Source organism: Micromonospora sp. NPDC049081 (assembly GCF_040648835.1).
In the GTDB taxonomy this organism is placed as follows: Bacteria; Actinomycetota; Actinomycetes; order Mycobacteriales; family Micromonosporaceae; genus Micromonospora; species Micromonospora antibiotica.
Genome location: NZ_JBEZEK010000015.1, coordinates 113,457 through 155,633, shown reverse-complemented (window position 1 = coordinate 155,633; position 42,177 = coordinate 113,457). Strand labels below are relative to the sequence as shown.

Sequence of the window (42,177 nt, the reverse complement as noted above, 5' to 3'; positions counted from 1 at the left end):
AGGGCCAGCGACCGCGGATCGCTACCCAAGTTTCCTAGACCACCCGTCGCACATCACCTGGCGGAACCGCGTCGCACATCAACTGACGGATCACAGGTCGGCAGCCGGCCGCCCTGCGGTCTCACGGCGGGTTGACGTGTCGGTACCCGGTGCTACTCTGGCCCTCGTCGAGCACGCCAGCGCGGCTTTCCCGCCGGATCGCTGAACTCGACTTCGGAGTTGCCGAGCGGCCTTCCTGCCGCTGACGCGGGTCACGTCCCGCCGGCTCTCGATCGCACCGGCCACTGCGCCGACCCGGAATCCACTGAGCGGCCCAGCACGGCCTTCCCGCCGTCCACGATGGCCCTCGGATTCGCGCACCTCGACGGGTGGGGATCGCCTGCGGCAACCAGCCGGAAGCCGACGACCAGGCACCCCACCCGTCCCGGCATCACCCAAGATTCAAGAACCCAGCTCAACGGCGGTCCAAGGCCGATGGCCAACCCCGCCCTCCGGCGTGAGCCGCCCTCTCCGGCGGTGCCAGGAGACACCACGAACACCACCGACCGGCGTCCGGTGGCAGTTCGTCGTCCGTCCCCTGCCACCCCTTGAGGAGAGAACCGTGTCCACCCTCACCGCCGGCCGTGACGCCCAGGCTTTGCGCCGCGCCACCGCCCCGGACTACTTCGGCTGGCTGGAGCACACCCGCGCCGCCGGAGGCTGCACCCGCCCGATCCGCCTGGCCGGCACCCTCACCGCCGTCGAACCCGGCACCGGTCGGGTCCTGGTCGAGCAGCACACCGACGAGCTGCCCGACCGGACGCTCTACAAGGCGTGCGGCAACCGCCGTGCCGCCCAGTGCCCCGACTGCGCCTGGGTCTACGCCGGTGACGCCTTCCAGGTCGTCCGCTGCGGCCTGACCGGCGGCAAGACCATCCCCACCACCGTCAGCGCGCACCCGGTCGTCTTCGCCACCTTCACCGCGCCATCCTTCGGCCCGGTGCACCACCGGCACATCCCCCGCCACACCTGCACCCACCGGCGGCGCTGTGACTGCCGACCGGCACCCTGCCGTGCCCGGAGCACCGCCGGCACCTGCCCACACGGGCAGTCTGCGGCCTGCTTCACCCGCCACGACGCCGACGATCCGCAGCTCGGTCGACCGCTCTGCCTGGACTGCTACGACCACGACCACCAGGCCGTCTGGAACTACTTCTCCGGCGAGCTGTGGCGGCGCACGAAACAGGCCATCGAGCGCCACCTCACCGCAGTGTGCCGCCGACGCGGCATCCCCCTCGTCCAGGTCACCACCGACTCCGGCCGGCTGCGCCGGGTGCCTCCGGTGCGGGTGTCCCACGGGAAGGTCGCCGAGATGCAGCGCCGGGGCGCGGTGCACTTCCACGTCCTGCTGCGCCTCGACGGCGTCGACCCGAACGACCGGCACGCCCTGGTCCCGCCGCCGGCCGGCGTCACCGTCGACGACCTCGACGCCGCCGTCCACGCCGCCACCCGACAGATCACCATCACCACCCCGCCGCACCCCGACCGCCCGCAGGGCTGGCCGGTCGCCTGGGGTGAGCAGATCGACGTACGCCGCATCGGCACCAGCGACGGCGACGTGACCGACGCCAAGGTGGCCGCCTACCTCGCCAAGTACGCCACGAAGTCCACCGAAGTCACCGGCCACTGCTCCACCCGACTCACCCCGGACACCGTCGACGCCTACGCCGACCCGGAAGGCGACCACCTCGCCCGCCTCATCGACGCCTGCTGGCGACTCGGCCGCCCCACCCGGCACCACGTCACCCCCACAGCCGGGAAGACGAAAGACCGTCAAGGCGACCTTGACACGACGCCCAACGAGTACGCCGGGCTGCGCCGCTGGGCGCACATGCTCGGCTACGGCGGCCACTTCCTCACCAAGGCCCGCCGATACTCGGTCACCTTCGGCCTGCTCCGCGACACCCGCGCCGCCTACCGCCGCACCGAGCACGCCGGCACCGCCGACAGCGACGACACCGCCGGCACGGTCACCGTGGGCACGCTGGTCTTCGTCGGCTCCGGCTGGCTGACCGACGGCGACGCCCTGCTCGCCAACACCGCCGCCGCCCAACGCCGCGAACGCCAACGCGTCGGCCGGGAAGAACTCGCCCACGAGGCGTGGTCGGGGGTGGCGGCATGACCCGGCACCTCACCCCGCGCTGGTACTCGCCCGCCGAGGTCGCCGTGCTGCTCGGCTTCGGCCTGTCCAAGGTCAAGATGAAGATCGCCACCGGCGAGCTGCGCTCCATCAAGGACGGCAAGTACCGCCGCGTCCTCCCCGAGTGGGTCGACGAGTACGTCCGCGAGCAGGTCCAGCGGCAGGAGGCCGCCTGATGCCCGCCCGCACCCGCGCCAACGGCGAAGGCTCGATCTTCCCCTACCGTAACGGCTTCGCCGCGTACGTCTGGGTCACCAAGCCCGACGGGAAGCGGACCCGCAAGTACGTCTACGGCCAGACCCGGGAGATCGTCCACGACAAGTGGATCAAGCTGCACCAGCAGGCCAAGGCCGGGCCGGTCGCCACCCGCGTGCCGACCCTCGGCGACTACCTGACCTACTGGCACCGGGAGGTGGTGCGCCCCAACCTCGCGCCGCTGACCTGCGCCACCTACGAGACGATCCTGCGGCTGTACGTGATCCCCGGCCTCGGCGGGAAGCGGCTCGACCGGCTCCAGGTGCGCGACGTGCAGACCTGGATCAACGAGGTGGCCCGCACCTGCCAGTGCTGCGCCCAGGGCAAGGACGCCCGCCGCCCGGAACTCAAAAGGCGCTGCTGCGTGCTCGGCCGGTGCTGCGGTGACGTGCCGTCCGCCCGCACGGTCAAGGACGTCCGAGGTGTGCTGCGCTCGGCGCTCAACCACGCGGCCACCGAGGAGTTGGTCACCCGCAACGCCGCCGCCCTGGTCAAGCTCCCACCGGTCCGCCGCCGCAAAGGCAGGGCGTGGACCAGCGACGAGGCCCGTCGGTTCCTGGAGTCCGCGCGGGCCGACCGCGATCCGTTGTACGCCGCGTACGTGCTGATCCTGGTGCTCGGCCTGCGCAAGGGTGAGGTGCTCGGCCTCACCGGGGACGCCGTGGACCTGGCGGCGGGGGAGTTGTCGATCGGCTGGCAGTTGCAGCGGGTCGGCGGCCAACTGCTGCACCGGGAGACCAAGACGCAGACCTCGGACGCCACCCTCCCGCTGCCGGACATCTGCGCGGCGGCACTCGACCTCCGCCAGCAGGCGAGGAAGGCCGACCGCGACGAGGCGGGGATCGCCTGGCAGGGCTCGCCGCTGCTGTTCACCACCCGCTACGGGACCCCGGTCGAGCCGCGCAACTTCAACCGGTCCTGGGACGCCCGCTGCGCCCGTGCCGGAGTCCGGAAGATCACCGTGCACGATGCCCGGCGTACCTGCGCGACTCTGCTCGTCGACCTGGACGTGCACCCGCGCGTCATCATGCAGGTGCTCCGGCACGCTGAGGTGTCGGTGACGATGGAGATCTATTCGCAGGCGTCCTCGGACGCCACCCGCGACGCCCTCAAGCGCCTGGGGGAGAGCCTGCGCTGACCGCTGCTGTACTCCACTGCTGTACAGACGCACTAGAGGGCACATCCATGGATCGGATGTGCCCTCTACCCTCTGTCGGGGTGGCCGGATTCGAACCGACGACCTCTTCGTCCCGAACGAAGCGCGCTACCAAGCTGCGCCACACCCCGAGGCGTGCGGTGAAATAGTAGCCCACCCGCCCCGCCGATCAAACTCGGTACCCCCCGGCCCCGGCGGTCGGGGCCACGCTGGTGCTCGCTTGCCCAGCTCCGCACCCGCCCACCCCATGATCAGATTGCGGTTTCGCGTAGTGCTGACGGCGTGTCGACCACTTTTTCGCAATCTGATCATGGGGTGGAGCGGGTTGCGGTGGGGCCATGGGTGGTGCGGTGGTGCTGTGGGGGCAGCAGAGCAGGGGGCGGTAGAGCAGGGGGGCGGGGGTCAGCGGGGGGTGAGGGTGAGGATGCTGGCCTCGGGTGGGCAGGCGAAGCGGACCGGGGCGGTGGGGTGGGTGCCGAGGCCCGCCGAGACGTGCAGCCAGGAGTCGGAGCCGGGCCAGCGGTGCAGGCCCTTCGCCATCGACCTGGGCAGGCCGCAGTTGGTGACCAGTGCGCCGTAGCCGGGTACGCAGACCTGACCGCCGTGGGTGTGCCCGGCCAGCAGCAGCCCGAAGTCGTCGGCGGCCATCTGGTCGAGCAGGGCCGGTTCCGGGGCGTGGGCGAGCGCGATGGACAGGTCGGCGGCGGGGGTGACCGGGCCGGCGACGGCCGGGTAGTCGTCCTGCCCGATGTGCGGGTCGTCCACGCCGACCATCTCGACGAGGCGCCCACCGGCCTTGATCGAGGTACGCGCGTTGTTGAGGTCCGCCCAGCCGGCCCCGGTGAGGACGTCACGCAGTTCCTCGTACGGCAGGGCGGCGCCCTCGGTGTACTCCCGGTTGGGCAGGAAGTAGGTGAACGGGTTCTTCCAGACCGGCCCGGTGTAGTCGTTGGAGCCGAAGACGAACGCGCCGGGGTAGTCGAGCAGCGGTTGCAGGGCGCGCAGCACCCCGGGTACCGCGTCGGGGTGGGCCATGTTGTCCCCGGTGACCACCACCAGGTCCGGGTCGAGGGCGGCCAGCGAGGCCACCCACTGCTGCTTGCGTCGCTGGTCGGGCATCATGTGCAGGTCCGACAGGTGCAGCACGCGCAGTGGCTCGGCGTCGGCCGGGAGTACCGGCACGTCGTACCGGCGCAGGGTGAACATGTTGCGTTCGACGAGGGACGCGTACGCCAGGGTGGCCGCCCCGGCGGCGACGGTCCCGGCGGCGAGGCCGAATAGTGTGCGCTTTCGCATGCCGACCAGGGTAGTTTGACCGTCCATGAGCACGCTGAAGGACCGCCTGACCGCAGACATGCGCGCCGCCCTCAAGGCGCGCGACGAGCTGACCACCTCCACGTTGCGGATGGCGCTGGCCGCCGTCGGCACCGCCGAGGTCGCCGGCAAGGCCAAGCGCGAGCTCTCCGACGACGAGGTGCTCGCGGTGCTGACCAAGGAGGCGAAGAAGCGCCGGGAGGCGGCTGCCGCCTTCGCCGACGCCGGCCGCGCCGAGCAGGCCGACAAGGAGACCGCCGAGGGTGCGGTGCTCGACCGTTACCTGCCGAAGCAGCTCGCCGAGCAGGAGCTGACGGAGCTGGTCGCGGGGGCGCTGGCGGCGGGTGGCTTCACCGAGAAGTCCCAGATGGGCCCGGCGATGAAGGCGGCCCAGGCCGCGGTGGCCGGCCGGGCCGAGGGTGGTCGCGTCGCCGCCGAGGTACGCCGACAGCTCGGCCTCTGACCCATATCAACTCTGGTCGTTTCCCTGGTCGCCGGTTTGTCAATTCAATTTTGATTACCGAGAGTGCCTGCAATTGGCTGTTGCGGTGACGGCTGATTCGTGGAAGGCTCGTTTGGCCGGCTTGACATGCAACGGGGGCGTGTTCGACACCGGTTTGAGGACCTGACCCTCGTTGCCTCGACCACTTGAGGTGACTATGAAGCCGTTGGCTGTTGCTTCCCTTTTCATTTCGACGTGTATGGGTGCCGTCGTCGTCGTGCCGTCGGCGGCGTCCGCTGACATCTCCATCCAGGCCACGTGTTCCCGCACGGTCAACGTGGCTAGCAGTGCCTACAGCACGGTCGATCCCATCGCCATGCCGTCGACCGGCAGCACCGCGTCGAGCACGAGCTGTGGAATGGCGCAGGGCGCCAACAGCAGCGCTGTCGGTGCCCTGCAACGGGCGTTGAAATACTGCTATGGCGCAGGCATCACCGTGGACAACGATTTCGGCCCGGCGACCAAGTCCGCCCTTGTCTCCGCGCAGAAGCGGGAGGGCATCACCGCAGACGGCGTCTATGGGCCGCAGACCCGGCTGAGCCTGACGTGGCGCTCGGTGGGCAACCGGTGCGACAAGGCCGCCGATCCCATCTACACCTGATCGGGCTCCGAGAGCCTTGACGCCAGTGGGCGGGCACCCCGACCGGGGTGCCCGCCCACTGGGTCGACAGAGGCGTCAGTTGTTACCTGGTGGACGACCAGGTGTGTTGCCGGTGTTACCCGGCGTGTTGCCGGCCTGGTTGGGGGTGCCACCGCCGCTGCTCACCTCGATGGTGACCACGCCGCCCTTGATGGTGCGGCCGTCGGGGCTGGTGCCGGCGACGGAGCCGGCCGGGCATTCCGAGGCGATCTTGTTGTCGGAGACGACGACGGAGAAGCCGGCGTCCTTGAGCCTGCTCCGGGCGCTGTCCACCGACTGGCACTTCACGTTCGGGATGGACCGCTGGTCACCATTGATGATCTTGCCGTTGGGTGGGGTGAACTCGATGCCGGGCTTGCCCTTCATGGCGTCGCGCAGCGTCTGGTAGACCGCCGGGTTGATGCCGGTCGGCGTCTCGTCGTGCCCCATCTTCTGGTTGGTCTGCGGCCAGTCCGGGTCGGCCATGATGCCGGCGACCGCGAACTGCTTGGTCATCGCCACCAGGGCCGAGGTCTTGTCGCCGTCGGTGGTGCCGGACTTGCCGGCGACCGGCTTGCCGACGATGCCCCGGACGTTGCGGGCGGTCGCCCCGACACACTTGGAGACCGACGAGCGGTCACCGACCGGGCAGCGGGCCGCGTCCACGGCGGCCCGGGCCACCTCGGTGCTGATCCGTTGCTCGCAGCGCGGGTTGGCGACGTCGAGCTTGTTGCCCTCCGGGTCCTTGATCTGCTGCACCGGGATCGGCTCGCAGAACTTCCCGTCGGCCGCCAGGGTGGCGTAGGCGTTGGCCAGCTCCAGCGGGGTGGTCGAGGAGACACCCAGCGTGAAGGCACCCCACTGGTTGGCGCCGCCCTCCTTGGTGGCCCGGCGGGCGTCGTCGCTGCTGCGGAAGGTGATGCCGAGCTTCTGCGCCGCCTTGATCACGTTCTCCGCACCGACCTGCTGCTCCAGCGGGACGAAGTAGGTGTTGACCGAGCTGCCGAACGCGGTCCACATGTTGTGCACGCCGGCCATGCTCGCCGAGGCGTTCTTGGGGCAGTAGAAGTGCGTCCCCGGGCAGGCCGCCGGCGAGTTCTGCTGGACGATGTAGTCCGACTTGAACACCGGCGGGGAGTTGATCGGGTAGGCGAGCGGGATGCCCTTCTCCAGCGCGGCCACGAGGGTGAACATCTTGAACGTCGAGCCGGCCTGGTAGCCGGTGATGCCCTGGCCGCCGCTGAGCAGCGGGTTCACCGTGTTGGGGTAGTTGCCCCGGATCTTCTTCTTGGCCTTCTTGGGGTCGCTGGAGTACTTGTTCTGCGGCTTCTTCGGGTCATCGATCTTGAAGTTCCGGTTCACCGACAGCGCGCGCACCCGGCCGGTGCCCGGCTCGATCGCGGCGACCATCCGGGCGGCCTTGCTGTTCACCCCGAGGTTCTTGCGGACGGCCCGGTCGGCACCGTTCTGCGCCTGCACGTCGAGCGTGGTGGTGATGGTGTAGCCACCGCTCTTGAGCCGCCGCTCCCGGTCGTACGTGGTGGAGCCGAAGGTCTCCTGCCCGAGCCACCAACGGTAGAAGTAGTCGCAGAAGAAGCCCCAGTCCTTCTGGTTGGTGGCGACGCAGCCGTTCGGGGTGCGCTTGTCCTTCACCGCCAGCTTGACCGCCTTGGCGGCGTCCGCCTCCTGCTGGGTGATGGCCTTCGTCTTGACCATGTTGTCGATGACGTAGTTACGCCGGTCGAGCGCGAGCGGGTAGCCGCTGCGGGTGGTCGGGTCGTTGGTGGTGGGCGCCTTGACCATGCCGGCCAGCAGCGCCGCCTCCTCGATCTTGAGGTTCTTGGGCGACTTGCCGAAGTACACCTGGCTGGCGGCGAACACGCCGTACGCGCCGTTGCCGAAGGAGGCGAGGTTCAGGTAGCGGGTGAGGATCTCGTCCTTCGAGAACTCCTTGTCGACCTGGAGGGCCAGGCGCATCTCGCGGAGCTTGCGGGCGCTGGTGTCCTCGGTCGCGGCGACCACGTCGGCCGGGTGGGTGGCCGAGTAGGCGATGGCCAGCCGGACGTACTGCATTGTCAGGGTGGAGGCGCCCTGCTGGGAGTTGGTGCCGGACTGGTTGTTGACGAACGCCCGGGCCACGCCGTTGATGTCCACGCCGTTGTGCTTGTAGAAGTCGTGGTCCTCGGCGGCGATGATCGCCTTCTGCATGTACGGGGAGATGTCCGCGAGCTTGACGTCGCGCCGGTTCTCGTCGTACATGGTCGCCAGCGGGGTCTTGCCGTCGCTGGCGAGCAGGTAGCTGATCTGTGGCGCGCGGGCCACCGTCAGCTCCTTGGGCAACGCCCCGAAGGTCTCGGCCCCGGCCTTCGCCGCCAGGCCGGACATCGCCACCGCGGGGAAGGCCGCCGCCGCCACCACCACACCGGCCAGCAGGCCGCAGATCAGTAGCGATGCGGCGTTGGTGAAGACATTGTGGTCACGTTTCCGCATCCAGGTCACCTCGACAGGGTACGCGAGTAGGGAACGAGGGGCGCCGGGGCGTTCTTTCCCCATTTCCTGCGCGCGCCGACCTCGTTGTGCTAAACGCACGACCCCCGGTGTGGGGTTGCGTGTGACCCGCGCCGAGTCTCCACCGATCGGTGGAGCCCGCGCAGCGTTTTCACGTACTCCGGCGGGGTAAGCGGCGATCGAAGGCCCGGTAAGCCGGGACTGTCCGTAATGCTGGATTTCGCCGACAACGTTGCGTAATCATGCGACTACAGAGCATGATGGTGGCGGCGACCTGAGCCACACGTCGTCCGTGCCTCCTTGGGGAAGGAACGGGCCGGACGACCGGGGGGAACGACGGCTGGTCGCACGAGGTCGGTAGGTACTGCAAGGGGGGACGTGTACAGATGGGGATGATCACTGACTGGCCGTCGCTGGCGGCGTGTCAGAACGGGGACCCGGACGCGTTGTTCGTACAGGGCGCCGAGCAGAACGTGGCCAAGCGGATCTGCCGCAGCTGCCCGGTGCGCTACGAGTGCCTGGCCGACGCGCTCGACAACCGCATCGAGTTCGGCGTGTGGGGTGGCATGACCGAACGGGAACGCCGTGCCCTGCTGCGCCGGCACCCGCAGGTGGCGAGCTGGCGCAAGATGTTCGAGGCGGCGATGAAGAAGAACGCCAAGGACCGTACCGGCAAGGACAAGATCCTGGTCACCGCCGCCGGCTGACGCCACCCGACCGGTCGTCGGCACGCCAGGCGTGTCGCCGGCCCCGGTCGGACACCCGGCCGAGCCTGGTCGGACGCCCAGCCGAGCTTGGTTGGATGCCCAACCGCCTGGGCGGAGGCCGGCCGAGCCTGGTCGGACGCCCGGCCGACGGTCGGTTCCCGGTCGGCCCGGTCGACGCCCTGTCGGGTGCGTACCGCGTGTCGCCGGTCAGGGACGGCTGATCGCCGCCCCGATCGTCCGCAGCCCGTCGACGTCGTGCACGTCGGCGGGCTGCGCCGTGACCGACACCGTCGGCACCGCCGGGAACGCCTCGGTGAACCGCCGGGCGACCTGCTCCTCGCGGACCGCCTGCTGCGCCAGCGCGGCGTGCGCGCGCAGCGCGTCGACCGTGGCGTCGTGCCCACCCAGGTCGGCCAGCCGGTCGGCCGCCGCCCGGCTCTGCACCGCGCCCAGGGCCACCGCCGGCCGGTGCACCCGGTTGAGCACCAGCCCGGCCAGCGGCATCCGCTCCTCACCCAACCGCCCGGCGAAGTAGGCCGCCTCCCGGACCGCGTCCGGCTCCGGTGTCGCCACCAGCAGGAACGCCGTCTCCCCGGCCTGCAGGATCCGGTACGTCTGCTCGGCCCGCTGCCGGAACCCGCCGAACATCGAGTCGAGGGCGGCGACGAAGCCGGAGAGATCGGTCAACAGCTGCGCCCCGAGCACCTTCTGCACGACCCGGGAGAACATCCCGAAACTCGCGGTGACGAAGCTGAACATGCTCCGGCCCCCGCTGCGTGCCGGGGCGAGCAGCAACCGCAGCATCCGGCCGTCCAGGAAGCGGGACAGCCGGGCCGGGGCGTCGAGGAAGTCCAGCGCGGAGCGGGACGGCGGGGTGTCCACCACGATCAGGTCCCACTCGCCCCGGGCGTGCAGCTGGCCCAGCTTCTCCATCGCCATGTACTCCTGGGTGCCGGCGAAGGTGGAGCTCATGGCCTGGTAGAACGGGTTGGCGAAGATCTCTGCCGCCTTCGCCGGGTCGGTGTGCTGGAGCACCACGTCGTCGAAGGTGCGCTTCATGTCCAGCATCATGGCGTGCAGCTCACCGCCACCGGCCTCGACGTCGATCCCCTTGACCCGGCGGGGGGTGTTGTCCAGCTCGGTCAGGCCGAGCGACTGGGCCAACCGGCGGGCCGGGTCGATGGTGAGCACCACCGTGCGCCGGCCGTGCCGCTCGGCCGCCCGCAGCGCCAGCGCCGCCGCGGTGGTCGTCTTGCCGACCCCACCGGCGCCACAGCAGACCACGATGCGCACGCCGGGGTCGGCGAGGATCTGGTCGACGTCCAGCACGGGCGCCGCGTCTTCGGAAGGCACCATTCGAGCGTATCGGGCCGGTGGGGTCCGTGCGCCCGGGCCGACGTGAGCTGCGCGTCAATCCGCCCGGCGGAGCAGCTCGGCGAACGCCGCCAGCCCCGCCGGGTCCACCCCGTCGGGCAGCAACGGCAGCTCGGTCACCGGTCGCCCCAGCTCCGCCAGGTCGGTCCGCAGCGAATCCTCCAGCTCCCGGCGTACCTGCTGGTCCCGGGCCTCGCCGGCCAGCCCGGCCACGGTCGCCGCGTCGGTGGGCAGGCCGGCGGCGGCCAGCCCCCGCTTCAGCTCCGCCCGGGTCACCTCCCGGCCGGTGGCCAGCGGCGGGCGGGCGGCGTTGACGATCACCCGACCCACCGGGAAGCCGAGCTGGGTCAGCTCGGTGATCGCGTCCACCGTCTCCTGGACCGGCATCTCCTCCAGCAGGGTCACCACGTGCACCGCGGTCATCGGGGAGCGCAGCAGCGCCGAGACCCCCTCGCTCTGGGTCTTGATCGGGCCGACCTTCGCCAACCGGGCGGTCTCGGCGGTGACGTTGAGGAAGCGGCCGATCCGGCCGGTCGGCGGGGCGTCCAGCACCACCGCGTCGTACACCCGGCGTTGCCCGGCGGTGCGGGTGGTGGCCTCCTTGACCTTGCCGGTGAGCAGCACGTCACGCAGGCCGGGGGCGATGGTGGTGGCGAAGTCGATCGCGCCGAGCTTGCGCAGCGCCCGGCCGGCCGCGCCGAGCTTGTAGAACATGTCGAGGTACTCCAGCAACGCCTCCTCGGCGTCCACCGCCAGGGCGCGCACCTCGCCGCCGCCCGGGGCGTCGGCGAGGTGCCGCTCGGTGTACGGGAGGGGATCGACGCCGAAGAGCTGGGCGATGCCCTGCCGGCCCTCCACCTCGACCAGCAGGGTGCGCCGGCCCCCGGCGGCCAGGGCGAGCGCCAGCGCGGCCGCCACGCTCGTCTTGCCCGTGCCGCCCTTGCCGGTCACCACGTGCAGGCGGGACGGCCATCCGGTGCCGGCCGGGTCGGCCGGCCGCTCAGCTGCTCGCACCGGTCGAGCCTATCCACCCCACGTGGTCAGCCGACCTCGCAGACCCACCAACCCGTCTTCCGTACCACGGTGAACCGCAACGGCTGCTCGGCGATCTTCTCGTCGGCGGTGGTCAGGGTGAGCTTGGTGGAGACGGTGGCCCGGTCACCGTTCTGGCTGTCGACGGTCGGGCTGGACCAGCGGAACCGGGGGTTGGTGTAGAGGGTGGCGTACTTCTGCACCTCGGCGACCTTCGCGCTGATCTTCTGTTGGTCGCGCGACTCCGCGCAGACGAAGTTGGCCGCCCTGCCGGCGTCCCGGTCCTGGTAGACGGCGGTGAGGAAACCGTCAACCGCCACCGTCGGCTCCCGGGCGCCCTCGCCGCCCTCGGCGTCGCGCAGGGTCAGGAAGGCGAGCGTCCCACCACCACCGCAGAGCACGACGGCCGCGAGCAGCGCGAGCGAGGCGACCAGCACGCCCCGCCGTCGCGTGGGGGCCGGTGTCCGGTACGCCGGGTAGCCCGCCGGTGTCGGCGTGGCGGCGCCGGACGGGGAGGTGCCGGGCATGGAGGTGCCGGGGGCGGTGGTACCGCCCGGGTCGGGTTGGTCCTGCCGTGGCGTCGGCACGCCCGGCGATCCGCTCGCGCCACCGAACGGTGGATGGGTCATGTGGTCCCCCGGGGGATGGGGCGCCGTCGCCGCCCCTGGCGACGACGCGGGTACGGGCGCGGCGGGCGACCCCTGATCGCCCGTCCGAGGCGCAAGGGTAACGGTCGATGGGCGGCGCGTGGCGGACCGCTCACGACCTGCGGTGGGTCGCGATCGCTTTCCGGACCAGACGTCTGTCGCATATGTGACTTTGGGTGATCGATCGTGCGCGTCCCGTTGTCCCCCGCCCCGGCCGGGTCCTACGTTCGTCCGGGTGTGGGGGAGCGGTTCGGGTCGGCGCCCGGTCCGGACGGCGGTCATTCACGGTACGAGGCCGGAGGCAGGTACATGCGCGACGCGGAGAACATCTCCCGGGCCCACTTCTCACCAGGAGACCGGGGGAGGCGGGGCGGTTCGCCCGGAGACGCGGACGGGTCGGGTGGTTCACTGCCGATGAACGAGCGGTCCTACCGGCGCTGCGCCGAACCGTCCGAGGTGCTGCGGATCCTCGGCCGCCCCGGTGACCGGGGCCGGGACGACGAGGAGCCCGGCTACGTCATCCACCTGCCGATCCGGGTGGCCGACCTGACGGCGGCCACCGCCCTGGCCGGCACCGTGGCCACCTCGCTCGGCTTCCTGGTCGAACTGGACGCCGGCGAGACCACCGTCTCCACCGTCGACGACCAGAACAACCGGCACCGGGTCTTCTGCGACCTGCTGCTGCCCGACCGGTCCCGTTGCCCCCAGCCGTACGACCACACCGGGCAGTGCGGCGAGCTGCCCGCCGCCCCGGAGCAGCGTCCCGCGCCCCGACCCTCACCCGGACCGTAGGCTGTCGGCGGAACATCCACGTCAGGCAAGGGAGCCTTCCACCGATGCAGAAGTGGGAATACGCCACGGTCCCGCTGCTGGTCCACGCGACCAAGCAGATCCTCGACAACTGGGGTGAGGACGGCTGGGAACTCGTCGCCGTGATCCCCGGCCCGAACCCGGACCAGTTGGTCGCGTACCTCAAGCGCCCCAAGGGCTGAGGGCCCGACGATGAGCAACGGACCCCACGCCAAGCTCGCCGAGCTGGGCCTGGCCCTGCCCGACGTGGTGCCGCCGGTGGCCAGCTACGTCCCGGCGGTGCAGTCCGGCCAGCACGTCTACGTCTCCGGTCAGCTGCCGGTGGTCGAGGGCAAGCTGCTCGCCACCGGCCAGGTCGGCGCGGGTGTCTCGCCCGAGCAGGCCAAGGATCTCGCCGAGCGGTGCGCGCTGAACGCCCTCGCCGCCGTCGATTCGCTGGTCGGCCTGGAGAACATCGTCAAGATCGTGAAGCTGACCGGCTTCGTGGCCTCGGCACCGGGCTTCCACGGCCAGCCGGCCGTGATCAACGGGGCCTCCGACCTGCTCGGCGCGGTCTTCGGGGAGGCCGGCCGGCACGCCCGCTCCGCCGTCGGGGTGGCGGAGCTGCCGCTGGACTCCCCGGTCGAGGTCGAACTGATCGTCGAGGTCGGCTGACCGCACCGCCCCACCGCCGCCCGCCGGCCCGGCGTACACCACGATCCGGGCCGGTCGGCCGGCGGAAAGCCGCGAACGGCCACGAACCGGGTACGCCGGTTCCGCAAGATCGTGGGGAGTGGCGCGCGGGGTCGTACGATCGCAGCCATGACCGGGCATGTGACGGCACCACCGGCCGCGCTGGCCGACCGGCTGCCGGACTGGGTGACGTTGCTGCGCGCCCCCAACCCTGGGCCGATGACCCTGGAAGGCACCAACACCTGGGTGCTACGCGCCCCGGGTGCGCCGCACGCGGTCGTCGTCGACCCCGGCCCGGCCGACGAGGCACACCTGGCCGCCGTGGCGGCGTCGGGACCGATCGGGTTCGTACTGATCACCCACGGGCACCCCGACCACACCGAGGGCGCCCCCCGGCTGAGTGAACTGCTCGGCGGGGCACCCGTGCTCGCCGTCGACCCCGCGCACACCATCGGCGGCCCACCACTGACCGGGGCGGGTACGCAGCTCGGCGGGACCGGGCTGGACATCGACCTGGTCGACACCCCCGGGCACACCGCCGACTCGGTCTGCTTCCGGGTGTCGTACGGCACCGAGCAGGTGGTGCTGACCGGGGACACCATCCTCGGCCGGGGCACCACCGTCGTCGCCCACCCCGACGGGCACCTCGGCGACTACCTGACCAGCCTGGAGCGGCTCTCGGCGTACCAGGGGATCCCGGCGCTGCCCGGGCACGGCCCGGCGCTGGCCGACTGCGGTGCGGCGGCCGACTTCTACCTGGCCCACCGCCGGGCCCGCCTCGACCAGGTGCGGGCCGCCGTCGACGCGGGCGCGCGCACCGCGGCCGAGGTGGTGGCGACGGTCTACGCCGACGTGGACCGGTCGCTGTGGTGGGCCGCCGAGTGGTCGGTCCGCGCCCAACTCGAACACCTCGGAGTGGAGCAGCCGTGACCTGCCCGGTGTGCGGCACGCTCGCCGTCCCGGGCGCGCGGTTCTGCCACAACTGCGGGGCGGCACTGCCGGCCGCCGCCACCCTGCCGACCGCCGAGCGCCGGGTGGTCACCGTGCTCTTCGGTGACCTGTCCGAGTTCACCTCGTGGTCGGAGGACCTCGACCCGGAACGCGTCGGTGCCGTCACCGACCGGGTGCTCGCCGCGCTCGCCGGTGCGGTGAAGACGTTCGGCGGGCACGTCGACAAACTCACCGGCGACGGGATCATGGCGGTCTTCGGTGCCCCGGTGGCCCACGAGGACGACGCCGAGCGGGCCGTCCGGGCCGCCCTGTCGATGCAGCGGGCCGTGCGCCGGGTCCTCGACGACGAACGCGGCGGCGGCGCACCGCTCGGCCTGCGGGTCGGGCTGAACACCGGCGACGTGATCGCCGGCATCCAGGCCGCCATCGAGTACACGGTCATCGGGGACACGGTGAACACCGCCGCCCGGCTCGCCGACGCCGCCGCCGTCGGCGCGATCTACGCCGGTGCCCGGACATCCTCGGCCACCCGGCACGTCGCCTCCTGGCGGGTGCTGCGCCCGCTGCGGCTCAAGGGCAAGCGCGAGCCGGTCGAGGCGTACGAGCTGCTGGGTCTGCTCGACGCCCCGGGCACCCGGTCGGGGCTCGGCGACGAGGCGCCCTTCGTCGGGCGGGAGACCGAGATCGGCCGGGTCGCCGGCCGGCTCGCCGAGGTGATCGACCGGGGCGAACCCCGGGTGCTGCTGATGACCGCCGAGGCGGGGATCGGCAAGTCCCGGTTCGCCGCCGAGGTGGAACGCCTCGCCGCCGGCTACGACGTCGGCGCGGGCCGGTACGCCGCCCACAGCGGGGCCCGGGTGCTCTCGGTACGCTGCGCCGCCTTCGGCGAGCGGCGTCGGCTGGCCCCGCTGGCCGACCTGGTCCGGGCCGCCGTCGGCCTGCCCAGCGACACCTCCACCGCGCTCACCCGGCCGGCCGTCGAGGAGCGGCTGCGCCGGCTCGGTCAACGGCTCGGCCGGCTGCGTACCGAGGTACCGCCGATCGCCGCTGACCAGCTGCTGGCGCTGCTGGGCTACGCCGAACTGCCCGGCAACGCGGGTGACCAGGACGGCTGGGGGGCGACCCCGCCGGCCGCCGACGCCGAGGCGGTGCCGGTCGCGGTGGCCGGGCTGCTCAGCGCGCTGGCCGCCGAGGCGCCGCTGGTGATCGTGGTCGACGACCTGCACGACGCCACCGGCGAGACGATCGCCGCCCTCGGCGCGACCCTGTCCCGGCTCACCGGCCCGGTCCTGGTGATGCTGCTGGGCCGACCGGAGCTGGTCCGGACCGCCGGGACGTTGACCTGGATCGCCGACGCCGAGGTGCAACCGTTGCCGCCGCTGCGCGGCGCGGACGCCTCCCGCCTGCTCACCAGCTATCTCAACGGCGGCAGGCTGCCCCAGGCCGACGCCGACCGGTTGCTCGCCACCGCCCAGGGCAACGCCTTCTACCTGGCCGAACTGGTCACCCTGCTGCGGGAGCGGGGCGCACTGACCGCAGGCCCGGACGGCGGCTGGCGGTTGGTGCCCGGCTCGCTGGGCAGCCGGCTGCTCTCCCGGGACCTCGCCGCCGTGCTCGCCGCCCGCATCGACGCCCTCCCGCCGGAGGCCCGGTCGGCGCTGCGCGACGCCGCCGTGGTCGGTGACGCGGTGCCCACCGGCGCGTTGGAGGCGCTGCGCGAGCAGCGGGCCGGGCGGGACGGCCGGCCCGCCGCGGTGGCCGCCGTCGAGCTGGAACGGGCCGTCGAGGAGTTGCTGCAACGCCGGATGCTGCACCGCACCCGGACCGGTTTCGCGTTCGCCACCCCCCTGATGCGCGAGGCCGCCTACGCGGGGGTGAGCAAGGCGGAGCTGGCCGAACGACACGCCGCACTGGCCCGCTGGGCCACCGGTGACCCGGCGGCGTCGGTCGCCGCACCCGGTGGGTTCACCGACGCCGCCCGGGACGACTTCGTGGCCGAGCAGGTCGAGCGGGCCGCCGCCCTCGCCGACGCGGTCAAGCTCCGCCCCGACTCGCCGGCCCGGACGGTCGCCGGGTTGGGGGTGGCCGCCCTGGGCCGGGCCGCCCGCCGGGCGTTGCAGGCCGGTGAGCCGGCACTGGCCGTCGAGCACGCCGAACGCGCCACCGACCTGGCCCGCGAGGGGGTGCCCCCGGCCGACCGGGTCGCGCACGCCCGGGCGCTGCTCCAGGTCGGTCGGGTCGGCGACGCGTTGGCCTTCGCCGAGAAGATCGCCGCCAACGCCGGTGACGACGCCGGCACCCGGGCCAGCGCCCTGCTGCTCGCCGGCCAGGCCCACCAGACGCAGGGCGACCAGGGGCGCGCGGTGGCCTGCTGGGAGGAGGCGTTGCAGGTGGCCACCGCCGGGGAGGTGACCAACCTGCGGGCCTCGGCCATGCGCCGGCTCGGGATGGCCGACTTCGTCGCCGGTCGACTCGGTCAGGCGAGCAGCCGGCTCGCCGCGTCCTACCAGATCAGCCTCGCCGCGAAGGACCTGCGGGGGCAGGCCTGGGCGTTGCAGAACCTGGCCTGGGTCACCACCACCCGGGGGGACTTCGCCGGCACCGACGCGGTGCTCGGTCGGGCCGCCCGGCTCTTCGCCGAGTTGAAGGACCCGTACGGGCGGGCCTGGCTACGCGGCACCACCGCCTTCGCCCGGCTGCTGGCCGGCCGGTTGGGGGAAGCCTGCCGGCTGGCCGGGATCTTCCTGCCGTTCGGGGAACGCGTCGGCGAGGCGTGGGCGGTGGGCACGTTACGCGCGGTCGAGGCGTTCGCTGCGGCCGAGTTGGGCGAGGTGGCCGAGGCGGACCGGTCGGCCCGCCGGGCGTACCGGGACTTCGCGGCGGTATCCGACGACTGGGGGCGCGGGTTCGCGCTGGTCGTCCGCGGGGTGGTGGCGCGGGGGCTGGGCGAGCCGGAGCACGCCGCCGACCTGTTCACCGACGCCCTGGCGTACGCCGGTCGGACGTCGCATCCGCTGCTGACCGGGATGGCCGGGACGCTGCGCGGGTTCGTGGCGTTGGACATGGGCGACTGCGAGACCGCCGAGCGGGACGCCCGTGCGGTGCTGACCGCCGTCGAACCGCACAACCCGCAGGCCCCGGCGCAGGCCGCGCCCCGGGTGCTGCTCGCCACCGCCCGGCTCGCCGCCGGGGACCCCGCCACCGCGGTCGGGTTGCTCGCTCCGGTGGCGACGACCGCCGCGAAGACACCGACGCTGCTCTTCTCCCGCCGGCAGACCCTGGCCCGGTACGCTTCCGCGCTGCTCGCCCACGGTCAGTCGGAGCAGGCGTTGGACTGGGCCCGGCGGGCGGTCGCCGCCCCGGCGGAGGACGTCCGCAGTCAGGTGATCGGCGCGGAGGTGCTGGCCGAGGCGTTGGCGGTATGCGGGCACCCGGTGGAGGCGGCGGCCAGCGCGCAGGAGGCGGTCCGGCTGGCGTACGCGACCGAGCAGCGCAGCGAGCGGGCCAGCGCCGACGCCCTGGCGGCCCGGCTGGCCGGCGGGGTCTGACCGGCCCCGCGTCGCGTCGTCGGCGGCGGGTCCGGCGTCGAAACGGTAGGTCTGTCGGTTACGGGGATGTGCGCGCATCGGCGGGGACGGTTAGCGTGTCACTTCACGCGACCGCCCCTCGGTGCCGGTCGCGCCGTCAGGTGGGGGAACAGATGAGGTTGCCGCGTTCGGGCGCCGGTTGGACGATCGCGGTCTTCGGTGTGCTGGCGGTGCTGCTCGGCGCGTTCGGGCTGGTGTGGCCGGAGGCGCAGTTGCGGATGCTCGGCTTCGAGGTGCCGCAGACCCGGGCGGCCGGCGACTACACGGGCACGTTCCTCACCGCGTCCTCGATGGCGTCGTTCAACATGGGCGTCTACTACCTGCTGGCGGTGGCGACCGAGTGGCGGGCGTTCTACCGGTTCACGGTGGTCTTCCGGCTGGTCACCTTCACCGTCTTCACGCTGACCGTGCTGGCCGACGTGGCTCCGGACCGGTTCATCGGGGTGGCGCTGTGGGAGGGGGTGGGTGCGGTGGCGACGGCGCTCGGCCTGCGCTGGGACGCCCGTCGATCCACTGGTGCGGGCGGAAACGCTCCCATCTCGACAGCGTCCCAGGTCAGTGGGCTCTCCGGGGGTGCGTCGAGCGGGTCGGTCGCCGCCGGCCCGGCCGCTGCCGCCGGTACGGACCGCTGAGCGCCCCGGCGGAACGGGTATTTTCGAGCCGTGACCGAGACCCCGCCCGGCGCCTCCCGGCTGCCCAATGTGCCCGGTCTGACTGACTTGCAGGTCTTTGCCCGGGGCGGCTACGCCACCGTCTACCGGGCCACCCAGATCTCCGTCGGTCGGGAGGTCGCCGTCAAGGTGGAGAACCGCACCCTGGACAACGAACGCGACCAGGCCCGGTTCCTGCGCGAGGCGCGGGCCGCCGGCCGGATGTCCTCCCACCCGCACGTGGTGGACCTCTTCGACGTCGGGGTGACCGTCGACCAGCACCCCTACCTGATCATGGAGCTGTGTGACGGGTCGTACGCCGAACGGATGCGGACCTCGCCGCTCGACGCGTCCGAGACCCGTGACCTCGGCATCAAGATCGCCGACGCGTTGGCCCACTCGCACGCGGCCGGGGTGCTGCACCGCGACGTCAAGCCGGCCAACATCCTGCACTCGCACTTCAACTCGGCGGTGCTGGCCGACTTCGGGCTGGCCGTGCTGGCCGAGGCGCGGGACGCCTCGGTCACCCTGGAGGTGCTCACCCCGGCCTACGCGCCGCCGGAGATGTTCAACCACAGCCCGCCGTCACCGGCCGTCGACGTGTACGCCCTCTGCGCCACCCTCTACGCGGTGATGACCGGCCGGCCCCCGCGCTGGCAGTCCGAGCGCAACCCGAGCCTGGTCACCGTGCTGGAGTTGTTCCACCACCCGATCCCCGACCTGCCCGGGGTGCCGACCGAACTGGTCGACGTGCTCCGCGCCGGGATGTCCAACGACCCCGACGCCCGCCCCTCCGCGCTCGAACTGCGCGACCTGCTCACCGCGCTGCCCGTCGACCCGGCCCCCGCCCCGGTCAGCGGTGCGCCGGTCTCCGGCGGGCCCTCCACCGGCGGCACCGGGCCGTACACCCTCGGGTGGACCACCGGTCAACCCGGGCGGATCACCGGCCAGCCGGCCCCCCGGCCGCCGGCCCAGGACGACCATCCGACCGTTGCGCACGGCGAGCGGCGGCGGCGACGCTGGTTCTTCGGCGGGGCCGGGGTGCTCGCCCTGGCCGCCTCGGCGAGCGCCGGGGCATGGGTCGCCGGCGGTGCGCCACCGGTGGCCGGGCCGACCGCCGCCCCGTCGACCGTGGGCTCGTCCAGCCCGGCCGCCCGCTGGGGCACCCTGCCCGGCTGCGCGGCCGACGGCACGGCCGCGACCCTCCCGCCCGGTGCCCGGTGCGCCCCCGTGCTGGAGTGCTTCGGCCCGGTACGGCTACGCGGCGACCGGGCGGAGGCGCCGCAGGTCTCCTGCGAGGGGCGGCACACCTGGGAGACGTACGTGGAGGGCCAGTTGCCGGCCGCGCTGGCCCGGGCCGGACACGCCACGATCAGCGCCGACCCGACGGTCCGGTCGGTGTGCAACGCCCGCACGTTCCGGCTGACCAGCGGGATCGACTACGCCAACGGCTGGCGGCTGGAGGTGCTGCCGCCCGGCGAGACGGATCTCGACCGGACCTACCGCTGCCTCGCCGGCCGGGGGGTCGACGCCCTGGTCGCCCCCACCCTCACTGGTCGCTGACCTCGCGCATCCGGTGCAGCCGGCTCAGCACCGCCGCGCTGTCCAACGCGTCGAGGGTGTCCGCGTCGAGGAACGAGCCCGGTTCCAGGTGCCCCGGCGAGGGCGGCACGGCCGGTGTCTCCTCGTGGTCGCGTTCGCGCAACGCGGCCAGCGCGGTGCCGGTCACCGTCGCGAAGAGGACCCCGAGCAGGGCCAGCCCCACCGTCAGGATGCCGGCGGGATGCCGGAACACCAACGCCACCAGCACCGCGCCGGTCGCCAGCCCCGCGACCACCGCCACGGTCCGCGCGTCCGGCTTCAGGAATCGGCTCACCTGACAAGCATGGCCTGAACGGGCGCGCTGTCAAACCATACGGCTCGGTGTGGTTGACCGTTCTGCCTAGAGTGACGAAACGCCGGAAGACGGTCCCCGCCCTCCGCCTGCTCCCGCCTCCCGGTCGGGTGGGCGTCGCGGCGGACGACCCGCCACCGGTGCGGCGCGACCGAGCCACCGGTGCGGCGCGACCGAGATGGACCGGAACGGCTACCCTCGGTGTCCCCCAGGCTGTCCGTCAGCGAGGTGCGCCGATGAACGACACGTCCGCCCGCCACCGGGTCCGTTCGGTCACCACCACCCTGGCGGTGGCCCTGACCCTCACCCTGGCCGCCGCCGCCGGTTGCGAGAACCGCCGCGAACCCTCGCTGCCCTCGGTCCGCGACAAGCTGCGCGAGTCGCACATCGACGGTCAGGCGAAGATCAAGATCGGGGTGGCCACCACCGAGCCGCTGATGGGCGAGCTGCGCAACGGCAAGCACTCCGGCTTCGACGTGGAGATCGCCCGCTACGTCGCCTCCTACCTCGGCTACGAGGGCGACCAGCGCATCGAGTGGGTCTCGGTGACCACCGAGGACCGCATCCCCGCCCTCCAGGGTGGCGTGGTCGACCTGGTGGTCTCCAGCTTCTCCATCACCGAGGAACGGGAGAAGCTGGTCAGCTTCGCCGGGCCGTACTTCGTCACCACCCAGGAGGTGATGGTGCCGACCCGGCTCAGGGACAAGATCCGCACCATCGAGGACCTCCGCGAACCGGCCTACAAGGTCTGCACCAGCGGTGGCTCCACCACCGAGGCCGAACTGGCCAAACACGACGTCAAGGTGCTCGTGGTCAAGGAGGTCGGCGACTGCGTCAAGGGCATCCGGGAAGGTCGTTACGACGCGGTCAGCTCCGACGAGACGATCCTCGCCGGCTTCCTCTCCCTCTATCCGACCGAGTTCGAGATCGTCGACATGCCCTTCGGCACCAGCGAACTGCTCGGCATCGGGGTGCCGATCGGCGACCCCGCCCTGCGCGACCTGGTCGCCTTCGCCCTGCAGAAGAGCTACCTCCAGGGTCGCAACGGGATCAGCAGTCCGTGGATCACCGCCTACACCAGGTCCCTCGCACCGTATCTGAAAGCGGAGAAGGCACAGCCCCAACCGCTCAACGTGCCGGCGCTGGTCGACTTCGACGACAAGGCGCCGACGCGGTGACCGCCCCGGCCGTACCGCAGGATCTGGGCGCCACCACCGTCCCGGTACGCGACGGCTGGGACCCGGCGGTGGAGCGGCGGACACGGGCCAGCCAGTCGTTCTGGACGGCGGTGGTGGGCGTCCCCGCGATCTTCTCCGTGCTGCGCCTCGGCGTCGAGGCGGGCGGCGAACTCCAGACCACGTTGTTGCTGGTGGCGAACGTCGGGCCGGTCAACCTGCTGGCCGGCTTCCTGACCACCGCCGCCCGGCTGCTCTCCACCAGCCTGGTCGCGGTCTTCGCCCTCGGCGCGGTGCTGCGGGTCAGCGTCGAACGGATGCCGCCCACCGTCCGCCGCCCGCTCTTCGTCCGTTGGGCGGACCTCACCCCGGCGTGGTTCGTGCTGTCCAGTTTCCTGCTGGCCCTGGTCACCTGGCAGCTGCTCTACCTGCCGCTGCTGCTGCCGGCGTTCGTCGCGGCGTTCCAGCTCACCCCGGCGCGACTGCACGAGCACCCCGTGCCCCGGACGCTGATCGTGGTGACGCTCCTCGCCGGCTACGGCTGGCTGCTCGCCCCCACCCTGCTCGACGCCTGGCAGCAACGGGAACTGCTCGCCCTGGTGCTGTTCGTCGCCCCGCCGTTGCTCGCGCTCGTGGTGACCGGGCCGCTACCCGGGGCGGTGATCCGGCCGCTCGCCTCCGTCACCGAGGCGGCGGTACTGGCCATGCTGGTCTGGGCGGCGCTACCGGTGATCACCACGCCGGTGCTGCCGCTTACCGTGACCACCGTGGAGTCGAGCCCCGGCGTCACCGAGGACGTCCGGGGGCACGTGGTCACCGTGGACGACGTCAACATGGTGCTGCTCCAGGAACGCGGCGGCGTCCGGTACGTGCCGGTGGACGACGTCCGCGCCCAGGTGCTCTGCCCCAGCGAGGAGGAGCTGCCCCGGCACCGGCTGCGGATCCGCGACTACCACGTGGAGGACTCGCTGCTGGAGGGGTTGGGCCGGCGGGTGCGACCGGTGCACCGCACCGACGCCGCCTGCCGCACCCCGCGCTGACGCCGTCGACCCGCAGGATCAGTAGGACTTCTCCTGACCCAGCACGTGCTGGGCGACGAAGTTGAGGATCATCTCCCGACTGACCGGTGCGATCCGGCCGGCCCGCACCGCACCGAGCATCGTCGCCACGCCGTACTCGGTGGTCATGCCGGCCCCACCGAGGGCCTGCACGGCGGTGTCCACGGCCAGCGCGGCGGCCTCCCCGGCCGCGTACTTGGCCATGTTGCCGGAGACGCCGGCCTCCAGGTCGCGGCCCGCGTCGTACAGGGTGGCCGCCTTGTGGATCATCAGTCGGGCGAGTTCCACCTGCACCGCCGCATGCGCCAACGGATGCGCCACCCCCTGGTGCGCGCCGATGCTCCGCCCACCCCAGACCTTACGGGTGGCGGTGTAGTCGGTGGCCCGCTCGATGGCGTACCGGCCGGTGCCGACGCCCATCGCGGCGACCGTGATCCGCTCCGGGTTCAGCCCGGCGAACAGCGCCGGCAGGCCGGCGTCCAACGACCCGCCGACCAGCGCGTCGGCGGGCAGCCGGACGTCGTCCAGGTAGAGCAGGAACTGGTTCTCCGGGGAGACGATCTCCATGTCCAGCTTGGACCGGGTCAACCCCGCCGCGTCGGTCGGCACCAGGAACAGCGCGGGCTTGAGCTTCCCGGTCGCCGCGTCCTCGGTACGCGCCACCACCAGCACGTACTGCGCCTCGTCCACGCCGGAGATGTAGCACTTGCGGCCGGAGAGCAGCCAGTCGTCGCCGTCGCGGCGGGCCACCGTGCCGAGCCGGTGGAAGTTCGACCCGGCGTCCGGCTCGGTGATCGCGAAGACCACCTTCAACGAGCCGTCGGCGAACCCGGGCAGGAAACGCTTGCGCTGCTCATCGATGCCGTGCCGGTGGATCACCGTGGCGGCGATGGCCGGCGACACCACCAACAGCAGCAGCGGGCAACCGGCGGCGGCCAACTCCTCGCAGACGATGGCCAGCTCGGTGAGGCCGCCACCGCCGCCGCCGTACTCGGTGGGGACGTTGACACCCAGGTAGCCGAGCCGGCCGGCCTCCTCCCACAACTCGGTGGTGTGCCCGCCGGATTTCGCCTTCTCGACGAAGTAGGAATGGCCGTACCGACGGCCCAGCGCGCGGACGGCGTCGCGGAGCTGATCCTGCTCGGGGGTGAGGTCGAAGTTCATCGGGGTGCCTCCTCAGGGTTGACCACGGCCAGCACCGCACCCGTCTCGACCTGCCCACCGGCGGGCACCGGCAGGTCGGCGACCACGCCGTCGGTCGGGGCGAGCACGGGATGTTCCAGCTTCATCGCCTCCAGGGTCAGCAGCAGGTCACCGGCGGCGACCCGCTGACCGGCCGCCACGTGCACCCGGGTCACCGTGCCGGGCAGCGGCGCGAGCAGCGACCCGACCGCCAACGCCGCGCGGGGCAGCGGGAAGCGGGGCAGCTCGGTCAGCTCCGCCGCCCCGTCCGGGCCGTCCACGAAGACCACCGACCCCGCCCGGTGTACGCGCAACGCCCGCCGTACCCCGGCCACGTCGAGCAGCACCCGATCCGGTGCCGCCGCCACCAGCTCCACCACCGGCGGGACGCCCGGTGCGTCGGCCGTCGTCGGGCCGGCGACGGTCGGGTCGGTGGACCAGTCGGCGAGACCGCCGGACCGGTCCAGCCGGTAGCGCACCTCGATCTCGTCCCCGGCCGTCGTGGCGTACCGGACGACCTGCGGGACGGCCGGCACGTTGCGCCAACCCGAGGGGAGACCGGCGAGCACCGGGGCGGCGGCCCGACGCGCGGCAGCCCCGGCCAGCGCGGCGGCCAGCGCGGCGACCGGCAGCCCGTCGGCCGGCAACAGCGGCGCGAAGACCTCGGGATGCGCGTCCAGGAACCCGGTGTCCACCTGCGCCGCGCCGAACTCCGCGCTGCGCAGCACCCGGACCAGCAGGTCCCGGTTGGTGGCCACCCCGTGCAGCTCGGCGCGGGCCAGCGCCCCGGCGAGCATTCGGGCCGCCTCGCCCCGGGTCGGCGCCCAGGCGACCAGCTTGGCGAGCATCGAGTCGTAGTGCACGCCCACCGTCGACCCGGTGCCCACCCCCGAGTCGAGCCGCAGACCCCGGGTCGGGGTGAACTCACCGCCCACCCCGGGCACCGTGAACCGGTGCAGCGTGCCGGTCGCCGGCCGGAACCCCTGCGTCGGGTCCTCCGCGCACAGCCGTACCTCGATCGCGTGGCCGTCGGCCGGCGGGGTCGCCGGCACCGGCAACACGCCACCCTCGGCGACCAGCAGTTGCAGCCGGACCAGGTCCAGCCCGGTGACCGCCTCGGTGACCGGGTGCTCCACCTGGAGCCGGGTGTTCATCTCCAGGAAGAAGAACTCACCCGTCGGGGCGAGCAGGAACTCCACCGTCCCCGCCCCGACGTAGTCGACAGCCCGCCCGGCGGCGACCGCCGCCGCGTGCAGCCGCTCCCGCACCCCGTCGGGCAGCACCGCCGGGGCCTCCTCGACGATCTTCTGGTGCCGCCGCTGGATCGAGCAGTCCCGCTCACCGAGGGCCACGACCGTACCGTGGGTGTCGCCGAAGATCTGCACCTCGACGTGCCGGCCGCGTTCGACGTACCGCTCGACGAAGACCGTGCCGTCACCGAACGCGGCGGCGGCCTCGCGGCGTGCCGAGTCGACGGCCGTCGGCAGGTCGGCCGGGTCGCGGACGATGCGCATCCCCCGGCCGCCGCCCCCCGCGGACGCCTTGACCAGCACCGGGAAGTCGGTGACCTCGTCGCCGTCGGTCCAGGAGGGCAGCATCGGCACGCCCGCGTCTGCCAGCAGCTCCTTCGCCGCCAGTTTGTCGCCCATCGCCGCGATCGCCCCGGCCGGCGGACCGACCCAGGTCAGGCCCGCGTCGACCACGGCCGCCGCGAACCCGGCGTGCTCGGCGAGGAACCCGTAACCCGGGTGGACGGCGTCCGCGCCGGTGCGCCGGGCCGCGTCCAGGATCAGCTCGATCCGCAGGTACGTCTCGACCGGCGTGTTCCCCGGCAGCCGGACCGCCTCGTCGGCCTCGGCCACGTACGGCGCGTCCGCATCGGCGTCGGAGTGCACGGCGACCGTCGCCACGCCCAACGCCCGGCAGGTGGCGAAGACCCGCCGGGCGATCTCCCCCCGGTTGGCCACCAGCAGCTTCCGAACAACCATGATCATGCCCTCTCGCTGGTGTTCGCGACTGCGGGACTCCGCTGCGCTGCGTTCCTCGCGCTCACGGTGCCTGCCTTTCGTTCGCGACTGCGGGACTCCGCTGCGCTGCGTTCCTCGCGCTCACGGGCACTACATCCGGAAGACGCCGAAGCCGTCGGCGCCCTTCACCGGTGCGTTGTGGATCGCCGACAGGCAGAGCCCGAGGACGGTACGGGTGTCCCGGGGGTCGATCACCCCGTCGTCGTAGAGCCGGCCGGACAGGAACAGCGCCCCCGACTGCGACTCGATCTGTTGCTCGACCATCATCCGCATCGCCGCGTCGGAGTCCTCGTCGTAGTCCCGGCCCCGGGCGGCGGCGGCCTGCCGGGCGACGATCGACAGCACCCCGGCCAACTGCGCCGGACCCATCACCGCCGACTTCGCGTTCGGCCAGGTGAACAGGAATCTCGGCTCGTACGCCCGGCCGCACATGCCGTAGTTGCCGGCCCCGTACGAGGCGCCCAGGTTGACCGTCAGGTGCGGCACCGTCGAGTTCGCCACCGCGTTGATCATCAGCGCGCCGTGCTTGATGATGCCGCGCTGCTCGTACTCGGTGCCGACCATGTAGCCGGTGGTGTTCTGGAGGAAGACCAGCGGGGTGTCGGCGGCGTTGGCGAGCTGGATGAACTGGGCCGCCTTCTGCGCCTCCGCGCTGAACAGCACCCCCCGGGCGTTCGCCAGCACCCCCACCGGGTAGCCGTGCAGCTCACCCCAGCCGGTGACCAGCGCGGTGCCGTACGCCGGCTTGAACTCGTCGAACTCGCTGCCGTCGAGGACCCGGGCCAGCACCTCACGCGGGTCGAACGGCACCTTCAGGTCGGCGCTGACGATGCCCAGCAGTTCCTCCGGGTCGTACCTCGGTGGGGTCGGCGTTGGATTGCGCGGCGGCGGACCCTGCTTGCGCCAGTTGAACCGGCGTACGCACCGCCGGGCCAACCGGATGCCGTCCCGCTCGTCCTCGGCGAGCTGGTCGGCGAGGCCCGACGTGCCGGCGTGCATCGCCGCTCCGCCGAGCGACTCGTCGTCGGTGACCTCGCCGGTGGCCATCTTCACCAGCGGCGGCCCGGCCAGGTAGACCTGCGACCGGTCCCGGATCATGATCACGTGGTCGGACATCCCCGGCACGTACGCGCCACCGGCGGTGGCGTTGCCGAAGACCACGCTGACCGTGGGGATCCCGGCGGCGGAGAGCCGGGTCAGGTCGCGGAACACCCGACCGCCCGGAATGAAGATCTCCGCCTGGGTGGGCAGGTCCGCCCCGGCGCTCTCCACCAGGTTGACCATCGGCAGCCGGTTCGCCAGGGCGATCTCGCCGGCCCGTCGGGTCTTCGCCAGCGACCACGGGTTCACCGCGCCGCCGCGTACCGTCGGATCGTTGGCGACGACCAGGCACTCGACGCCCTCGACCACGCCGATGCCGGTGACCACGCTCGCCCCGACCGGGAAGTCGCTGCCGTACCCGGCGACCGGCGACAACTCCAGGAACGGGCTGTCCCGGTCCAGCAGCAACTCGATCCGCTCCCGGGGCAGCAGTTTCCCGCGCCGGTGGTGCCGGGCCACGTACTTCTCGCCACCGCCGGCCCGCGCCTGGTCGAGCGCGGCGTCCAACTCGGCGAGCCGGTCCCGCAGCGCGTCCCGGTTGGCCACGAAGGCCGGCGCGGCCGGATCGACCGCACTCTCCAGTCTCGTCACAGATCTCCCCCGTTCGTTCGCGGCTGCGGGGCTCGTAGACCCGGCTCACTCCTCGCGCTCACCGGTCCGTCTTTCGTTCGCGGCTGCGGGGCTCGTAGACCCGGCTCACTCCTCGCGCTCACAGGCCCAGGCCTTTCGCGATGATCTCGTTCATGATCTCGGTGGTGCCGCCGCCGATGCCGAGGATGCGGGCGTCCCGGTAGTGCCGCTCCACCTCGGCGTCGCGCAGGTAGCCGAAGCCGCCGTGCAGTTGCAGCGCGGCGTCGACCACCTGGTCACAGGCGGCCACCGCGACGTTCTTCGCCATCGCCACCTCGGTCACCACCGGCTCGCCGGCCGCCACCCGGGCGGCCACCTGGTGCACGTACGCGCGGGCCGCCTCGGCGCGGGTGTGCATCTCGGCCAGCCGGTGCCGGACCAGTTGCCGGCTGGCCAGCGGACGACCGAACGTGGACCGGTCCCGACACCAGCGGGTCGACAACTCCACGCAGCGCTGCGCCGTCGCGTACGCCTGGGTGGCCAGGGAGAGCCGCTCGGCGGCGAAGCCCTGCATGATCGCCAGGAAGCCGGTGTCCTCCTCGCCGATCCGGTTGGTCACCGGCACCCGGACGTCCACGAAGGACAACTCGGCGGTGTCCGAGCAGTGCCAGCCGAGCTTGTCCAGCTTCCGGCCGACGGTGAACCCGGGGGTGCCCTTGTCGATCACCAGCAGGTGCAGCGACCCGCTGCCGGGAAAGTCGCCGCAGACCGCGGTGGTGACGAAGTCGGCGCGTACCCCGCTGGTCACGTACGCCTTCGTCCCGTTCACCAGGTAGTGGTCGCCGTCGCGGCGCGCGGTGGTGCGGATCGCGGCGACGTCGGAGCCGCCCTCCGGTTCGGTGATCGCCAGCGCGCCGATCAGCTCACCCGCCAGCGTCGGCCGGACGTACCTGGTGACCAGCGGGTCGTCGGCGGCGGACGGGCGGGCGGCGAGCCGGCCACCGAGCGTGCCGCCGGTCCGCCCGCCGGCCGCCGCGACGATGTGCGGCAGCGCGATGCCGTGCGTGAACAGCGCCGCGACCAGCCCGGACGAGCCGCCGGAGCGGATGATCTCCTCGGTGACCACGATCGAGTCGAGCAGGTCGCCGCCGCTGCCGCCGACCGACTCGGGGAAGCCGACGCCGAGCAGGCCGAGCTTCGCGGCGGTGGCGTGCAGCGCGCGCGGCACCTCGCCGGCCCGTTCCCAGTCGGCCAGGTGCGGCAGCACCTCCCGGGTCACGAAGGCCCGGGTCAGCTCCCGTAGCTGCCGCCGCTCCGGGGTGTCCACGATGGTCACCGGTCCGCCTCCCCGGCTGCCGGCGGTCCGGGGGTGCGGGCGGCGGGCAGGTCGACGATGCGGGAGCGGAGCAGTTCGCCGAGCGCCTTGGCCTGCGGGTCGAACCGGGTGGAGGCGGCCACCCCCGGCCCGAGCAGGCCCCGGATCACGAAGTTGACCGCCCGCAGGTTCGGCAGCTCGTACCGCTCGACGGTCGATGCGGCCGTCTCCGGCAGCAGCTCGGCCAGCCGCTCGACGGTCAGCCACCCGCGCAGCCACTCCCAGGTCGCGTCGGTACGCGCCCAGACGCCGAGGTTGGCGTCGCCACCCTTGTCACCCGACCGCGCCCCGACCAGCTCACCCAGCGGACCCCGCCGGGTCGGCCCGGCCACCGGGGTCGGACCCGCCGTGCCGGGCGTCGGCCCCGCCACGGCCGGTGCCACCGTCCGTGGCGGCGGGGGAACCGGCAGCCGGGTGCCGTCGGGCAGGACGGCCACGTGCGGCACGTCGGCCTGCGGCACGGCGTCGGCGGTGAAGACCCCGTACGGGGTGGCGTCGCCGGGCAGGGTAGTCAACGTGCAGCCGGGATAGGAGGCGAGGGCCAGCTCCACCGCCGCCGCCGAGAACGCCCGCCCCGCCCGCGCCCGGTCACCGTCACGCAGGTGTACGTGCAGCAGCGCGCTCGCCGTCTCGGTGTCGACCGCGTCGACATGGTCGGTACGGGCCAGCGTGAACTCCAGCCCGTCCGTGCCGACCGCCGCCTCGACCTGCCCCCGGACCAGGGCCGCCTTGGCCGGGATGTCCAACCCGCAGAGCACGAACGTCATCGCGTTGCGGAAGCCGCCCAGGTTGTTGACGCCCACCTTGAGGGTGGCCGGCGGTGGGGTGCCCCGGACCCCGTCCACCCGGACCCGGTCCGGCCCGTCCGGGTGCAGCCGTACCGTGTCCAGCCGGGTCACCACGTCCGGGCCGAGATAGTCGGGGCCGCCCACCTCGTACAACAGTTGGGCGGTGACCGTCTCGACGGTGACCGCGCCGCCGGTGCCGGGGTGCTTGGTGAGCACCGACGAGCCGTCCGGGTGGATCTCGGCGATCGGGAAACCGGGCCGGTGCCCGCCGTCGGGCAGCTCGGTGAAGAAGCTGAAGTTGCCGCCGGTGACCTGCGCCCCGCACTCGATCAGGTGCCCGGCGACGGTCGCCCCGGCCAGCGCGTCCAGGTCGTCGCGTCCCCAGCCGAACCGGGCGATGGCCGGCCCGACCGCCAGCGAGGCGTCGGTGACCCGCCCGGTGACCACCACGTCCGCCCCGGCGTCGAGGCAGGCGGCGATGCCGAACGCGCCGAGGTAGGCGTTGGCGGTGAGCGCGTCCGGCCGGGCCAGGGCGTCGCCCTCGACGTGGGCGACCCGGACGGTGAGGCCGAGCCGGTCGGCGAGCACGCCGATCGCGGCGGCCAGCCCGGCCGGGTTCAGCCCGCCCGCGTTGGTGACGATCCGCACCCCCCGGTCGAGGGCGGTACCGAGACACCCTTCGAGCTGGCGCAGGAACGTCCTGGCATAGCCGAGGTCGGGGTCGCGCAGCCGGTCCCGGCCGAGGATCAGCATGGTCAGCTCGGCCAGGTAGTCGCCGGTCAGCACGTCCAGCTCACCGCCGTCGAGCATCTCCCGCCAGGCGGTGGACCGGTCGCCGTAGAAGCCGGAGGCGTTGCCGACCCGCAGCACCCCGGTCACCGGACTGCCGTCCCGGCTGCGCTCGCGCGGGGCGCGCGGCCGGCCCCCGGCGGGCCGGTGGGGGCCGACGTCGTGTCGGGCCACGCGGCGGCGGTCGGGGGCGGCCCGGCGACGGGCGCGTCGGGTTGCCCTGACTCGTCGGTCAGGTCGGCGGGCGGTGCGGTCGGGTCGACCATGGTGCCTCCGGTCGGGTGGGCCGGTGCGTACGGGTCAGGTGCGGTCGTCGGGGTCGGGGTCGGGGTCGGGGTCGGGGTCCGGTGCTGGCGCGGGCGTCGGGTCGTGGGGTCCGGTGTCGGCGGCGGTCGTCAGGTCAGGCCGGGTCCTCGTGGCCTGGTGCCGCTGCTGCCGGGGCGAGCAGGGTGGCGAGCTGGTGTTTCCAGGTGTGCAGCAGGGCGGTGCGCCGGGCCGAGTCGTCGTTGAGCAGGTTGGCCACGCCGAGCCCACGGAGCAGGTCGAGGGTGGCCTGTACGGCCTCGCGGACGCCGGGGCGGCGCTCGTCCACGTCGAGCAGCGCGACGGTGAGCCGGTGCATCTCCCGGCCCACCCGGGCCTCCAACGGCACCAGCGCGTCGCGCAGCTCCGGGTCGGTGCGGGCGGCCACCCACAGCTCCAGCGCGGCGACGAAGAGCGGCCCGGTGAACGCGACGCCGAGCAGGTCGATCACCCGGTCGAGCCGCTGCGGCCCGGCCGGCAGCGCCTCGGCCTCGACGCGCAACTCCTCGGCGCGGCGCTCGGCGAGGTGGGCGACGGCGGCGGTGACCAGGGCCGCCTTGGTGGGGTAGTGGTGCAGTTGGGCACCCCGGGACACTCCGGCGTGGGCGGCGACCACGGTCGTGGTGGTGCCCGACCAGCCGTACCGCACCAGGCAGTCGACCGTCGCCTCCAGCAGCCGGGCCTGGGTGGCGCGGCTGCGTTCCTGCTGGGGGACGCGGGTCGACGGGGTGGACACGGGAACAGCGTGCCGTCGTCGAAACAAACAGTCAAGCCTGACTTTTTTAGGCTCCGTGGTGACCCCGGCCGGTGCCGCCGGTCCGGTCCGGTGGCGGTCGCCGGTCAGCGGCCGTCGCGCGGGGCGAAGGCGGTGAGCGCGTCGAGGTCGCTGTGCCGGGAGCGCAGGTACTCGTCCGCCCAGGCGGCGGCGTCCGGATAGCCCGACCCGGCGGCGACCCGGGCACAGGCCGCGTCCACGTCGAATCCCGTACGGCGCAGCTGCACCCCCGGACCGAGCAGCGCCCAGTACGCCCCCGGCCCGCCGTACGGCATGCCCACGCTGCCCGGATTGACCACCAGGCGGCGGTCGACCAGCCGGGTGAACGGCATGTGGGTGTGCCCGCAGACCACGGTGCTCACCTCCGGGGGCAATCCGGCGAACACCTCGGCCCAGCGGGCCGGACGGGAGTCGACGAGCACCACCTCCTCGTCGTCGCGGGGCGTGGCGTGGCAGAAGAGGACCGGACCGAGGCCGGCGACCGGGAGGGTGAGCGTCAGCGGCAGCGCGGCCAGCAGGTCCACCTGGTCGGCCCGGAGCTGTTCGGCCGCCCAGTTCGAGACGTCGTGCTCCGACGGTCGGCCGGCGCGGGCCTGCACCAGCTCCCGGTCGGCGTTGCCGCGTACCCAGCGGACCCGGGCACCCAGCCCGGCCAGCAGGTCCAGCACCTCGACCGGCTGCGGGCCGGCCGCCACGTCACCGGTGACCACGATCAGGTCGGCGGCGGCCACCTCCGGCTCGGCCAGCACCGCCTCCAGCGCGGGCAACGCGCCGTGGACGTCGGAGAGCACCGCTACGCGTTCCAGCACCGGTCCAGGGTCGCGCCCGGCGGAGCGGGTTGTCGAGGGATTCTGCGCCGGGCAGAGCGGGCCGTCGCCGACCGGTCGACCGGGGCGGGTGGAACCGGGCGCCGGAATGCCGACGAGCCAGGGCCGCCGGCGGGGGCGGTCCTGGCTCGGACGGTGAGGCGGTGCCGGTCAGACCCGGGCGCGGCGGGCGAGACGCTCCGGGTCGAGGATGATGATGCTCTTGCCGTCGAGTCGCAGCCAGCCCCGCGAGGCGAAGTCGGCGAGCGCCTTGTTGACCGTCTCGCGGGAGGCGCCGACGAGCTGGGCGATCTCCTCCTGGGTCAGGTCGTGGGTCACCCGCAGCACGCCGCCGTCGCGGGTGCCGAACCGGCCGGCCATCTGGAGCAGGTTCTTGGCGACCCGGCCCGGCACGTCGGTGAAGATCAGGTCGGCCAGCGAGTCGTTCGTCCGGCGCAGCCTACGGGCCAGCACCCGCAGCAGCTGCTCGGCGATCTCGGGCCGGTTGTTCAGCCAGGGCCGCAGCGCCTGCTTGCGCAGCCGGACCAGCCGGGTGTCGGTGACCGCCGTGGCGGTGGCCGTACGCGGACCGGGGTCGAAGAGCGACAGCTCGCCGACCATGTCCGACGGGCCCATCACCGCGATCAGGTTCTGCCGGCCGTCCGCTGCCCGACGCCCGACCTTGATCTTGCCTGACAGGAGGATGTAGAGACTGTCGCCGGGCTCGCCCTCGTTGAACACGATCTCGCCCTTGCGGACGTCGATCGTCTCCATCTCCTTGGCGAGCGCCTCGGCAGCCTCCGGGTCGACACCCTGGAAGATCCCGCTGCGGGCCAGTACCTCGTCCATCGCGCACCTCCGGTTGCGCGTTGCCGTCCCTCGGCCGGGTCCGCCGTCCGCTGATCCCTCGCGCGCCGCCAAGTCTAGGCGCACGTGAGGACGAATCAGAGCTGCACCCCGGGAAACTTGATCGTTGGGCGTAACCCCGCCGACCCGATCGGCCACTACGATCAGCCGCCCACACCACCTGCTCACCGGCAGTTGTCGCCGCTGGTCGTAGGGTGTCCCGGTGCTTGGCGACCCGGTGTTGACCCACCGCTTCGAGGACGGATGGGACATACCGCTCCTGGTGTGGCGGGCCGGCTCACCGCTGCGGGCGGTCAGCTCCGGCCCGCTCGGTGGTGGGGTCGGCGTACGCCACTGGGTGGTCAACGCGACCGTGCCGATGTCGTACCACCGGGACGACCCGGCGGCCCACCTGGCTGAGCTCGCCGACCGGCTCGGCCTCGACGGGCCCGGGATCGGCCTGCTCACCGGAGTGGACGTCGCCGAGGTGGTGACCCGGACCGACACCGGCGTCCGCGCCTGGGTCACCGTCGGCCTCGGCACCCCCCTCTGGGCCGCCGCCCCCGCCCAGCCCGCTACCCCCGAGCAGGGCACTGCTCCCGAGCAGGGCACTGCTCCCGAGCAGGGCGTCGCCCCCGAGCAGGGCGTCGCCCCCGAGCAGGGCGTCGCCTCCGGCCAGGGCACTGCTCCCGAGCAGGGCGGGGCCCTGGCGCAGCGGGTGGGGACGGTCAACGTCGTCGTGTACGTGCCGGTGGCGCTCGGCGACGCCGCACTGGTGAACGCCGTCGCCACCGCCACCGAGGCGAAGTGCCAGGCGATCGGGGAACTCGGCCTACCGGGCACCGGCACCCCCACCGACGCGGTCACCGTGCTCTGCCCGCCGGCCGGCCGGGCGGAGCCCTACGGCGGCCCCCGGTCGACCTGGGGCGCCCCGTTGGCCCGGGTCGTCCACGCGGCGGTCCGCGACGGCGGGGCGGTGCCCTGCGTCCCGTGGTCGCAGCGGCGGTCGTGCTGAACTTCCGTCCGATCGGCCGTCGTCGGTCGATTACCCACCCGGTAGCGTCGCGGGCGATGTACTCTGCCGCCTTCTCCCAGTCCCGTCCCCGCCGCCGCGCCGCGTACGCCACCGGCGCGCTGCTCGCCGTGCTCCTCGCCGGCTGCGCCCAGCACGACACCCCGGACCCGGTCTGGCGTCCGGGCGGTGGCGGTGGTGCCAGCGGCTCCCCGGTACCGACCACCACCGGGGCGGCCGGCAAGGACGAGTCGGTGACCCTGTCGGCAACCGGGGACATCGTGATGGGGATGGCCCCGTCCCGGCTGCCCGCCAACGGCGGCAAGGGCTTCTTCGACGAGGTCAAGGGTGCGCTCAAGGCCGACCTGGTGATGGGCAACCTGGAGGAGCCGCTCACCACCGACACCGGCACCGGCAAGTGCGGCGCGAACGCCAGCAACTGCTACCAGTTCCGCGTCCCCCCGGAGTACGCCTCCCATCTCAAGGACGCCGGGTTCCAGCTGCTCAACCAGGCCAACAACCACGGCTACGACTTCGGCCCGCAGGGCTACGAGAACACCCAGCAGGCACTGGAGAAGCACGGCCTGAAGCACACCGGGGCGCCGGACCAGATCACCGTGGTCGAGGTCGGCGGGGTGAAGGTCGCGGTGGCCGGCTTCTCGTCGTACCCGTGGTCCAACAGCCTGGTCGACATCGACGCCGCCAAGGGGGTCGTCGAGAAGGCCGCCACCATGGCCGACCTGGTCGTGGTGCAGGTGCACATGGGTGGCGAGGGGTCGGACAAGACCCGGGTCCGGCCCGGCACCGAGATGTTCCTCGGCGAGAACCGGGGTGACCCGGTGAAGTTCTCCCACGCCATGATCGACGCCGGGGCCGACCTGATCGTCGGGCACGGTCCGCACGTGCTGCGCGGGATGGAGTTCTACCAGGGCCGGCTGATCGCGTACAGCCTGGGCAACTTCGCCGGGGGTGCCCGGTCGCTCAACCCGACCGGCCGGCTCGGCTGGGGTGGGGTGCTGAAGGTCTCCCTCAAGCCCGACGGCAGCTTCGCCGGTGGCTCGTTCACCTCCACCCGGATGAGTTCCGTGGGCAAGCCGGGGATGGACTCCGCCGACCAGGGGCTCGGGCTGGTCAAGCAGCTCAGCGGCAACGACTTCCCGCGTACCGGGGCGCGGTTCGACGGCAAGGGGAAGATCAGCCCGCCCGACGCCGGCTGACCCGGGGGCGTGCTCCGGCGGCCCGTCGGGGCGGCGACGTAGGCTGGCCGGCGTGACCATCAGCTCTCCCGGCCGGGTCGAGACGGAACTCGGCCGTACCCGGCGTGCCCGGCGGATCGGCCGGGCGCTGACCGAGGCGCACCCGGACGCCCACTGCGAACTCGACCACTCCACCGCGTTGGAGCTGGCCGTCGCCACGATCCTCTCCGCCCAGTGCACCGACAAGAAGGTCAACGAGGTCACCCCGAAGCTGTTCGCCCGCTATTCGACGGCGGCCGACTACGCCGGGGCGGACCGGGGCGAGCTGGAGGAGCTGATCCGGCCGACCGGGTTCTACCGCAACAAGACCGACTCGTTGATCAAGCTGGGCCAGGCCCTGACCGAGCGGTACGACGGCCGGGTCCCCGGCCGGCTGGCCGACCTGGTGACGCTGCCCGGGATCGGCCGCAAGACGGCCAACGTCATCCTCGGCAACGCCTTCGACGTCCCGGGGATCACCGTCGACACCCACTTCCAGCGGCTGGTGCAGCGCTGGGGGCTGACCATCCAGACCGACCCCGTCAAGATCGAACACGAGATCGGGGCGATCTACCCCAAGCGGGAGTGGACCATGCTCTCGCACCGGATCATCTTCCACGGCCGGCGGGTCTGCCACGCCCGCAAGCCGGCCTGCGGTGCGTGCACCCTGACCCGGCTCTGCCCGTCGTACGGGCTCGGGCCGACCGAGCCGGCCGCCGCCGCCAAGCTGCTCAAGGGCCCCCGCGCCCGGGAGCTCGCGGTCGCCGCCGGGGTCGACCCGGAGCTGGTGCCGGCACAGGCCGTCGTCGCGGAGGCACCGTGAAACGCCGGTTCGCCGCACTGCTCGTCCCGCCGCTGCTGGTCCTCGCCGGCTGCACCGCCGCCGCCGAGCCGACTGGCTCCGCCACCGGCCCCGACCGGGCCCCGCGCCCGTCGCCGTTCGCCGACTGCGCCACCCTGACCGCTCCGCCGGTCCCTGGCACCGCTGCCCCCACCGGGTCCGCCGGTGCCGGCGATGGCAGCGGTACGGCCGGTAGCCCGGCTCCGGCCGACGGTGGCGGCAGCCTCCTGCCCGAGCTGACGCTCTCCTGCTTCACCGGTGGGTCCCCGGTGGCGTTGCGCGACATCCACGGCCCGGCCGTGATCAACGTGTGGGCCTCCTGGTGCCCGCCCTGCCGCCAGGAGCTGCCCGCCTTCCAACGGCTCAGCGTCCGCGCCGCCGGTCAGCTGCAGGTGATCGGGGTGAACAGCCGGGACAGCCGGGACGGCGCGCAGGCCATCGGTGAGGACTTCGGCATCCGGTTCCCGGTGCTCTTCGACCAGGGTGAGGCGTTGCAACGGGAGCTGCGTCGCACGGCCGTACCGCTCACCCTGCTGGTCGACGCGCAGGGGCGGATCCGGCACACCGACAACTCCGGCGCGCTCGACGACACCCGCCTCGCCGACCTGGTCCGCCGGCACCTCGGTCTGGCGGTGCCCGCGTGAGGCCGACCCCCGGTGCCGGGCCGACCCGGTGAATCCCCGTCCGCCGTCCTGGTTCGACCCGCTGCTGGACCGGCTCGGCACCGCCCGCGCCGAGGACTTCACCCGACTGACCACCCCCGAGGAGGGCGGCCGGGAGAGCGCGGTGCTGGTGCTGCTCGGTGAACAGCCCGGCGTCGGCCCCGACGTGCTGGTCCTCCAACGGGCCGCCACGCTGCGCAACCACGCCGGCCAACCGGCCTTCCCCGGCGGCGCGGCCGACCCGGAGGACGCCGACGCGCGGGCCACCGCGCTGCGCGAGGCCAACGAGGAGGTCGACCTCGACCCGGCCAGCGTGACCGTCCTCGCCGAGCTGCCGAAGCTCTGGATCCCGGTCAGCGACTTCGTGGTCACCCCGGTGCTGGCCTGGTGGCACAGCCCGCACCCGGTGCACCCCCGGGAGCCGGCCGAGGTGGCGCACGTCGCCCGGCTGCCCGTCGCCGAGCTGGTCGACCCGGCCAACCGGCTGCGGGTCCGCCACTCCAGCGGCTGGATCGGCCCGGCGTTCTCCGTCCGGGGGATGCTGGTCTGGGGTTTCACCGCCGGAGTGCTGGCCGCCCTGCTGGAGATGGGCGGTTGGGCCCGCCCGTGGCCCTGGTCGCGGGTGGTCGAACTACCGCCGACCGGGGCCACCCCGGCACCCTCCGCCGGCACCGACGAGGCCGACGAACTGGCCGGCCCGCTGACCTGACCGTCACGTTCCGCATCCACAGCGCCGCACGGGTGTCCGGTGCACGTACCCTTGACCGGTGTCGGCCGTGGATCTCGTTCTGCTCCTGCTCATGCTGGTGTTCGCGATCAGCGGATACCGTCAGGGCTTCGTCATCGGGGCGTTGTCGTTCTCCGGGTTCTTCCTGGGTGCGCTCATCGGTCTCCAGCTCGGGCCGTTGCTGGCCCGACAGTTCGTCGACAGCGGGACACGGGTGCTGGTCTCCCTGGTCGCGGTGTTCGGGCTCGCCGTGCTCGGCCAGGCGCTGGCCGGTTGGCTCGGCTCCCACCTGCGACGCACGATCACCAACGACACCGCCAGGCGGGCCGACGACATCGGGGGCGCGTTCGTCTCGATCCTCGCGGTGATGCTGGTGGCCTGGCTGGTCGCGGTCCCGCTGGGCTCCTCGTCGCTGCCCTGGTTGGCCGCCTCGGTCAAGAACAGCGCGCTGCTGACCGTGGTGGACCGGGTCCTGCCCGACCAGGCCCAGGAGTTGTCCACCGCGCTGCGGGACACCGTCGACACCAACGGGTTCCCCGACGTGTTCAACGGGCTGGGCCGTACCTCGGCGCGGCAGGTCGCCCCACCGGACCCGGCGCTGGCCGGTTCCCAGGTGGTGGCGAACAGCCAGCGGGCGGTGGTGAAGGTGCTGGGTTCCGCGCCGAGCTGCTCACGCCGGATCGAGGGTTCCGGCTTCGTCTACGCCGACGACCGGGTGATGACCAACGCGCACGTGGTGGCCGGCACCCGTACCGTCGCGGTCGAACTGCGCGGCGAACGGTACGACGGTGAGGTCGTCGTCTACGACCCGGACCGCGACCTGGCCGTGCTGTACGTGCCGGGGCTGCCCGGTCCGTCCCTGCGCTTCGCCGCCGGGCAGGCCGGCAGCGGCGCGGACGCGATCGTGCTGGGTTTCCCCCTCGACGGCCCGTACGACGCCCGGCCGGCCCGGATCCGGGACGTGGACCGGATCGAGGGCCCGGACATCTACAACGCCAGCAAGGTGAACCGGGAGATCTACACGATCCGGGCGCTGGTGCGCAGCGGGAACTCCGGCGGCCCGCTGGTCTCCTCCAACGGCCTGGTGCTCGGGGTGATCTTCGCGGCGGCGGCGGACGACCCGAACACCGGTTTCGCGGTCACCGCCGAGGAGGCCCGACCGGTGGCGCTGGCCGGCGCGGAGCGTACCCGTGGGGTGGCCACCGGCGACTGCACCTGAGCCCGCCGACGCCTCCCGACCGGCCGGGACCGGGGTGAGCCGGCGGTCGGGCGGGACCCGGGGTCAGCCGGCGGCCGGAGCGTGGGCGGGCGGGGTGTCCCCGCCCGCCGGGGCGCGGCCGGGCAGCTTGGCCCGGCCCCAGGTCAGTGAGCGGTCGAGGACCGCCCGCGCCATGATCACCACACAGGTGCCGCCGTTGACGAAGGACGCCACCACGTCGCTCGGGTGGTGCATGCCCCGGTACATCCGGGTCACCGCAACCCCGACCGGCACCAGCACCAGCAGGGTCCACCAGGTGACCTTGCCGGCGGTGCTCCTGGCCCGCAGCGCCAGCAGCAGCGCGATACCGACATAGAGGGCGACCGACGCCGAGGTGTGGCCGGACGGGAAGCTCGACGTCGGCGGGGAGACGTCCATGTGTTCCACCGCCGGGCGCTGCCGGTCGATGGCCATCGTGGTGAGCAGGAAGACCAGCGCCTGGGCGGTCACCGCCGCGCACAGGAACAGCGGCTCCCGCCAGCGGTGCAGCACCAGCCGGAGCACCAGCGCCACCAGCACGGTAACCACGACGATCAGTTGGGTGCTGGCCAGCGTGCTGAACACCAGCGAGACGTTGTTCCACCCGCCGGTGCGGTCGGCGGCCAACTCCCGGTTGACCGTGTCCTCCACGGTGAACGGCCAGACGTCGTCGAGGACCCGGGTCACCAGCAGCCCGAGCAGGACCATGAAGGCGAGCAGCAGGGTCACCGGAAGAAGGACCCGCTTGGCGACCTGCGCAGCGATGGCGGACATGGCCGCCCAGTACCCCCACCGGTGGCCCGCTACGCGTACGGGCCCGGCCGATCGGCCACTTCCGGCGACACCCCGTCCACCGCGGCCCGGGTGGCCGGCAGTCCGGCCTGCTCCCGCCAGGTGCGCAACGCCGCCGTGGTGGCCGCCACCACCGCCACCCCCAGCAGGCAGCCGCCGAGCACGTCGCTGGCCCAGTGCACGCCCAACGCCACCCGACTCAGCCCGGTCACCCCGACCAGCAGCACGGCGGCCGTCCAGAGCAGCACCCGGGCCACCGGGCGGCCCCGGGTGAACGGCAGGAACACCAGCAGCAGCACCCCCGCCGCGAGGGTCGCGTTCAGCGCGTGCCCGGACGGGAAGGAGAACCCGGCGGCGCGGGCCACCGGGTCGAGCAGCTCCGGTCGGTCCCGGCCGACGAGCAGCTTCAACAGCGCACCGAGCGCCCCGCCGACGGCCATCGTGGTGACCACCCAGAGCGCCAGCCGGCGGGCTCCGCGACGCCACGACCACACCACCACGACCAGCGCGGCCACCCGCAGCGGCCCCGGCGACGCCAGGTGCGTCCACGCCTTCATCGCCCGCACCCACACCGGATGGTCGGCGGCGAACCGGTGCAGGGCGTCGGTGACCGCGGCGTCCAGGCCGTGCAGCGGCGACCAGGCCCCCACCACCAGCACCGCCAGCAACGCGAACGGCACCAGCAGCAGGAACGCCGCCGCCGACGCCAGGGTCAACCGCAACCCGAGCGAGTGGTCCCGGTCCAGGCGGCGGTCCCGCCAAGACCGTTCCGACGAGGATACGGAGGTACGCGGACCGGAGGAACTCATGCGCCCTGCTCTACCCACCCGCACCCGATCTCAGGCCCGGTTCACCGGCCCCACAACCGGAACCGGCGCACCATCAACGCCACCCCGGTGACCAGGGCGACCGCCACGGCGACCCCCGTCAACAACCGGCGGGGGGCGGCGTCGTCGGCACCACCGGCCGGCTGGGCCGTCCACCGGGTCTGCTGGCGGGGTGCGGCGAAGCCGAGCGGGTCGCTACCGGTGCCGCCGGCCCGGGTGTCGTCGGCGGCACCGGGGGCCGGGCCGAACCCGACCACCCCGGGGGAGTCGTTGTCGTCCAACGGGTTGCGGTAGATCAGCGGCACGTCGGCGGTGAGCGCGGCCACCGGGTCGACCAGGCCGTACCCGAAGCGGTCGTCCCGGCCGGTCGGACCGATGTCCTTCGCGGTGCTCAGCAGGCGGTTCACCACATCCCCGGCGGACATCTGCGGGTAGCGGGCGCGGACCAGGGCGGCGGTCGCCGTCACCAGCGGCGCGGCGAAGCTGGTGCCCTGCACCCCCCAGTAGTTGCTCGGCGGGCGGGCCCCGACAAGGCCGGTCGCCGGAGCGGCCAGCGTGGTGGCATGGCCGGTGATCGAACCGGACCAGAGGTTCTCACTGTCGCGTTCCAGACCGGCCACCGCGATCACCCCCGGCTCCCGGGCCGGATACCAGACCTTCGAGGTGGTGGAGGTGGCGACGTTGCCGGTGCAGGCCACCACCACCACGTCCCGGGCGAACGCGTAGTCCAGCGCGGCGGCCAGGGCCGGGCTGTCGCCGCTGCCACCCAGGGACAGGTTGATCACGCGGGCGCCGTTGTCGACCGCCCAGCGCACCCCCTTGGCGACGATCATCGCGTCGTCGTAGCGGTTCTCGTCGTCGAGCACCCGCACCGGCAGGATCCGGGCGTCCGGCGCGAGCCCGACCACCCCCCGCCGGTCGTCGCCGCGCCCGGCGATCAGGCTGGCCACCGTGGTGCCGTGCCCCACCGGGTCCGGCTCGTCGCCGCCGGCGGGGGAGACCAGGTCCATGCCGGGCAGCACCTGGCCGACCAGGTCGGGGTGGCCACCGTCCACCCCGGAATCGATCACCGCGACCGTCACGCCGCGCCCGGTCGAGGTACGCCAGGCGGTGGCCGCGTTCAGCTCGTCGAGCTGGAACTGGTCGTCGCGGACCCGGTCGGCACGGGCCTGCACCGGGGCGAAGTCGGGTT

The 42,177-nt window shown here is 73.1% G+C and carries 38 protein-coding genes and 1 tRNA gene (1 of these 39 cut by a window edge); 21 read left to right on the top strand and 18 right to left on the bottom strand.

Annotation, left to right across the window (positions count from 1 at the left end; all coding sequences use genetic code 11):
- The first annotated feature begins 601 nt into the window (after positions 1-601).
- Genes AB0B63_RS21755 through AB0B63_RS21745 form a run of 3 tightly spaced genes read left to right on the top strand, consistent with a single transcriptional unit; the run spans position 602 to position 3,572 of the window.
- Complete coding sequence (locus AB0B63_RS21755) at positions 602-2,161, top strand: replication initiator (protein WP_357021472.1); 1,560 nt, start codon at positions 602-604, stop codon at positions 2,159-2,161.
- On the top strand, positions 2,158-2,355 hold the full coding sequence (locus tag AB0B63_RS21750; RefSeq protein ID WP_026269772.1) for an excisionase family DNA-binding protein: 198 nt from the start codon (positions 2,158-2,160) through the stop codon (positions 2,353-2,355). The genes AB0B63_RS21755 and AB0B63_RS21750 overlap by 4 nt, the downstream gene beginning before the upstream one ends.
- Positions 2,355-3,572: a site-specific integrase gene (locus AB0B63_RS21745; protein WP_357021468.1), complete on the top strand. Its 1,218-nt coding sequence runs from the start codon at positions 2,355-2,357 to the stop codon at positions 3,570-3,572. The genes AB0B63_RS21750 and AB0B63_RS21745 overlap by 1 nt, the downstream gene beginning before the upstream one ends.
- 75 nt (positions 3,573-3,647) lie before the next feature.
- Here the strand turns inward: AB0B63_RS21745 and AB0B63_RS21740 are convergent.
- Both AB0B63_RS21740 and AB0B63_RS21735 read right to left on the bottom strand, forming a co-directional pair.
- A tRNA-Pro gene (locus AB0B63_RS21740) sits at positions 3,648-3,721 on the bottom strand.
- A gap of 271 nt (positions 3,722-3,992) precedes the next feature.
- On the bottom strand, positions 3,993-4,886 hold the full coding sequence (locus AB0B63_RS21735; protein WP_357021466.1) for a metallophosphoesterase: 894 nt from the start codon (positions 4,884-4,886) through the stop codon (positions 3,993-3,995).
- A gap of 25 nt (positions 4,887-4,911) precedes the next feature.
- Here AB0B63_RS21735 and AB0B63_RS21730 point away from each other — a divergent pair, with 25 nt between their 5' ends.
- A complete protein-coding gene (locus AB0B63_RS21730; RefSeq protein WP_208567699.1) occupies positions 4,912-5,367 on the top strand; it encodes a GatB/YqeY domain-containing protein in 456 nt (151 codons plus the stop codon).
- 196 nt (positions 5,368-5,563) lie between these two features.
- Positions 5,564-6,007, top strand: coding sequence for a peptidoglycan-binding domain-containing protein (locus AB0B63_RS21725; protein WP_357021463.1), 444 nt, complete (start codon positions 5,564-5,566; stop codon positions 6,005-6,007).
- Positions 6,008-6,082: 75 nt separating this feature from the next.
- Here AB0B63_RS21725 and AB0B63_RS21720 read toward each other — a convergent pair whose 3' ends face one another.
- Positions 6,083-8,515 carry a transglycosylase domain-containing protein gene (locus tag AB0B63_RS21720; protein ID WP_357021460.1) on the bottom strand — a complete coding sequence of 811 codons (2,433 nt, stop codon included), beginning with the start codon at positions 8,513-8,515 and terminating at the stop codon, positions 6,083-6,085.
- A 404-nt stretch (positions 8,516-8,919) separates the two neighbouring features.
- Between AB0B63_RS21720 and AB0B63_RS21715 the strand changes: the two genes are divergently transcribed.
- On the top strand, positions 8,920-9,240 hold the full coding sequence (locus tag AB0B63_RS21715; RefSeq protein ID WP_208567702.1) for a WhiB family transcriptional regulator: 321 nt from the start codon (positions 8,920-8,922) through the stop codon (positions 9,238-9,240).
- A gap of 207 nt (positions 9,241-9,447) precedes the next feature.
- On the opposite strand, the gene AB0B63_RS21710 is transcribed toward AB0B63_RS21715, so the two are convergent.
- From AB0B63_RS21710 to AB0B63_RS21700, 3 genes are read right to left on the bottom strand one after another with little or no spacing between them, the layout of a single operon-like run.
- Positions 9,448-10,596: an ArsA-related P-loop ATPase gene (locus AB0B63_RS21710; RefSeq protein WP_357021456.1), complete on the bottom strand. Its 1,149-nt coding sequence runs from the start codon at positions 10,594-10,596 to the stop codon at positions 9,448-9,450.
- 54 nt (positions 10,597-10,650) lie between these two features.
- Positions 10,651-11,628 (bottom strand): ArsA family ATPase, encoded by a 978-nt coding sequence (locus AB0B63_RS21705; RefSeq protein ID WP_208567704.1) that lies wholly within the window; start codon positions 11,626-11,628, stop codon positions 10,651-10,653.
- A gap of 26 nt (positions 11,629-11,654) precedes the next feature.
- Positions 11,655-12,275 (bottom strand): hypothetical protein, encoded by a 621-nt coding sequence (locus AB0B63_RS21700; protein WP_357021452.1) that lies wholly within the window; start codon positions 12,273-12,275, stop codon positions 11,655-11,657.
- A 327-nt stretch (positions 12,276-12,602) separates the two neighbouring features.
- On the opposite strand from AB0B63_RS21700, the gene AB0B63_RS21695 reads away from it, so the two are divergent.
- The 7 genes from AB0B63_RS21695 to AB0B63_RS21665 all read left to right on the top strand — a co-directional run bounded on the left by AB0B63_RS21695 (position 12,603) and on the right by AB0B63_RS21665 (position 20,526).
- Positions 12,603-13,085, top strand: coding sequence for a hypothetical protein (locus AB0B63_RS21695; RefSeq protein WP_208567706.1), 483 nt, complete (start codon positions 12,603-12,605; stop codon positions 13,083-13,085).
- 44 nt (positions 13,086-13,129) lie between these two features.
- A complete protein-coding gene (locus AB0B63_RS21690; protein WP_088643831.1) occupies positions 13,130-13,285 on the top strand; it encodes a DUF4177 domain-containing protein in 156 nt (51 codons plus the stop codon).
- A gap of 10 nt (positions 13,286-13,295) precedes the next feature.
- Entirely contained in the window at positions 13,296-13,757 is a 462-nt protein-coding gene (locus AB0B63_RS21685; protein WP_208567707.1) for a RidA family protein, read from the top strand.
- Between the two features lie 147 nt (positions 13,758-13,904).
- Positions 13,905-14,705: an MBL fold metallo-hydrolase gene (locus AB0B63_RS21680; protein ID WP_208567708.1), complete on the top strand. Its 801-nt coding sequence runs from the start codon at positions 13,905-13,907 to the stop codon at positions 14,703-14,705.
- On the top strand, positions 14,702-18,274 hold the full coding sequence (locus AB0B63_RS21675) for an adenylate/guanylate cyclase domain-containing protein (RefSeq protein WP_357021447.1): 3,573 nt from the start codon (positions 14,702-14,704) through the stop codon (positions 18,272-18,274). Before AB0B63_RS21680 ends, AB0B63_RS21675 begins: the two co-directional genes overlap by 4 nt.
- A 152-nt stretch (positions 18,275-18,426) precedes the next feature.
- Complete coding sequence (locus AB0B63_RS21670; protein ID WP_357021444.1) at positions 18,427-18,945, top strand: hypothetical protein; 519 nt, start codon at positions 18,427-18,429, stop codon at positions 18,943-18,945.
- 30 nt (positions 18,946-18,975) lie between these two features.
- Positions 18,976-20,526, top strand: coding sequence for a serine/threonine-protein kinase (locus tag AB0B63_RS21665; protein ID WP_357021441.1), 1,551 nt, complete (start codon positions 18,976-18,978; stop codon positions 20,524-20,526).
- Here AB0B63_RS21665 and AB0B63_RS21660 read toward each other — a convergent pair.
- A complete protein-coding gene (locus AB0B63_RS21660; RefSeq protein ID WP_208567711.1) occupies positions 20,513-20,839 on the bottom strand; it encodes a hypothetical protein in 327 nt (108 codons plus the stop codon). The genes AB0B63_RS21665 and AB0B63_RS21660 overlap by 14 nt on opposite strands.
- 254 nt (positions 20,840-21,093) lie before the next feature.
- Between AB0B63_RS21660 and AB0B63_RS21655 the strand changes: the two genes are divergently transcribed.
- Together AB0B63_RS21655 and AB0B63_RS21650 are read left to right on the top strand one after the other, a co-directional pair.
- On the top strand, positions 21,094-22,035 hold the full coding sequence (locus AB0B63_RS21655; protein WP_208567712.1) for a transporter substrate-binding domain-containing protein: 942 nt from the start codon (positions 21,094-21,096) through the stop codon (positions 22,033-22,035).
- Positions 22,032-23,072 carry a hypothetical protein gene (locus tag AB0B63_RS21650; RefSeq protein ID WP_357021437.1) on the top strand — a complete coding sequence of 347 codons (1,041 nt, stop codon included), beginning with the start codon at positions 22,032-22,034 and terminating at the stop codon, positions 23,070-23,072. The genes AB0B63_RS21655 and AB0B63_RS21650 overlap by 4 nt, the downstream gene beginning before the upstream one ends.
- Positions 23,073-23,090: 18 nt before the next feature.
- Here AB0B63_RS21650 and AB0B63_RS21645 read toward each other — a convergent pair whose 3' ends face one another.
- From AB0B63_RS21645 to AB0B63_RS21610, 8 genes are all read right to left on the bottom strand, one after another.
- Positions 23,091-24,254 (bottom strand): acyl-CoA dehydrogenase family protein, encoded by a 1,164-nt coding sequence (locus AB0B63_RS21645; RefSeq protein WP_357021434.1) that lies wholly within the window; start codon positions 24,252-24,254, stop codon positions 23,091-23,093.
- Positions 24,251-26,260 (bottom strand): biotin carboxylase N-terminal domain-containing protein, encoded by a 2,010-nt coding sequence (locus tag AB0B63_RS21640; RefSeq protein ID WP_357021495.1) that lies wholly within the window; start codon positions 26,258-26,260, stop codon positions 24,251-24,253. Before AB0B63_RS21640 ends, AB0B63_RS21645 begins: the two co-directional genes overlap by 4 nt.
- 129 nt (positions 26,261-26,389) lie before the next feature.
- Complete coding sequence (locus tag AB0B63_RS21635; protein WP_357021430.1) at positions 26,390-27,991, bottom strand: carboxyl transferase domain-containing protein; 1,602 nt, start codon at positions 27,989-27,991, stop codon at positions 26,390-26,392.
- Positions 27,992-28,109: 118 nt separating this feature from the next.
- Positions 28,110-29,306, bottom strand: a complete 1,197-nt coding sequence (locus AB0B63_RS21630) for an acyl-CoA dehydrogenase family protein (protein ID WP_357021427.1) — start codon at positions 29,304-29,306, stop codon at positions 28,110-28,112.
- Positions 29,303-31,012, bottom strand: a complete 1,710-nt coding sequence (locus tag AB0B63_RS21625) for an acyclic terpene utilization AtuA family protein (protein ID WP_357021492.1) — start codon at positions 31,010-31,012, stop codon at positions 29,303-29,305. The genes AB0B63_RS21630 and AB0B63_RS21625 overlap by 4 nt, the downstream gene beginning before the upstream one ends.
- 310 nt (positions 31,013-31,322) lie before the next feature.
- Complete coding sequence (locus tag AB0B63_RS21620) at positions 31,323-31,961, bottom strand: TetR/AcrR family transcriptional regulator (RefSeq protein WP_357021424.1); 639 nt, start codon at positions 31,959-31,961, stop codon at positions 31,323-31,325.
- Between the two features lie 104 nt (positions 31,962-32,065).
- Positions 32,066-32,809 carry a metallophosphoesterase family protein gene (locus tag AB0B63_RS21615; RefSeq protein WP_357021421.1) on the bottom strand — a complete coding sequence of 248 codons (744 nt, stop codon included), beginning with the start codon at positions 32,807-32,809 and terminating at the stop codon, positions 32,066-32,068.
- A 168-nt stretch (positions 32,810-32,977) separates the two neighbouring features.
- Positions 32,978-33,655, bottom strand: a complete 678-nt coding sequence (locus AB0B63_RS21610) for a Crp/Fnr family transcriptional regulator (RefSeq protein ID WP_067306583.1) — start codon at positions 33,653-33,655, stop codon at positions 32,978-32,980.
- Positions 33,656-33,875: 220 nt separating this feature from the next.
- Between AB0B63_RS21610 and AB0B63_RS21605 the strand changes: the two genes are divergently transcribed.
- Genes AB0B63_RS21605 through AB0B63_RS21580 form a run of 6 tightly spaced genes read left to right on the top strand, consistent with a single transcriptional unit; the run spans position 33,876 to position 39,348 of the window.
- Positions 33,876-34,667 (top strand): adenosylcobinamide amidohydrolase, encoded by a 792-nt coding sequence (locus AB0B63_RS21605; protein WP_357021417.1) that lies wholly within the window; start codon positions 33,876-33,878, stop codon positions 34,665-34,667.
- A gap of 56 nt (positions 34,668-34,723) precedes the next feature.
- Entirely contained in the window at positions 34,724-35,881 is a 1,158-nt protein-coding gene (locus AB0B63_RS21600; RefSeq protein WP_208567723.1) for a CapA family protein, read from the top strand.
- A gap of 52 nt (positions 35,882-35,933) precedes the next feature.
- Positions 35,934-36,722 carry an endonuclease III gene (gene nth / locus AB0B63_RS21595; RefSeq protein ID WP_357021414.1) on the top strand — a complete coding sequence of 263 codons (789 nt, stop codon included), beginning with the start codon at positions 35,934-35,936 and terminating at the stop codon, positions 36,720-36,722.
- The gene (locus tag AB0B63_RS21590; protein WP_208567725.1) at positions 36,719-37,384 is read left to right on the top strand and encodes a TlpA disulfide reductase family protein; all 666 of its coding nucleotides are present in this window, start codon (positions 36,719-36,721) and stop codon (positions 37,382-37,384) included. The genes nth and AB0B63_RS21590 overlap by 4 nt, the downstream gene beginning before the upstream one ends.
- 28 nt (positions 37,385-37,412) lie before the next feature.
- Positions 37,413-38,111: a CoA pyrophosphatase gene (locus AB0B63_RS21585; protein ID WP_208567726.1), complete on the top strand. Its 699-nt coding sequence runs from the start codon at positions 37,413-37,415 to the stop codon at positions 38,109-38,111.
- A 58-nt stretch (positions 38,112-38,169) separates the two neighbouring features.
- A complete protein-coding gene (locus AB0B63_RS21580) occupies positions 38,170-39,348 on the top strand; it encodes a MarP family serine protease (protein ID WP_208567727.1) in 1,179 nt (392 codons plus the stop codon).
- A 63-nt stretch (positions 39,349-39,411) separates the two neighbouring features.
- On the opposite strand, the gene AB0B63_RS21575 is transcribed toward AB0B63_RS21580, so the two are convergent.
- The 3 genes in view from AB0B63_RS21575 to mycP are tightly spaced (at most 41 nt apart) and all read right to left on the bottom strand, a layout consistent with a single transcriptional unit that may run on beyond the window.
- Positions 39,412-40,140 carry a phosphatase PAP2 family protein gene (locus AB0B63_RS21575; RefSeq protein ID WP_208567728.1) on the bottom strand — a complete coding sequence of 243 codons (729 nt, stop codon included), beginning with the start codon at positions 40,138-40,140 and terminating at the stop codon, positions 39,412-39,414.
- Positions 40,141-40,169: 29 nt separating this feature from the next.
- The gene (locus AB0B63_RS21570; RefSeq protein ID WP_357021408.1) at positions 40,170-40,967 is read right to left on the bottom strand and encodes a phosphatase PAP2 family protein; all 798 of its coding nucleotides are present in this window, start codon (positions 40,965-40,967) and stop codon (positions 40,170-40,172) included.
- A gap of 41 nt (positions 40,968-41,008) precedes the next feature.
- Positions 41,009-42,177 carry the 3' portion of a type VII secretion-associated serine protease mycosin gene (mycP, locus tag AB0B63_RS21565; RefSeq protein WP_357021405.1) on the bottom strand. Its footprint extends 229 nt past the window's final position, so the window shows 1,169 of its 1,398 coding nt (coding positions 230-1,398); the start codon falls outside the window, past its right edge — the gene reads right to left on this strand; the stop codon is at positions 41,009-41,011.

Bases quoted from the DNA above. Each gene is read 5' to 3' on its own strand.
- AB0B63_RS21750 (WP_026269772.1), top strand. From the start codon at position 2,158: ATGACCCGGCACCTCACCCCGCGCTGGTACTCGCCCGCCGAGGTCGCC.
- AB0B63_RS21745 (WP_357021468.1), top strand. From the start codon at position 2,355: ATGCCCGCCCGCACCCGCGCCAACGGCGAAGGCTCGATCTTCCCCTAC.
- AB0B63_RS21735 (WP_357021466.1), bottom strand. From the start codon at position 4,886: ATGCGAAAGCGCACACTATTCGGCCTCGCCGCCGGGACCGTCGCCGCC.
- AB0B63_RS21730 (WP_208567699.1), top strand. From the start codon at position 4,912: ATGAGCACGCTGAAGGACCGCCTGACCGCAGACATGCGCGCCGCCCTC.
- AB0B63_RS21725 (WP_357021463.1), top strand. From the start codon at position 5,564: ATGAAGCCGTTGGCTGTTGCTTCCCTTTTCATTTCGACGTGTATGGGT.
- AB0B63_RS21720 (WP_357021460.1), bottom strand. From the start codon at position 8,515: ATGCGGAAACGTGACCACAATGTCTTCACCAACGCCGCATCGCTACTG.
- AB0B63_RS21715 (WP_208567702.1), top strand. From the start codon at position 8,920: ATGGGGATGATCACTGACTGGCCGTCGCTGGCGGCGTGTCAGAACGGG.
- AB0B63_RS21710 (WP_357021456.1), bottom strand. From the start codon at position 10,596: ATGGTGCCTTCCGAAGACGCGGCGCCCGTGCTGGACGTCGACCAGATC.
- AB0B63_RS21700 (WP_357021452.1), bottom strand. From the start codon at position 12,275: ATGACCCATCCACCGTTCGGTGGCGCGAGCGGATCGCCGGGCGTGCCG.
- AB0B63_RS21695 (WP_208567706.1), top strand. From the start codon at position 12,603: ATGCGCGACGCGGAGAACATCTCCCGGGCCCACTTCTCACCAGGAGAC.
- AB0B63_RS21690 (WP_088643831.1), top strand. From the start codon at position 13,130: ATGCAGAAGTGGGAATACGCCACGGTCCCGCTGCTGGTCCACGCGACC.
- AB0B63_RS21685 (WP_208567707.1), top strand. From the start codon at position 13,296: ATGAGCAACGGACCCCACGCCAAGCTCGCCGAGCTGGGCCTGGCCCTG.
- AB0B63_RS21680 (WP_208567708.1), top strand. From the start codon at position 13,905: ATGACCGGGCATGTGACGGCACCACCGGCCGCGCTGGCCGACCGGCTG.
- AB0B63_RS21670 (WP_357021444.1), top strand. From the start codon at position 18,427: ATGAGGTTGCCGCGTTCGGGCGCCGGTTGGACGATCGCGGTCTTCGGT.
- AB0B63_RS21655 (WP_208567712.1), top strand. From the start codon at position 21,094: ATGAACGACACGTCCGCCCGCCACCGGGTCCGTTCGGTCACCACCACC.
- AB0B63_RS21645 (WP_357021434.1), bottom strand. From the start codon at position 24,254: ATGAACTTCGACCTCACCCCCGAGCAGGATCAGCTCCGCGACGCCGTC.
- AB0B63_RS21640 (WP_357021495.1), bottom strand. From the start codon at position 26,260: ATGGTTGTTCGGAAGCTGCTGGTGGCCAACCGGGGGGAGATCGCCCGG.
- AB0B63_RS21610 (WP_067306583.1), bottom strand. From the start codon at position 33,655: ATGGACGAGGTACTGGCCCGCAGCGGGATCTTCCAGGGTGTCGACCCG.
- AB0B63_RS21600 (WP_208567723.1), top strand. From the start codon at position 34,724: ATGTACTCTGCCGCCTTCTCCCAGTCCCGTCCCCGCCGCCGCGCCGCG.
- AB0B63_RS21575 (WP_208567728.1), bottom strand. From the start codon at position 40,140: ATGTCCGCCATCGCTGCGCAGGTCGCCAAGCGGGTCCTTCTTCCGGTG.
- AB0B63_RS21570 (WP_357021408.1), bottom strand. From the start codon at position 40,967: ATGAGTTCCTCCGGTCCGCGTACCTCCGTATCCTCGTCGGAACGGTCT.